The 57389-nt window shown below is 67.8% G+C and carries 48 protein-coding genes and 1 tRNA gene (1 of these 49 only partly in view); 35 read left to right on the top strand and 14 right to left on the bottom strand.

Annotated elements, in window-relative coordinates; translation table 11 throughout:
• The 4 genes from ACT54L_RS02925 to ACT54L_RS02940 form a co-directional block, all read right to left on the bottom strand.
• Nucleotides 1–1279: class I SAM-dependent methyltransferase (locus ACT54L_RS02925; RefSeq protein ID WP_476084033.1), on the bottom strand; the 1279-nt coding region annotated here is incomplete at its 3' end.
• A 195-nt stretch (nt 1280–1474) separates the two neighbouring features.
• Nucleotides 1475–2458 carry an NAD-dependent epimerase/dehydratase family protein gene (locus tag ACT54L_RS02930; protein WP_476084034.1) on the bottom strand — a complete coding sequence of 328 codons (984 nt, stop codon included), beginning with the start codon at nt 2456–2458 and terminating at the stop codon, nt 1475–1477.
• A 156-nt stretch (nt 2459–2614) separates the two neighbouring features.
• Nucleotides 2615–3217, bottom strand: a complete 603-nt coding sequence (locus ACT54L_RS02935; RefSeq protein WP_476084035.1) for a hypothetical protein — start codon at nt 3215–3217, stop codon at nt 2615–2617.
• 503 nt (nt 3218–3720) lie between these two features.
• Nucleotides 3721–3797, bottom strand: a tRNA-Arg gene (locus tag ACT54L_RS02940).
• Nucleotides 3798–4160: 363 nt separating this feature from the next.
• Between ACT54L_RS02940 and ACT54L_RS02945 the strand changes: the two genes are divergently transcribed.
• Complete coding sequence (locus ACT54L_RS02945) at nt 4161–5834, top strand: M48 family metalloprotease (protein WP_476084036.1); 1674 nt, start codon at nt 4161–4163, stop codon at nt 5832–5834.
• A 343-nt stretch (nt 5835–6177) separates the two neighbouring features.
• Here the strand turns inward: ACT54L_RS02945 and ACT54L_RS02950 are convergent, their stop codons facing one another.
• Nucleotides 6178–6372, bottom strand: a complete 195-nt coding sequence (locus tag ACT54L_RS02950) for a DUF2735 domain-containing protein (protein ID WP_476084037.1) — start codon at nt 6370–6372, stop codon at nt 6178–6180.
• 581 nt (nt 6373–6953) lie between these two features.
• Here ACT54L_RS02950 and ACT54L_RS02955 point away from each other — a divergent pair.
• The 4 genes from ACT54L_RS02955 (at nt 6954) to ilvD (ending at nt 12568) form a co-directional block, all read left to right on the top strand.
• The gene (locus ACT54L_RS02955; protein ID WP_476084038.1) at nt 6954–7988 is read left to right on the top strand and encodes a glutamine synthetase beta-grasp domain-containing protein; all 1035 of its coding nucleotides are present in this window, start codon (nt 6954–6956) and stop codon (nt 7986–7988) included.
• Between the two features lie 306 nt (nt 7989–8294).
• The gene (gene accD, locus ACT54L_RS02960; RefSeq protein WP_476084039.1) at nt 8295–9188 is read left to right on the top strand and encodes an acetyl-CoA carboxylase, carboxyltransferase subunit beta; all 894 of its coding nucleotides are present in this window, start codon (nt 8295–8297) and stop codon (nt 9186–9188) included.
• A gap of 36 nt (nt 9189–9224) precedes the next feature.
• A complete protein-coding gene (locus ACT54L_RS02965) occupies nt 9225–10550 on the top strand; it encodes a bifunctional folylpolyglutamate synthase/dihydrofolate synthase (RefSeq protein WP_476084040.1) in 1326 nt (441 codons plus the stop codon).
• A 164-nt stretch (nt 10551–10714) separates the two neighbouring features.
• A complete protein-coding gene (ilvD, locus tag ACT54L_RS02970) occupies nt 10715–12568 on the top strand; it encodes a dihydroxy-acid dehydratase (protein ID WP_476084041.1) in 1854 nt (617 codons plus the stop codon).
• An 82-nt stretch (nt 12569–12650) separates the two neighbouring features.
• On the opposite strand, the gene ACT54L_RS02975 is transcribed toward ilvD, so the two are convergent.
• Entirely contained in the window at nt 12651–13163 is a 513-nt protein-coding gene (locus tag ACT54L_RS02975) for a hypothetical protein (RefSeq protein ID WP_476084042.1), read from the bottom strand.
• Between the two features lie 243 nt (nt 13164–13406).
• Between ACT54L_RS02975 and ACT54L_RS02980 the strand changes: the two genes are divergently transcribed.
• The 15 genes from ACT54L_RS02980 (at nt 13407) to ACT54L_RS03050 (ending at nt 30201) form a co-directional block, all read left to right on the top strand.
• Nucleotides 13407–14027, top strand: coding sequence for a ribonuclease D (locus ACT54L_RS02980; protein WP_476084043.1), 621 nt, complete (start codon nt 13407–13409; stop codon nt 14025–14027).
• 129 nt (nt 14028–14156) lie between these two features.
• Nucleotides 14157–14942, top strand: a complete 786-nt coding sequence (locus ACT54L_RS02985; protein WP_476084044.1) for a hypothetical protein — start codon at nt 14157–14159, stop codon at nt 14940–14942.
• Nucleotides 14939–15547, top strand: coding sequence for an LptA/OstA family protein (locus ACT54L_RS02990; RefSeq protein WP_476084045.1), 609 nt, complete (start codon nt 14939–14941; stop codon nt 15545–15547). The genes ACT54L_RS02985 and ACT54L_RS02990 overlap by 4 nt, the downstream gene beginning before the upstream one ends.
• A gap of 219 nt (nt 15548–15766) precedes the next feature.
• Entirely contained in the window at nt 15767–16648 is an 882-nt protein-coding gene (gene lptB / locus ACT54L_RS02995) for an LPS export ABC transporter ATP-binding protein (protein WP_476084046.1), read from the top strand.
• A 67-nt stretch (nt 16649–16715) separates the two neighbouring features.
• A complete protein-coding gene (rpoN, locus tag ACT54L_RS03000; RefSeq protein WP_476084047.1) occupies nt 16716–18239 on the top strand; it encodes an RNA polymerase factor sigma-54 in 1524 nt (507 codons plus the stop codon).
• Between the two features lie 119 nt (nt 18240–18358).
• Entirely contained in the window at nt 18359–21859 is a 3501-nt protein-coding gene (locus ACT54L_RS03005; protein ID WP_476084048.1) for a PAS domain-containing hybrid sensor histidine kinase/response regulator, read from the top strand.
• Nucleotides 21860–22081: 222 nt separating this feature from the next.
• Nucleotides 22082–22294 (top strand): hypothetical protein, encoded by a 213-nt coding sequence (locus ACT54L_RS03010; RefSeq protein ID WP_476084049.1) that lies wholly within the window; start codon nt 22082–22084, stop codon nt 22292–22294.
• A 228-nt stretch (nt 22295–22522) separates the two neighbouring features.
• Nucleotides 22523–23293: a bifunctional demethylmenaquinone methyltransferase/2-methoxy-6-polyprenyl-1,4-benzoquinol methylase UbiE gene (gene ubiE / locus ACT54L_RS03015; protein ID WP_476084050.1), complete on the top strand. Its 771-nt coding sequence runs from the start codon at nt 22523–22525 to the stop codon at nt 23291–23293.
• A gap of 127 nt (nt 23294–23420) precedes the next feature.
• Nucleotides 23421–24989 (top strand): 2-polyprenylphenol 6-hydroxylase, encoded by a 1569-nt coding sequence (gene ubiB / locus ACT54L_RS03020; protein WP_476084051.1) that lies wholly within the window; start codon nt 23421–23423, stop codon nt 24987–24989.
• 19 nt (nt 24990–25008) lie between these two features.
• Nucleotides 25009–25455: an N-acetyltransferase family protein gene (locus ACT54L_RS03025; protein ID WP_476084052.1), complete on the top strand. Its 447-nt coding sequence runs from the start codon at nt 25009–25011 to the stop codon at nt 25453–25455.
• A gap of 93 nt (nt 25456–25548) precedes the next feature.
• Nucleotides 25549–26760: a bifunctional phosphopantothenoylcysteine decarboxylase/phosphopantothenate--cysteine ligase CoaBC gene (gene coaBC, locus ACT54L_RS03030; RefSeq protein ID WP_476084053.1), complete on the top strand. Its 1212-nt coding sequence runs from the start codon at nt 25549–25551 to the stop codon at nt 26758–26760.
• Complete coding sequence (dut, locus tag ACT54L_RS03035; protein WP_476084054.1) at nt 26761–27234, top strand: dUTP diphosphatase; 474 nt, start codon at nt 26761–26763, stop codon at nt 27232–27234.
• Between the two features lie 12 nt (nt 27235–27246).
• Complete coding sequence (locus ACT54L_RS03040) at nt 27247–27687, top strand: RrF2 family transcriptional regulator (protein ID WP_476084055.1); 441 nt, start codon at nt 27247–27249, stop codon at nt 27685–27687.
• 77 nt (nt 27688–27764) lie between these two features.
• Nucleotides 27765–28751 (top strand): cysteine synthase A, encoded by a 987-nt coding sequence (cysK, locus tag ACT54L_RS03045; protein ID WP_476084056.1) that lies wholly within the window; start codon nt 27765–27767, stop codon nt 28749–28751.
• Between the two features lie 193 nt (nt 28752–28944).
• Nucleotides 28945–30201, top strand: a complete 1257-nt coding sequence (locus ACT54L_RS03050) for an aminopeptidase (protein ID WP_476084057.1) — start codon at nt 28945–28947, stop codon at nt 30199–30201.
• An 88-nt stretch (nt 30202–30289) separates the two neighbouring features.
• On the opposite strand, the gene trpA is transcribed toward ACT54L_RS03050, so the two are convergent.
• From trpA to ACT54L_RS03075, 5 genes are all read right to left on the bottom strand, one after another.
• Entirely contained in the window at nt 30290–31129 is an 840-nt protein-coding gene (gene trpA, locus ACT54L_RS03055; RefSeq protein WP_476084058.1) for a tryptophan synthase subunit alpha, read from the bottom strand.
• Between the two features lie 140 nt (nt 31130–31269).
• Nucleotides 31270–31602, bottom strand: coding sequence for a hypothetical protein (locus ACT54L_RS03060; protein ID WP_476084059.1), 333 nt, complete (start codon nt 31600–31602; stop codon nt 31270–31272).
• Nucleotides 31599–32810, bottom strand: a complete 1212-nt coding sequence (gene trpB, locus ACT54L_RS03065) for a tryptophan synthase subunit beta (protein WP_476084060.1) — start codon at nt 32808–32810, stop codon at nt 31599–31601. Before trpB ends, ACT54L_RS03060 begins: the two co-directional genes overlap by 4 nt.
• Nucleotides 32807–33484 (bottom strand): phosphoribosylanthranilate isomerase, encoded by a 678-nt coding sequence (locus ACT54L_RS03070; protein WP_476084061.1) that lies wholly within the window; start codon nt 33482–33484, stop codon nt 32807–32809. The genes trpB and ACT54L_RS03070 overlap by 4 nt, the downstream gene beginning before the upstream one ends.
• Before the next feature lie 152 nt (nt 33485–33636).
• Entirely contained in the window at nt 33637–34623 is a 987-nt protein-coding gene (locus tag ACT54L_RS03075; RefSeq protein ID WP_476084062.1) for a complex I NDUFA9 subunit family protein, read from the bottom strand.
• Between the two features lie 315 nt (nt 34624–34938).
• Here ACT54L_RS03075 and rpsT point away from each other — a divergent pair, with 315 nt between their 5' ends.
• The 8 genes from rpsT (at nt 34939) to gyrB (ending at nt 44963) form a co-directional block, all read left to right on the top strand.
• Nucleotides 34939–35205 (top strand): 30S ribosomal protein S20, encoded by a 267-nt coding sequence (rpsT, locus tag ACT54L_RS03080; RefSeq protein ID WP_476084063.1) that lies wholly within the window; start codon nt 34939–34941, stop codon nt 35203–35205.
• A gap of 1111 nt (nt 35206–36316) precedes the next feature.
• Nucleotides 36317–37747 (top strand): chromosomal replication initiator protein DnaA, encoded by a 1431-nt coding sequence (dnaA, locus tag ACT54L_RS03085; protein ID WP_476084064.1) that lies wholly within the window; start codon nt 36317–36319, stop codon nt 37745–37747.
• A gap of 255 nt (nt 37748–38002) precedes the next feature.
• Entirely contained in the window at nt 38003–39121 is a 1119-nt protein-coding gene (gene dnaN, locus ACT54L_RS03090; RefSeq protein ID WP_476084065.1) for a DNA polymerase III subunit beta, read from the top strand.
• 92 nt (nt 39122–39213) lie between these two features.
• Nucleotides 39214–40323 (top strand): DNA replication/repair protein RecF, encoded by a 1110-nt coding sequence (gene recF / locus ACT54L_RS03095; RefSeq protein ID WP_476084404.1) that lies wholly within the window; start codon nt 39214–39216, stop codon nt 40321–40323.
• Between the two features lie 156 nt (nt 40324–40479).
• Nucleotides 40480–41127 (top strand): L,D-transpeptidase, encoded by a 648-nt coding sequence (locus ACT54L_RS03100; RefSeq protein WP_476084066.1) that lies wholly within the window; start codon nt 40480–40482, stop codon nt 41125–41127.
• A gap of 109 nt (nt 41128–41236) precedes the next feature.
• Entirely contained in the window at nt 41237–41770 is a 534-nt protein-coding gene (locus ACT54L_RS03105) for an arsenate reductase ArsC (RefSeq protein WP_476084067.1), read from the top strand.
• Nucleotides 41771–41867: 97 nt separating this feature from the next.
• Nucleotides 41868–42482, top strand: coding sequence for a LysE family translocator (locus tag ACT54L_RS03110; RefSeq protein WP_476084068.1), 615 nt, complete (start codon nt 41868–41870; stop codon nt 42480–42482).
• A 54-nt stretch (nt 42483–42536) separates the two neighbouring features.
• Nucleotides 42537–44963 carry a DNA topoisomerase (ATP-hydrolyzing) subunit B gene (gyrB, locus tag ACT54L_RS03115; protein WP_476084069.1) on the top strand — a complete coding sequence of 809 codons (2427 nt, stop codon included), beginning with the start codon at nt 42537–42539 and terminating at the stop codon, nt 44961–44963.
• 47 nt (nt 44964–45010) lie between these two features.
• Here gyrB and ACT54L_RS03120 read toward each other — a convergent pair whose 3' ends face one another.
• Nucleotides 45011–46099 carry a hypothetical protein gene (locus tag ACT54L_RS03120; protein ID WP_476084070.1) on the bottom strand — a complete coding sequence of 363 codons (1089 nt, stop codon included), beginning with the start codon at nt 46097–46099 and terminating at the stop codon, nt 45011–45013.
• A 186-nt stretch (nt 46100–46285) separates the two neighbouring features.
• Between ACT54L_RS03120 and lhgO the strand changes: the two genes are divergently transcribed.
• From lhgO to ACT54L_RS03140, 4 genes are all read left to right on the top strand, one after another.
• A complete protein-coding gene (gene lhgO / locus ACT54L_RS03125) occupies nt 46286–47470 on the top strand; it encodes an L-2-hydroxyglutarate oxidase (protein WP_476084071.1) in 1185 nt (394 codons plus the stop codon).
• A gap of 28 nt (nt 47471–47498) precedes the next feature.
• Nucleotides 47499–49283 carry a glucan ABC transporter ATP-binding protein/ permease gene (locus tag ACT54L_RS03130; protein ID WP_476084072.1) on the top strand — a complete coding sequence of 595 codons (1785 nt, stop codon included), beginning with the start codon at nt 47499–47501 and terminating at the stop codon, nt 49281–49283.
• Nucleotides 49284–49423: 140 nt separating this feature from the next.
• Entirely contained in the window at nt 49424–50905 is a 1482-nt protein-coding gene (locus ACT54L_RS03135; RefSeq protein WP_476084073.1) for a D-alanyl-D-alanine carboxypeptidase family protein, read from the top strand.
• A 74-nt stretch (nt 50906–50979) separates the two neighbouring features.
• Complete coding sequence (locus ACT54L_RS03140) at nt 50980–52131, top strand: CobW family GTP-binding protein (protein ID WP_476084074.1); 1152 nt, start codon at nt 50980–50982, stop codon at nt 52129–52131.
• Nucleotides 52132–52147: 16 nt separating this feature from the next.
• Here ACT54L_RS03140 and ACT54L_RS03145 read toward each other — a convergent pair whose 3' ends face one another.
• The gene (locus ACT54L_RS03145; RefSeq protein WP_476084075.1) at nt 52148–53362 is read right to left on the bottom strand and encodes a TIGR03862 family flavoprotein; all 1215 of its coding nucleotides are present in this window, start codon (nt 53360–53362) and stop codon (nt 52148–52150) included.
• A gap of 120 nt (nt 53363–53482) precedes the next feature.
• Here ACT54L_RS03145 and ACT54L_RS03150 point away from each other — a divergent pair, with 120 nt between their 5' ends.
• Complete coding sequence (locus ACT54L_RS03150) at nt 53483–54568, top strand: GGDEF domain-containing protein (protein WP_476084076.1); 1086 nt, start codon at nt 53483–53485, stop codon at nt 54566–54568.
• Here the strand turns inward: ACT54L_RS03150 and ccrA are convergent, their stop codons facing one another.
• The gene (gene ccrA, locus ACT54L_RS03155; protein WP_476084077.1) at nt 54569–55855 is read right to left on the bottom strand and encodes a crotonyl-CoA carboxylase/reductase; all 1287 of its coding nucleotides are present in this window, start codon (nt 55853–55855) and stop codon (nt 54569–54571) included. It lies immediately after the preceding gene.
• 201 nt (nt 55856–56056) lie between these two features.
• Here ccrA and ACT54L_RS03160 point away from each other — a divergent pair, with 201 nt between their 5' ends.
• Both ACT54L_RS03160 and ACT54L_RS03165 read left to right on the top strand, forming a co-directional pair.
• Nucleotides 56057–56296, top strand: a complete 240-nt coding sequence (locus ACT54L_RS03160; protein ID WP_476084078.1) for a GlsB/YeaQ/YmgE family stress response membrane protein — start codon at nt 56057–56059, stop codon at nt 56294–56296.
• A 96-nt stretch (nt 56297–56392) separates the two neighbouring features.
• A protein-coding gene (locus tag ACT54L_RS03165) for a methylmalonyl-CoA mutase family protein (protein ID WP_476084079.1) crosses the window boundary here: on the top strand, nt 56393–57389 show its 5' portion. The gene runs 977 nt beyond the window's last position; 997 of the gene's 1974 nt are visible here — the first part of the coding sequence; the start codon lies at nt 56393–56395; its stop codon lies off the right edge, out of view.

Consider the following 57389-nt stretch of genomic DNA (forward strand, 5'->3'; position numbering starts at 1 on the left):
CGCGGCTGTGCTGGACCTTCAAGGCCTCACGGGCCAAGGTCAGATCCCCGCGCAGCGCGGACATGGCCTGCTCCGCCTCGCGCTGCCCAACGGCGAGCTTCTGTTCGAGATCGGAGGCGCGGCTGTGCTGGGCCTTCAAGGCCTCGCGGGCCTGAACGAGATCCTCGCGCAGGGCGGACAGGAGCTGATCCGATTGGTCGCGGGCGGCACGCTCCTGGCTCTGAGTGGTGGCCAGCGCCTGCTCGGCCGCCGCCGCGCGGGCCACATGCTGTTCCGCCGCCAGGGTCACGGCCCGCAATTCCTCCCGCAGACCGGCGACCACGGCCTCCACTTCCAGGCTGCGCGTGGCGGACAGGTGCGCGAGAGTCTCCTCCGCCCGCTCCGCGCGGGACAGGGCCGAGCGGGTGCCGTCTTCGGCGGCGCGCAATTCCGCGCGCGTGGCGCGCACCTGCGCCTCATATTCCTCGCGCACCTGCGCGAAGGCGACCTGCTCCTTGGCCCGTTCCGCCACCTGGGAGAGGATGTCTCCGATGGCGCTGGTCTCGAAGAAGACCGAGGCCTGCGCCTCGTCCAGGTCGCCGTCCGAAGCGACCACCAGATTATACGGGGCCCGCGGAATGCCGGAGCTGGCCTCGTAATGGTTCTCGCCGCGCCGCTCGAAGGAGAGAACCCCGCGGGACTGGCCCTCCGGGAACAGCACGGAGCCGAGCACGGGGCGCTGCAGGAACATGAAGGACTGGCGGAAGTGGCTGGACAGCAGCCGCTCGAACTCGTGCCGGGTGAGTTCGTTCACATGAAAGGGGTTGGCGCTGCTCCCAAGCGGCGAATACACGTCCCGGTCGGGCGAGGAGATGATGAACCGGCCGCCCGGCCGCAGCACCCGCTTGACCTCGGCCAGAAACTGCTCGTGCTCGAAAAAGTGTTCCAGGGTCTCGAAGGAGACCACCACATCAACGCTGGCATCGGGAAGGGGAAGGGCGCGCGCATCCCCGTTCACATAGGACAGGTTGGGCCGGCCATAGGCGCGCGCCGCATGGGCCGCCGCCGCCGGGTCCACCTCCACCCCCACCACCGAACGGGCCACCTGGGCCAGGAGGTTCGACCCATAGCCTTCGCCCGACGCCACATCGAGAACATCCGCATCCCGGCAGAAGGTCCGCGCGAAGAAATAGCGGTGCAGATGCTCGATCTCGATCTGGCCCGACACGGCGCTCGTCAGCCGCTCTCCGGTCCATTCGAGCTCCTGGGACGGTGCGGGCCGATCAAAAATCTCACCCATGAATGTGACACTCCGAGTTCGGCCTTCTCTCGGCGGGCCGAGAGCGCTCCGGCCGAGAGCGGGCGCGAAGATGCCGGGATTCGCCCCCTCCATTCAACGGGATGCGCGGCAGCTTCTGGGTTGCCCTGCGTTCCCTTAGACCATTTTCGGAGCTCCGATGAGACAGGTCGGCGGAAAAACCGGCCCTATCGACACTTATGTCAGCGTGGACGCGCCATCGGCCACCTTCACGTCCAGCGAGGCGGCAAAGCGCTTCAGGCCCTCAAGGAAATTCAACCGCGGGCTCCAGCCCAGCTCCCGCTGGGCGCGGCCGATGTCCAGCATGTTCACCGGCACATCGAAGGCGCGCGCCTCCAGATAGACGCGACGGGTCTTCTGCCCGAGCACATGTTCGATGCCATCCAGCACACCGTTGAGGGCGAGGCCTTCGCCGGAGCCGATGTTGAAGATACGGGACTGCACATCCGCCGTCGCCGCACGGGTGATGGCTTCCACCACGTCGCTGATGTGCACGTAATCGCGCACCACCGTACCGTCACCCCAGATTTCGATGGTTTCGCCCCGCAGCGCCTTGCCGAGGAACACCGCCACCGCCCCCTGGCTGGCCTGCAGGCGCTGGCCCTCGCCGAACGGGTTGGACAGGCGCAGGACCACATAGTCGAGGCCGTGAAGCTCGCGAAACAGCTCCAGATACTTCTCGATGGCGAGCTTGACGATGCCATAGGAGCATTGCGGCTCGGTGGCATGGGTCTCGGGGATGGGCAGCAGCCGCGGCGTCCCATAGACCGTGCCGCCCGACGACAGGAACACCACCCGACGCACCCCGGCCGCCTTCGCAAGCTGCAGCAGCCGGATGGAGGAGACGAGGTTGCTCTCCACGTCGAAGGCCGGATTGTCGTTGGAGGTCTTGGGAAGTGTGGTCGACACCAGGTGGAAGCACACATCGCAGCCTTCCACCGCACGGGCCACCTGGTCCTGGCAGGTGAAGTCGCCGTCCAGCACCTCCACGCGCGGATCAAGGCCGAGGGCGGCAAACGGCGCGGGGGCCGAGGTTCCGGGCCGGTCGAAGCTGCGAACACGCCATCCGGCCGCCGCCAAAGCGGTCACGAGATGACTGCCGATGAAGCCCCGACCGCCCAGCACCAGGCAGGTTTTCCCACTGTTTGCAGAGGTTACCATTCCCAACCCGCAATCTCCCCACGCCATGAACAGCCCCACCATCCCCGCCTGCACCTAGGCGCCCAAGCTTGCGCCTAACCGGCTTGTCCGAGCGGCAGGCGGGGAAAGGAGGTGTCTGCGCCCCTTGAAAGAGCGGGCACAGACGCAGCCGCACCCTTATTTGATGGTCAACAGAAGCCAATTGGTATCCGGCGCGCCATTGGCATCGACGGAGAAATTCAAGGTGTCCCCGGCCGCCGCAGGCACCTGCAAGGTGAAAGGCTGGCCCGGCCGCACAACGGCCTGCCCCAATTCCTTGCCCCCCGCCGACACCACGATGTGCGCGGTGCCCCCGCCGCGCTTGATGACGTCGGCAGGCACCCGCGGGTCGATCTCCGCACGAATGCCAACCTCGCTCCGGCCGCCATCCGCAATGAACCTCTTCAGGTCCAGGGAGAAGGTGGTGGGCGTTGTCAGGCCGGGGTGAACGAACAGGGTGTTCTGATTTTCGTACTCTTCGAGCTTTCCGTAGTCATTCCCAAGCGTGACATTCTTCAAATAAGGCACGACTCCCGTCTTGGCACTGGCATCGCTTACCTTCTGAAGCACAGGGGCAGGAGTGCGCGACGGAAACAGCGCCACGGTCCCGGCGCTGTTCGAGCCCTGCAGCGGAATTGAACGCACCCCCTGCGACCAAGCGGCAGGGTTGATCGGTGCCATACCGGCGGGGGCATCTTGGACACTGACAGGGCTCGCGCGACCGCTGTCTTCGCGGGCCATGCTCGCTCCGCAGAAGGCGCCGAGGACGACGGCTGGAAGCACGCCTCCCAGCCACATCGCCGGGCGCGCAGCGCGCACACGCCGCAGGATGGCAAGACCGATCCCGCCTGGTGCCCGCAGGAACATGCCTCGGCGGACACAAGAAGCCAGGAATGCCCGTGTGAAGAACACCAGAGCGCCGCGACGCGAACCCCCAATCCCTGTGACCGCACGCATTCCTGTTACCTTTTCCCACACCGCAGAACCGGCGATTCCCTCGCGGATCAGCTTACACCTCTGCGCGCGAAGACTGCGCCGAGGGTGAGCCCCGCCGCCTCTATCGGGTCCGCATGATGCCTTTATGCCACGCCCTGACGCAGGGTGACAGCGCCTTGCACAACATTAAGATGACAACGAAAGCTTTGCACTACCCTTGCGTGAGCGCGCGGAATCGCATCGGGGGCGGACAAGCGCGCGATCGGCCGTCTGGGCCGGCGGATCTACCGCCACGGCTTCGGGAAAGGTGGCCTCCCGGAAGGGATTCGAACCCCTGACCCCAGGTTTAGGAAACCTGTGCTCTATCCTGCTGAGCTACCGGGAGACGCCGCCTTTGACCATCCTGCAAGGGCAGGACGGTGACGCTATATGGTCCGGTTCGCAGGTTTCATTCAAGGGGCTCCGGTGGAAAGTGGGCATTGCGCGGACCGCGGGCGGCCGTTTGGGAAAGGTGAGGTAAGAAAGGGTGACGGGCCGCGCCGGCCCCGATGCTTGGATGAGGACGGGCGCGCCCTTAAAATGACCCGATGATCTCGAACGTGGAAAAGCCCCGTCTGCCCCGCCACCTGCCCGGCGCCCCCTCCCTTGGCGGGCGCACGCGCCGGTTTCATCAGGCGTTCAGCTTCGGGCCACACAATGGCACGGACGCTGGGGAAGAGCGGGAACGGGCTGCGGTCAAGACATGGCCATGCCCGCGCCTCTCTCCCGCCACGTTGAGCGGCACTCTCGTGCGGACGCGCGGGGCTGCGCCATCGGCGGGGTGCGCGGACAGGAGACGGGTCCGTTCGGTGCGGACATGCGGGGCCGCGGAGGAGATGGGACGGTGAGCGGGCTGGGCAGGGCCGCAGACGCGAGGGGAAGGACGTCGCCCACCGGGCGCGGCGGCTTCTTCGCGCGCGCCATTGCCAGCGGCCTGGTCCTGTCGCTGATCCTGTCGGGCTGCGCGGGGGTCGATGCCGATCGCCTGGGCACGCCGGTCAACCCGGTCGCCGCCCGCAGCACCGATGCCGATATGACCCCGGCCCAGCGCCGCGAGCACGACCGGCTGGTGGCCAGCTACGGTGGGGCCTATGAGGACCCCGAGCTGAAGGGGCTCATCCAGCAGGTGGTGGAGCGCCTGGTGGCCGCCTCCGAGCGGCCCGACCTGAAATACCGCGTGACGGTGCTGAACTCGCCCGCCATCAACGCCTTCGCCATGCCCGACGGCTCGCTCTATGTGACGCGCGGCCTGCTGGCCTTGGCCAATGACACCTCGGAACTGTCCTCCGTGCTGTCCCATGAGATGGCCCATGTGATCGCCCGCCATGCCTCCATCCGCGAGGACCAGGTGAAGCAGGCGGTGCTGGTCAGCCGCGTCATTTCCGATGTGGTGAACGACCCCGACATGGGGGCGCTGGCCATGCAGAAGTCGCGCATGTCGCTGGCGAGCTTCTCGCGCGGCCAGGAACTGGAGGCGGATGCCATCGGCGTCGGCATCTCCGCCCGCGCCGGCTTCGACCCCTATGGCGCCTCCCGCTTCCTCACCGACATGGGCCGGCAGGCGGAGATCAAGAGCGTGGGCATTGGCGGCGGCGCGGCCCAGACCACGCCGGACATGGACTTCCTGTCCAGCCACCCGGCCACCCCCGAGCGCATTTCCATCGCCATCGCCAATGCGCGCGAATATGCCTCCTCGCCGGCCGCCGCCACCAGCGCAGGCGAGCGGGACCGCAACGCCTATCTCTCCGCCATCAACGGCATGGTCTATGGCGACGACCCCAAGGAAGGCTTCGTTCGCGGCCGCAAGTTCTTCCATCCCAAGCTCGGCTTCACCTTCGTGGCGCCGGAGGGCTTCACGCTGGAGAACACCTCCCAGGCGGTGCTGGGCGCCACCGCCTCGGGCACGGAGGCGCTGCGGCTCGACGCGGTGCGGGTGACCGGAGACCAGTCGCTCGGCCAATATCTGTCGTCGGGCTGGATCGACGGGGTGGAAATCAATTCGGTGGAGACGCTGTCCGTGAACGGCTTCTCCGCCGCCACCGCGGTGGCGCGGGGCGAGCAATGGTCGTTCCGCATGTTCGCCATCCGCTTCGGCTCGGATGTCTACCGCCTGATCTTCGCGGCCCGGAACCTGACGCCGGATCTCGACCGCCAGTTTCGCGCGGCGGCTGAGACCTTCCGGCGGGTGTCCAGCGACGAGGCCGAGACGGTCAAGCCGCTGCGGCTGCGCATCGTCACGGTGGGCCTGGGCGACACGCCCGAGAAGCTGGCGGCCCGCATGCAGGTGCCGGACCGCCCCATGGAGCGCTTCCTCATCCTCAACGGCTTCGACAAGGACACCAAGCTGCGCTACGGCGAGAAGGTGAAGATCATCGCCGATTGAGGACGGCCCCCCCCGATGTGCGGGGCGGCGACCGGCGCGAGGCGCGCCCACATGCCCTTCGCCGTGGCGTTCGCGCACCGCGCATCGAAGCCTGCTTTCAGGCGCGCGGTTTTCTCAAAGCAAGGTCTCTTTCACCAAGGTCTCTTTCACAAAGCAAGATCTGGCAGGCTTGGCCTCCCCGAACTCGGGGATGACGCCGGGGTGACCTGCGGACCGGGACCAAACTGAAGAACACCAAGCCCCATCCCGACGGCGAAAGGGCAGAAGCCGACCTCAGAAATGATTTGGGCCGCGCCCCTCACCGGAGCGCGGCCCGCTTACCGCCTGCATCAACATGTGTGTCTCACTGCTTGTGCGGCTGGTCTTCCTTGATGGCAGCCTCGTGATACCAGCTGCTGCCAAGGACGGACTTGGTGAGACCCAGGGCGGCCAGCTCCGCCATCAGCTTGTCTTCCGGCTGGCGACTACGCAGACCGGCCCGGCCTCCCGTAGGGAAGGTATAGATTTTGGCAGTGCCACTTCCATGGTTCATAGTCATTCCACTTCCTATGTTGGCAGGACGGCCTTTCGGACATCCCGTTGGCTCCCTTATAGCACGGACTCACACAGACGTGCACAGCAATTATCCATCCTTTTGCATAAGATGCATGTTTTTTAGGCATGTCTATTTTTGCTGTGCGGCAACGGGGTCATTCAACAACACCAAGCTATTGCGAGGCTGTTTAATGCAGCGCACAGAGGGATGCCGCCTAAATGTCCAGTGCACTTTTTTTGTTCCTGGCGCCTCTTGCATTGCGATCAGGTTCGATGCAGCCGCCCAAACCGCCTGTTTAGGAGGCACTCAGGCGACAAAGCAGGCACATGACCAAAGCATGAAGGGAAACAGGGGTTTGCCACCGGCGACCCCGCCCCTTTCCCGCGCCGCCCCTCCCGCCCGGCCCCGCCGCCTCGCACTTGGCACGGTCTGTGCTTAACAAGGGTGGTCGCTCGCGACCGAGCACGCCATCGGCTGTCGGCATGCTCCGGGAGGGTTCGGCGCTAACTTTCGGTTCCATGGGGAACTGAATAAAGGCTTCAACTTTCCTGGTGCTTCGCGTCATCAGGTTATGAGAGAGCGCAATGACGAAGTACAAACTCGAGTACATCTGGCTCGACGGCTACAAGCCGACCCCGAACCTGCGCGGCAAGACGCAGATCAAGGAATTCGACCACTTCCCCTCGCTCGAAGAGCTCCCCCTGTGGGGCTTCGATGGCTCGTCCACCGAGCAGGCGGAAGGCCGCAGCTCGGACTGCGTGCTGAAGCCGGTCGCCGTGTATCCCGATCCGGCCCGCAAGAATGGCGCGCTGGTGATGTGCGAAGTGATGATGCCCGACGGCGTCACCCCGCACCCCACCAATGCCCGCGCCACCATCCTGGATGACGAAGGCGCCTGGTTCGGCTTCGAGCAGGAATACTTCTTCTATAAGGACGGCCGCCCCCTCGGCTTCCCCGAGCACGGCTATCCCGCGCCCCAGGGCCCCTATTACACGGGCGTCGGCTACAAGAACGTGGGCGACATCGCCCGCGAGATCGTGGAAGAGCATCTCGAGCTCTGCCTCGAGGCCGGCATCAACCACGAAGGCATCAATGCCGAAGTGGCCAAGGGCCAGTGGGAGTTCCAGATTTTCGGCAAGGGCTCCAAGAAGGCCGCTGACGAAGTGTGGATGGCGCGCTACCTGCTGCTCCGTCTGACCGAGAAGTATGGCGTGGACATCGAGTTCCACTGCAAGCCGCTCGGCGACACCGACTGGAACGGCTCGGGCATGCACTGCAACTTCTCCACGAAGTTCATGCGCGAAGTGGGCGGCAAGGAATATTTCGAGGCTCTCATGGCGGCCTTCGAGAAGAACCTGCACGACCACATCAATGTCTACGGCCCCGACAACCACATGCGCCTCACCGGCAAGCATGAGACGGCGCCGTGGAACAAGTTCAGCTACGGCGTGGCGGATCGTGGCGCGTCCATCCGGGTGCCCCACTCCTTCGTCCGCAACGACTACAAGGGCTATCTTGAGGATCGCCGCCCCAATTCCCAGGGCTGCCCCTACCAGATCGCCTCCCAGGTCCTGAAGACCATTTCCGAGGTCCCCACCGTCAAGTCCGAAGCCGCCTGAGCGCGGCTGCGGCCTCCGGCCGGGTCGCAGGGCCCGGTCGCTGACGAGACCAGGTGAACACGGACGGCGCGGCAATCCCGCGCCGTCTTTTCTTTTGGCCCGACGCCTTTTTGTTTTGGGCGGACGCTTGGGCTGCGGACGCGCCCGCGCTGACGCAGGTTTGAGACCAAAAGGAGGTCTCCGCCTCGCTTTCGCCACCAAGCGGGACCACCCATCCGCAGCGCTTTCACGCACCGCACCACCTATGGCCTTCCGTCAGGCGGCTCCGGGTATTACATGGAGAGCGCCGCAAGCGGGAGCAGCCTGTTGAACTGGATTTCCAACGTCGTTCGCCCGAAGATCCGTGACTTCCTCGCCCGCCGCGAGGTGCCCGAGAATTTGTGGGTGAAGTGCCCGGAGACCGGGCAGATGGTCTTCCACAAGGACCTGGAGGCGAACCTCTTCGTCATTCCCGGCTCCGGCTATCACATGCGCATGGACGCAGTGACGCGCCTGAAGACGACCTTCGACGATGCGGCCTATGAGGAAGTGGCACTGCCCGACGTGCCCACCGACCCGCTGAAATTCCGCGACGAACGCCGCTATGCCGACCGCCTGAAGGATGCCCGCACCAAGACCGGCATGACGGACGCCGTGAAGGTGGCCACAGGCCTGCTGGAGGGTCTGCCCGTCACCATCGCGGTGCAGGACTTCAATTTCATGGGCGGCTCGCTGGGCATGGCGGCGGGCGAGGCGGTGGTGACCGGCCTTGAGACCGCCGCCCGCAAGGGCACGCCCTTCATCATCTTCGCGGCCTCCGGCGGCGCGCGCATGCAGGAGGGCATCCTCTCCCTCATGCAGATGCCCCGCACCACGGTGGCCATCCAGGAACTGCGCGAGGCCAAGAAGCCCTATATCGTGGTGCTCACCAACCCCACCACGGGCGGCGTCACCGCCTCCTATGCCATGCTGGGCGACGTGCAGATCGCCGAGCCCGGCGCCCTCGTGGGCTTTGCCGGCCCCCGCGTGATCGAGCAGACCATCCGCGAGAAGCTGCCCGACGGATTCCAGCGGGCCGAATATCTGCGCGAGCATGGCATGATCGACATGGTGGTGCATCGCCACCAGATGCGCGAGACGCTGGGTCGCCTCTGCCGCATCCTGGTCAAAGCCCCTGCCGTCCCGCCGAAGGCGCGCCTGCCGCGCCCGGCGGGCGCATGATCTCCCCGAACGTTCTGCCTTTGCGAGGCTAGGTCCATGGCCCTGCCCCGGCGCATCGACGCGCCCGACGCCATTTTGGAGCGCCTGTCCGCGCTCCACCCCAAGCGCATCGATCTGTCGCTGGACCGGGTGCATCGCCTGCTGGAGGCGCTGGGCAATCCGCAGCATCGCCTGCCGCCGGTGGTCCATGTGGCCGGCACCAATGGCAAGGGCTCCACCATCGCCTTCATGCGCGCGGCGCTGGAGGCGGCGGGGCGGCGCGTGCATGTCTATACCTCCCCCCATCTGGTGCGCTTCAACGAGCGCATCCGCCTTGGCGGACGCCTGGTGGAGGACGCCCAGCTCTCCGAGGCCCTCGACCGGGTGGCGGCGGCCAATGACGGGTCGCCCATCACTTTGTTCGAGATCACCACGGTGGCGGCGCTGCTGCTGTTCTCGGAAGTCCCGGCCGACGTGCTGCTGCTGGAAGTCGGCCTCGGCGGCCGGTTGGACGCCACCAATGTGGTGGACGCGCCGGCGGTGAGCGTCATCACGCCTGTCTCCATCGACCATGTGGACTTCCTCGGCCCCACGGTGGAGCAGATCGCCGGCGAGAAGGCCGGCATCATCAAGCCCCGCGTGCCGGTGGTGCTGGGCGCCCAGACGCCCGGCGCGCTCAAGGTCATCGAGCGGGTGGCGGCGCGCAACCGCGCGCCCCTGTTCATTCGCGGCGAGCAATGGACCGTGCATGAGGAAGGCGGACGGATCGTCTATGCGGACGAGGACGGCCTTCTCGACCTGCCCCGTCCCCGCCTGATGGGCGCCCACCAGATCGACAATGCCGGCCTTGCGGTCGCCGCCCTGCGCGCCGTGCCGGCGCTGCGCCTGCCCGCCGCCACCATCGAGCAGGGCCTGCGCCAGGCCGAATGGCCCGCCCGCATGCAGCGCCTGCCCGCCGGCGCGCTCACCGCCCGCGCCCCCGCTGGCGTCGAGCTCTGGCTCGATGGCGGCCACAATGCCGCCGGCGGCGCCGCCATCGCCGGTGCGCTGGTGGAACTGGAGGAGCGCTATCAGCGCCCGCTGGTGCTCATCGTCGGCATGCTCGGCAGCAAGGATGTGTCCGGCTTCCTGTCCTCCTTCACCGGGCTCGCTCGCGAAGTGATCGCCGTACCCGTGCCCGGGGACCATAAGGGTCTCGCCGCCGAGGATGTGGCCGAGGCCGCGCGGGCGCTGGGCCTTGCCGCCTCGGTGGCGCGCGACGTGGGCACGGCCCTCGACCACTTGGGCGAGGTCCCCACCCTCCCCCCGCCCCGCGTCCTCATCTGCGGCTCGCTTTACCTGGCCGGCGCGGTGCTGGAGGCCAACGGCACGCGGCTCGACTGAGAAGTGGGGCGGGCGTCATCCCGCCAGGGCTGCGCGCAACGCATGGTCGGCGGCGGCAGCTGCGCCGCCCGAATTGATTTAACTTCGTTCAAAATCGCTCTAAAAGAGCCTCGCTCAAATTGTTGCGCAGGCCGTCCTGCGCCGGACATAAAAGGCAAGAGGACATGCCCCAGTATCGCTCGCGCACCTCGACCCACGGCCGCAACATGGCGGGAGCCCGCGGACTCTGGCGGGCCACGGGCATGAAGGACGGGGATTTCGGCAAGCCGATCATCGCGGTGGTGAACTCCTTCACCCAGTTCGTGCCCGGCCACGTGCACCTGAAAGATCTCGGCCAGCTGGTGGCCCGCGAGATCGAGAAGGCGGGCGGCGTCGCCAAGGAATTCAACACCATCGCGGTGGATGACGGCATCGCCATGGGCCATGACGGCATGCTCTATTCCCTGCCGTCCCGCGAGATCATCGCCGACAGTGTGGAATATATGGTCAACGCGCACTGCGCGGATGCCATGGTCTGCATCTCCAATTGCGACAAGATCACGCCCGGCATGCTGATGGCCGCCATGCGGCTCAACATCCCCGCCGTGTTCGTCTCCGGTGGCCCCATGGAGGCCGGCAAGGTGCTGCTGTCCACCGGCGAGAAGAAGGTGGACCTCATCGACGCCATGGTCGCCGCGGCCGACGACCGGGTGAGCGATGAGGACGTGAAGGTGATGGAGCGCTCGGCCTGCCCGACCTGCGGCTCCTGCTCCGGCATGTTCACCGCCAATTCCATGAACTGCCTCACCGAGGCCCTCGGCCTCGCGCTGCCCGGCAACGGCTCGGTGCTCGCCACCCATGCCGACCGCGAGCGCCTGTTCGTGGAAGCCGGCCACCTGATCGTGGATCTCGCCCGCCGCTATTACGAGCAGGACGATGCCAGCGTGCTGCCCCGCGCGGTGGCCTCCTTCAAGGCGTTCGAGAACGCCATGACGCTGGACATCTCCATGGGCGGCTCCACCAACACGGTGCTGCACCTGCTGGCGGCCGCCAATGAGGGCGAGGTGCCCTTCACCATGGCGGACATCGACCGGCTCTCCCGCAAGGTGCCCGTGCTCTGCAAGGTGGCCCCGGCGGTCGCCAACATCCACATGGAAGACGTGCACCGGGCCGGCGGCATCATGGCGATCCTCGGCGAGCTGGACCGCGCAGGCCTGATCCACACCGACCTGCCCACCGTCCACGCCCCCACCGTCGCCGATGCGCTGGACCGCTGGGACGTGGTGCGCACCAAGTCCGACCAGGTGCAGACCTTCTATCGCGCCGCGCCCGGCGGCGTGCCCACCCAGGTGGCCTTCAGCCAGTCCCGCCGCTGGGACGACCTGGACCTCGACCGCGAAAAGGGCGTCATCCGCAACGCGGAGCATGCCTATTCCAAGGACGGCGGCCTTGCGGTGCTCTACGGCAACATCGCCGAGGACGGCTGCATCGTGAAGACGGCGGGCGTGGACGCCTCCATCCTCACCTTCACCGGCAAGGCGCGGGTGTTCGAGAGCCAGGACGCGTCGGTGGAAGCCATCCTGTCCACGGGCAAGATCGTGCCCGGCGACATCGTGCTGATCCGCTACGAGGGTCCGCGCGGCGGCCCCGGCATGCAGGAAATGCTCTATCCGACCTCCTACCTGAAGTCGAAGGGCCTCGGGAAGGCCTGCGCCCTCGTCACCGACGGGCGCTTCTCGGGCGGCTCGTCGGGCCTGTCCATCGGCCACGTCTCCCCCGAGGCGGCCGAGGGCGGGGCCATCGGCCTGGTGGAGGAAGGGGACGTGATCGAGATCGACATCCCCAACCGCTCCATCAACCTGAAGGTCTCGGCCGAGGAATTGGCCAATCGCCGCGCCGCCATGGAAGCCAAGGGCGATGCCGCCTGGATGCCCGCCAATCGCAAGCGCGTGGTCTCCCAGGCGCTCCAGGCCTATGCGGCCCTCACCACCTCCGCCGCCCGCGGCGCGGTGCGCGACGTGAAAAGCCTGCGGCGCTGATCGGCGCCTTCAGCCACAGATGATGAGCCGCCGGCCCTTGGGCCGGCGGTTTTCTTTTTGGCGGGGCTCAGCGACTGGTGGATCAGCGACAGGTGAGGCGGCCGTCCATATTGGCGATGTCACGGCCGGGGCTGCACCAGCTGACCGCCGTGGTGGCATCCACCCAGCGGCCCTTGCTGTCCTGGCAGGTGGCCTTCAGCCAGCCCGCCGACACACGCACGTCCCGGCAGGTGGCCATGTAGGAGCCGGGCGGCGGGCGCTCGCTGCCATAGGCCGGCGGCGGGGTCGCCGGACGGGATGGCGTGCCACCCCAGCCCGAGGGTGCCCCACCCCAGCCGGCCGACTTGCACACCAGTTGCCCATTCTCATTGGCGATGTCGTTGCCCGGCGCGCACCAGCCGGGGGCGGTGGTCGCCTCCACCCAGCGGCCGGAGCGGTCCTGGCAGCTGGCGCGCAGCCAGCCCGCCACCACCCGAACCTCGCGGCAGCTTTCCAGATAGCTGCCTGCCGGCACCGCCTGGGCGAAGGACGGCGTGGCGAGACAGGCAAGGCCAGCCACCGCGAGGCCGGCGGTCAGGCGGGTCCGGACAGACATGTGTGGGCCTCCCGAGAAGGGGCGCATTCTACACGGCATCGGCGCTTCATGAAAACAGCCGATGCACCTATGTCTTTGTTTCATAATCTTTCTTTGACGCCCGCCGATTTGCGCCTCCCTCAAATCGGCTCTCCGGGTCGCCTCCCGAGGCAGCCCTGGCGGGCGGGGGCCCGGCCGGGGCCATCGACACGCCCTCCCGCCTCCGGTAAAAGCCGTTTCGACCCTTTCCAAGAAGATGCAGTGATGACCATCCGTCTGCACCGCGGCGACCTGCCCGCGGATTTCGTCGCCGCGCCCGTCGTGGCCATCGACACCGAGACCCTCGGCCTCAACCCGCTGCGCGACCGGCTCTGCCTGGTGCAGATCTCCAATGGCGACGGCACGGCCGATCTGGTCCAGGTGCCACGTGGCGCCAACGCCCAGAGCGCGCCGAACTTGGTGCGCATGCTGGCCGACCCGAAGGTGGTGAAGCTGTTCCACTTCGCCCGCTTCGACGTGGCGGTGCTCAAGCACACCTTCGGCGTGGTGACCGCACCGCTCTTCTGCACCAAGATCGCTTCCCGCCTCACCCGCACCTATACCGACCGGCACGGCCTGAAGGATCTGGTGCGCGAGTTGCTGGGCGTGGACCTGTCCAAGCAGCAGCAAAGCTCCGACTGGGCCGCCACCGACTTGACCGACGCCCAGCTTGCCTATGCCGCTTCCGACGTGCTGCACCTGCACGCCTGCAAGGACAAGCTGGAAGCCATGCTGGCGCGCGAGGGGCGCACCGAAATGGCGCAGGCCTGCTTCCAATTTCTCCCGACCCGCGCGGCGCTGGACCTTGCCGGCTGGGACGAGGAGGACATCTTCTCCCATTCTTGATGCAGTGCAGCGACTTGCGCGCGGACGGCGTTTTGGACCATTGTGCCGTTGGGGCGAGGGGCGTGCGCTCCGGTGCGGGCCTGTGATGACCGACGGGCAGGAGCCGGATGCGATGGCGGATCGATGTTCATGAGCCAGGACCAGGCTGCAAATGCCCTCGACCGGCGCGACGCGGCGAATTTCGGCGTCCGGCGCGCGACGGACTTCCGTCGCGCCCGCCGCCACAGCGCCCGCGTGCGGTTCGCGAAGCGGGCCCTGCCGGTGCTGGTGGCCGGCGCCTTGGCGGCCATGATCGCCGTTCCCGTCATCCAGCAATTCTCCATGCAGTTCGAGCTGCCGTTCCAGATGGGCGCGCTGCGCCTCAATGGCACCCGGCTGACCATGGAATCGCCCAAGCTGTCCGGCTTCACCGACGACAACCGCGCCTATGTGGTCACCGCGGCCACCGCCTCGCAGGATCTGACCAATCCCGAGGAGGTGGACCTGCAGGACATCCACGCGCAGATGGAACTGGCCAACAAGGGGTGGGCGAAGCTTGCCTCCGCCACGGGAACCATGTTTCCGAAACGGCAATACATTACACTGCATGGTGGGGTGGAGTTCCAGACCAACGCCGGCTATGTGGGGCATCTGAAGGATGCCGAGATCGACGCCAAGGCCGGCAGCGTGGTCACCCAGAACCCGGTGGTGCTCACCTATCGCGACGCCAAGCTGGTGGCGGACAAGATGACGGTGACCGATCGGGGAAACCGGGCCCTGTTTGAAGGCCATGTGCAACTGGACTTCCGCCCGTCGGACATGTCCAACGCGCAGGCCCCGAACGGAGCCGCTCAACAGGGCGCAAAGCCGGCTGCGGGAGCCCCCGCCCCCGGCAACCCGGCGCAGGCCGCGCCGCCTGCGGGAGGAAAGCGATGAAGTGGGCCCTTTCCCTACTCGTGCTCGGCGCCGCCCTGGCCGCGCCGGCCACAGGCGCGATGGCCCAGGCCAAGGGCGCGGGAAGCGTCCCCAATGCGCTCCAGGGCTTTGCCACCAATCGCGACCAGCCGGTGCGCATCACCTCCAACACCCTTGAGGTGAAGGACAAGGAAAAGACCGCGCTGTTCTCGGGCAATGTGATCGTGACCCAGGGCGACACCACCATGCGCTCGCCCGAGCTGATGGTCTTCTACGAAGGCTCCGCCGCCCCCGCCGACGGCCAGCCGACCCAGAACGGCCAGATCAAGCGCATCGAGGCCAAGGGCGGTGTCCTCGTCCAGACCAAGGACCAGACCGCCACCGGCGAGACCGGCACCTTCGAGATGAAGTCCAACACGGTGGTGTTGACCGGCAAGCCCGTGGTGCTCACCCAGGGTCCCAACGTGGTGCGCGGCCAGAAGCTCACCGTAGATCTCATCACCGGCGTCTCCAAGATCGAGGGCGGCCGCGTGGAAAGCCTGATCGTGCCCGGCTCGGTCAAGCCGCCGCCGGCCGGCACCCCCGGCAGCGCCCCGGCCGGCCAGAACGCCGCGCCGAAGCGCTGAGCCCGTCCCGGCGCGCGCAGGCACGGGCGCGCCGCCCACCGGCCCTTGAGTCTTTCGGCCGTCCAGCGGGATGCGCCCGCCGCGCAGCGGGTCCCTGCCCCATGGGCACTTTGTCGCGATCTGCGATTTTTCCAGACGGCCTGAATTTTGCATGTTGCAAACTTCGCCCGCGAAGGAAACACTGAGCGCCACCAGGGGGACTTCGGCCCGGAGGCGTGCGTGAGTTTTCTTCCTATCTTCGGCGGCAAGCGACAGGATAAGGGCGAGGCCAGTCCCCCGCCCGCGGATGCCGAGGCGTTCGATCCGCAGCACGATGCCGTTGCCGAGCATGAGGCCGAGGACAATCTCGGCTATGGCGTGCCGCACGAGGACGTGGCCGCCGTGTCTCTGGCCGCCTTCGGGCTGGCGAAAAGCTATGGCGGCCGCAAGGTGGTGCGCGATGTCTCGGTCAATGTGCGCCGGGGCGAGGCCGTCGGCCTGCTCGGCCCCAACGGCGCCGGCAAGACCACCGTCTTCTACATGATTACCGGCTTGGTGAAGGCCGATGCGGGCCGCATCGAGCTGGAAGGCCACGATGTCACGCCCATGCCCATGTACCAGCGCGCGCGGCTGGGCATCGGCTACCTGCCGCAGGAGGCCTCCATCTTCCGGGGCCTGACGGTGGAGGGCAACATCATGGCGGTGCTTGAGGTGAGCGAGCCCAACCGCAAGCGCCGCAAGGAGGAAATGGAAGCCCTCCTGGAGGAGTTCAAGATCACCCATGTGCGCAAGTCGCCCTCCATCGCCCTGTCGGGCGGCGAGCGGCGGCGCGTGGAAATCGCCCGGGCGCTGGCCAGCCGGCCCGCCTTCATGCTGCTGGACGAGCCTTTCGCCGGCATCGACCCCATCGCGGTGGGCGACATCCAGTCCCTGGTGCGCCACCTCACCTCGCGCGGCATCGGCGTGCTCATCACCGACCACAATGTGCGCGAGACGCTGGGCCTGATCGACCGCGCCTATATCATCCATTCCGGCACCGTCCTCATGGAGGGCGACCCGGATTCCATCGTCAACAGCCCGGACGTGCGGCGGCTCTATCTCGGGGAAGAGTTCCGCCTATGAGCCTGTCCCGCCGCCCTGTTTCCACGTGTCTGGGCCGCTGCGGCGCGGCGCGGGAGGGCGCGCGCTGATGGCCCTCTCACCCAAGATGGAGTTCCGCCAGACCCAGTCGCTGGTGATGACGCCGCAGCTGATGCAGGCCATCAAGCTGCTGCAGCTCTCGAACATCGAGCTGGTGGCCTATGTGGAAGCGGAGCTGGAGCGCAATCCGCTGCTGGAACGCATCACCGAGGGCGAAGGGGCGGATGCGGGCGCCGAAGCGCCCCCCGCTCCCGTAGCGGACGAAACCCCGCGCACGGGCGACTGGATGGAAGCCGGCGAGGAACCGAGCCGCGCCTCCATGGAGACCCGCCTCGACACCGACCTCGGCAACATCTTTCCCGACGATGCCCCCGCCGAGCGCCCCGGCGCCGGGTCGGCCCCCTCTTCCTCCGTGGACTGGGGCGGGGGCGAGCGGGGCGACGACTACAATCCGGAAGCCTTCCTGGCCTCCCAGTCCACCCTCGCCGACCATTTGGAAGCCCAGCTGGCGGTGGCCGAGACCGATCCGGTCCGCCGCCTCATCGGCATCAACCTCATCGGCCAGATCGACGAGACCGGCTATTTCACCGGCGACATCGAAGCCGTGGCCGCCCTGCTGGAGGCCTCGGTCGCGGAAGTCGAGGATGTGCTGCGCCTCATCCAGACCTTCGAGCCCTCCGGGGTGGGCGCCCGCACGCTGTCCGAATGCCTCGCCATCCAATTGCGCGAGAAGGACCGCTGCGACCCGGCCATGCAGGCCCTGCTCGACCATCTGGAGCTGCTCGCGCGCCATGACCGCAACGCCTTGAAGCGCATCTGCGGCGTGGACAATGAGGACCTCGCCGACATGATCGCCGAGATCCGGCGCCTCGACCCCAAGCCCGGCCTGGTGTTCGGCAGCGGCGTGGTGCACCCCCTGGTGCCCGACGTGTTCGTGCGCCCGGCATCCGACGGCTCCTGGCTGGTGGAATTGAATTCGGAGACCTTGCCCCGCGTCCTGGTGAACCAGACCTATCACGCCACCGTGGCGCGGGCGGCCCGTTCGCCCAAGGAAAAGAGCTTCCTGGCCGACTGCCTCCAGAGCGCCAGCTGGCTGACGCGCTCCCTCGACCAGCGCGCCCGCACCATCCTGAAGGTGGCAAGCGAGATCGTGCGCCAGCAGGAGGCCTTCCTCGACCACGGCGTGCGCCACCTGCGGCCGTTGAACCTGCGCACCGTGGCCGATGCCATCGGCATGCACGAATCCACCGTCTCCCGGGTGACCTCCAACAAATACATCTCCACGCCCCGCGGCGTGATGGAGCTGAAATTCTTCTTCTCCTCCGCCATCGCCGCCTCCGGCGGCGGCGAGGCCCATTCGGCCGAGGCGGTGCGCCACCGCATCAAGAGCCTGATCGACCAGGAAAGCCCCGACGACATCCTCTCCGACGACACGCTGGTGCAGAAGCTGAAGGACGACGGCATCGACATTGCCCGCCGGACGGTGGCCAAGTATCGCGAGAGCATGAACATCGCCTCCTCGGTGCAGCGGCGACGGGAAAAGCAGTCCCAGCGCAGCCTCGCGCCGGGCTGAACCCCGCCCTCCTCCCGGGCGAAGATGCCGCCCTTTCCCCCGCTGGACATCGGGCGCGCGCGGGTGTGAGGTGACACAAAGTCCCGGCAAGGCAAGAGACCGGGGCACGGATGGGAGACATGCTTCAAGCCTGGGTCGTCGTCTTCGCTGCGCTGGCCTATATCGGCCTGCTCTTCGCCGTAGCGAGCTTCGGCGACCGGCAGCGCTCTGGCGAGGCCAAGTCGGCCCCCCGGCCGTTCATCTATTCCCTGTCGCTGGCGGTCTATTGCACCTCCTGGACCTTCTTCGGTTCGGTGGGACTTGCCACCGTGCAGGGCTTCGACTTCCTGACCATCTATGTGGGACCGATCCTGGTGATCGCGGCGGCCAGCCCGGTGCTGATGCGCATCGTGACGCTGGCCAAGGCCCAGAACATCACCTCCATCGCCGACTTCCTGGCCGCCCGCTACGGCAAGCACCAGGGCATTGCGGCGCTGGTGACGGTGGTGGCCATCGTCGGCTCCATTCCCTACATCTCGCTGCAATTGAAGGCGGTGTCCTCCTCGCTGGCGGCGGTGATGGGCAATGTGGGCGGCCCGGCCCATGCCGGCTCCATCGGCGGCGACCTGGCCTTGTTCGTGGCGCTGGCCATGGCGGCCTTCGCGGTGCTGTTCGGCACCCGCCACACCGACGCCACCGAGCACCAGGAAGGCCTGATGCTGGCGGTGGCCACCGAATCCATCGTCAAGCTCGTGGTCTTCCTGGTGGTGGGGGTGTTCGTCACCTTCTTCCTGTTCGACGGCCCCTGGACGCTTTTCTATGCGGCGCGCGAGATGAACATGCTCGCGCCCTTCGAGCATGGCTCGTCGCTGGAAAACTGGCTGACCATGACTGTGCTGTCGGCCGGCGCCTTCATCCTGCTGCCGCGCCAATTCCACGTGGCAGTGGTGGAAAACAAGGGGGTGTCGGAGATCAAGCGGGCGCGCTGGCTGTTCCCGCTCTACCTCGTCCTCATCAACCTGTTCGTGGTTCCCCTGGCGGTGGCGGGCATGGTGCTGTTCCCGCTCCAGACCGTGGACCCCGACGTGTTCGTTCTGGCGGTGCCCCTGGCCGCCGGCTCGGAACTGCTGGCGCTGCTGGCCTTCGTGGGCGGGCTGTCGGCGGCCACCGCCATGGTGATCGTGGAATCGGTGGCGCTGGCCATCATGGTGTCCAACGACCTGGTGATGCCGCTGATGCTGCGCCGCCGGGCCAACCGGGGCGAAAGCGGGCAGACCCGGCACGACATGGTGGCGACGCTGCTGCTGGTGCGCCGCGCCGCCATCTTCGTCATTTTGCTGCTGGTCTATCTTTATTACCGCACCACCGGCGAGGTGCAGTTGGCCCAGATCGGCCTGCTCTCCTTCGCCGCCATCGCGCAGGTTGGCCCGGCCTTCGCCGCCGGCCTCACCTGGCGGCGGGCCACCGCCAAGGGCGCCATCTGGGCGATCCTGGCCGGCATATCGGTGTGGGCCTACACCCTGCTGCTGCCGAGCCTCGCGGAGGCCGGCCTTGTGAGCCGCACCTTCGTCGAGCATGGCCCCTTCGGCCTCGCCTTCCTGCGACCCACCAGCCTGTTCGGCCTTTCCGCCACGCCGCTCGCCCATGGCGTGGTGTGGAGCCTGGGGCTCAACACCCTGCTGCTGGTGGTCATCTCGCTGGTGACGCGGCCGTCCGCCATCGAGCAGGTGCAGGCGGGCCTGTTCCTGAACTCGGAGGTGGCGGTGCGCCCCTCGTTCCGGCGCTGGCGCTCGGCGGTGACGGTGGAAGAACTGATGGCCACGGTGGCGCGCTATCTCGGCGCCGACCGGGCCCGGTCCGCCTTCGAGAGCTTCGCCCAGTCCAACGGCCTGCGCCTCGACCCCCGCCATGAGGCGGACGCCCAGCTGGTGCGCTATGCGGAGCACCTGCTGGCCTCGGCCATTGGCGCGGCCTCCTCACGCCTCGTCTTGTCGTTGCTGCTGCGCAAGCGGGCGGTTTCCACCAAGGCGGCGCTGAAGCTGCTGGACGATGCCTCCGCCGCCATCCAGTACAATCGCGAGCTGCTCCAGAACGCCATTGATCACGTGGGCCAGGGCATCGCCGTGTTCGACCGGGACCTGCGCTTGGTCTGCTGGAACCGCCAGTTCGGCGCCATGCTGGATCTGCCGCCCGAATGCTATGCGGTGGGCGCGCCGCTGCGCGACATCCTCAGCCATGCCCGCGCGGACGCGGAGAGCACCGACTCCCTGGATGCCCGGCTCGCCCGCTATTCCCTGCCCTGCGGCTCCTCCCATGAGCGCCTGCAGCGGGGCAGCGCCACCCTTGAGGCGCGCTCGGACCCCATGCCGGACGGCGGCGTCGTCGTCACCTTCACCGACATCACCGCCTCCGTGCAGGCGGAAGAGGCGCTGGAGCGGGCCAATGAGACGCTGGAGCGGCGCGTGCGCGAGCGCACCGAGCAGCTGGAGCAGTTGAACCAGGCCCTGGAGAAGGCCCGCGCCACCGCCGACGATGCCAATGTCTCCAAGACGCGCTTTCTCGCCGCCGCCAGCCACGACATCCTCCAGCCCCTCAATGCGGCCCGGCTTTACGTGACGAGCCTGGTGGAGCGGGCGGAGGGCAAGGACGAGGCGCGCCTTGCGGTCAACATCGATTCCTCCCTGGAGGCGGTGGAGGAGATCCTGGGCGCCCTCCTGGACATTTCCCGTCTCGACAGCGGCGCCATGCGCCCGGAGATCGCGCCCTTCCGCCTGGGCGAGGTGCTCACCCAGCTGGAGACGGAATTTGCGCCCCTGGCGGCGGAGAAAAAGCTCGACCTGACCTTCGTGCCCACCTCCCTGACGGTGCGCTCGGACCGGCGCCTGCTGCGCCGCCTGCTCCAGAATCTCATTTCCAACGCCATCAAATACACCCCCAAGGGCCGGGTGCTGGTGGGCTGCCGCCGGCGGCGGGGCAAGGTGCGGGTGGAGGTGATCGACACCGGCATGGGCATTCCCCGCTCCAAGCACAAATTGGTGTTCCAGGAATTCCAGCGCCTCGATCAAGGCGCGCGGGAGGCGCGCGGGCTCGGCCTCGGCCTGTCCATCGTGGAGCGTATCGCCCGCGTGCTCGAACATCCCGTGGCCATGCGCTCCGCCGCCGGCAAGGGGTCGAGCTTTTCGGTGGAGCTGCCGGTCACCGCGCCCCTGCCGGAGGCGGTCGCCGAGCCGGCACGCCCGGCGCGGGCATCCGCGCCCCTGGAAGGCCTCGTCATCCTCGCCATCGACAATGAGGCGGCCATTCTCGACGGCATGGAGACGCTGCTCACCGGCTGGGGCTGCCACGTCATCAAGGCCGCCAATGCCGCCTCGGCCCTGCGCGAGGTGAAGGCGGCGAAAGCCAAGCCCGACCTTATTCTCATCGACTATCACCTGGACGGCGGACACGGCATCGAGGCGGTCACGGGCCTGCGCTGGAAGCTCGGCAAATTGCCCGCCGTCCTCATCACCGCCGATCGCACCCGCAAGGTGCGCGAGGCGGCGGAAGCGGCCGACATGACGGTGCTGCACAAGCCGCTGAAACCGGCAGCGCTGCGGGCTCTGCTGGCCCAGTGGCGGCTCGCCCGCACCGCTGCAGAATAGCTTTTATAGTTAATCAAGTATGACTATCCCCAGGGCCAGACGACGCCTTGGGAAGATCTCCGTTCGTCCTCATCCGTGCCCCATATTCGCCCCGATCCGATGGCGTTCTTTTGCGCGTCGCAGCAAGACATCTGAGGTGCTTTCGCCTTCGGTGAATAAACCTCGATCCATTGCGGATGAGTAGAGCGCGTTAAGCCGGTGTTAACGATTTCGGAGATCGCCATGACCCTGACTATTCATGTCCCGATCTTCCCCATGCGGGAGGAAATCGAAGCCCGCCGCCAGCGCAGGACTTTCTCCCAGGACAATGGAGGCAGCCGGCGCCGGTCGCGCGATGTTGAAGGGTTCCTGGAATTGGAACTGCTTCCGCTCGACGAGCTGGACAATGTGGAGAGCGCGCGGGCCAAGGCCCGCCGTTGGGCCCGCAAGCTCTGATCTCCCCCCTTTGACACCATCGCTACGCGGGAGCATCCGCCGCGTGGCGTCCGCCGATCCGATCCGGTAAGGTCCGGCCCGGACCGGCCGGCGGGACTGCCCCGCCCCTGGTCCCTGGAGGCACCTCCGGCCCCGATGCCGGCCGGGTCAGCCTTCGGAAACTGAGTGAGACGAGGAGCCCGGCGCCCGCGCCGGCTCATCCTCTCGGGACATGTGCCAGGACGTCCGATGCAGCCTTCCTCCACCGACACCGCCGAGACCCATTTCGGCTTTCGCACCGTGCCGCTCGAAGACAAGCAGGCCATGGTGGATGACGTGTTCCACAAGGTGGCGCGGCGCTACGACATCATGAACGACCTCATGTCCGGTGGCCTGCACCGGGCCTGGAAGGACGCCCTCATCTCCAAGCTGCGCCCGCCGAAGTCCGACCGGCCCTTCCGCCTCCTGGACCTGGCCGGCGGCACCGGCGACATCGCCTTCCGCACCGTGCGCGCCGGCGGGCCGGGCACCCGCGTGGTGGTGGCCGACATCAATAAAGAGATGCTGGCGGTGGGCCGCGAGCGCGCCGAAAAGGCCGGCCTTGCCGCCCAGGTGGAATTTGCCGAGGCCAATGCGGAGGACCTGCCCTTCCCCGACCGCAGCTTCGATGCCGCCACCATCGCTTTCGGCATCCGCAACGTGCCCCGCATTTCCCGCGCGCTGGAAGAGATGCGCCGCGTGGTGAAGCCCGGCGGGCGCGTCATGGTGCTGGAATTCTCCCGCGTCGACGTGCCGGTCTTCGACAAGATCTATGACACCTTCTCCTTCAAGCTGATCCCGGAGATCGGCCGCCGGGTGGCAGGGGATGCCGAGCCCTATCGCTATCTGGTGGAATCCATCCGCCGCTTCCCCCCGCCCGAGGCCTTCGCCCAGATGATGCGCGATGCTGGGCTGAAGCGCGTGGACTACACCCTCATGACCGGCGGCGTGGTGGCGCTGCATTCGGGCTATCGCATCTGAGCGCACCCGGGCGGAACAAGACCCGCCGGGACGGATTGGGGCAAGGTCCGCGAACGGGCCTGTCCATGGACCATGATCGAGCGCGGCGGGCGGCCTCCTTTGCCCGCGCCGGCCGAGGGATGTGCGAGTGATCTTTCTTCTTGCCGATGCCGCCCGCCTGGCGCGGGCCGGATATGTGCTCGCCCGGGAAGGCGTGCTGAGCCTCGTCCCGCCGGCGGCGGTGCCGCCGGCCGCGCGGCCGGGCCTGCGCCTTGCGCGCCTCATCGCCCGGCCCGACGCGGGAACGCGCTCCGCCCGCTTCTCGGCGGCGCTGAGCCGTCTGGGGCCGTCTTATGTGAAGCTCGGCCAGTTCCTGGCCACCCGCCCCGACGTGGTGGGCGTGTCGGTGGCCCGCGACCTGGAAGTGCTGCAGGACCGCATGCCCGCCTTCGGCCAGGACGTGGCAGAGGCGACCGTGGCCGACGCGCTGGACCGGCCTGTCGCCAGCGCCTTTTCCTATTTCGGCCCGGCGGTGGCCGCCGCCTCCATCGCCGAGGTCCACAAGGCGCGGGTGAGCGACCCCGACGGCACGGTGCGGGACGTGGCCGTGAAGGTGCTGCGCCCCGACATCACCCATCGCTTCCGCGCCGACATGGCCTCCTTCGGCCGGCTGGCGGAGTTTGCCGAGCGCATGTCGCCAGAGGCGCGCCGCCTGCGCCTCACCGCGGTGGTGGAAACGCTGGCACGCTCCGTCTCCATGGAAATGGACCTGCGCCTGGAAGCCTCCGCCTATGCGGAGCTGGCGGAAAACACCGCCGATGACCTCGACATCCACGTGCCGCGCGTGGACTGGGACCGCTCCAGCCGTGAGGTGCTCACCACCCAGTGGATCGACGGCATCAGGCTCTCCGACCGCGCCGCCTTGGAGCGGGCAGGCCATGACCTGCCCAATCTCGCCCGCGTGGTGATGCAGTCCTTCCTGCGCCAGGCCATGCGCGACGGCTTCTTCCATGCGGACATGCATCCGGGAAACCTGTTCGTGGATGCGCAGGGCCGGCTGGTGGTGCTGGATTGCGGCATCATGGGGCGCCTCGGCCTTGCCGAGCGGCGCTTCCTGGCGGAAATCCTCTATGGCTTCATCACCCGCAACTGGCGCCGCACGGCGCAGGTGCATTTCGAGGCCGGCTATGTGCCCCGCCACCATTCGGTGGAGGACTTCGCCCAGGCCATCCGCGCCATCGGCGAACCCATCCATTCCCGCAGCGCCGAGCAGATCTCCATGGCGCGGCTGCTCTCCCTGCTCTTGGAGGTGACCGCCCTCTTCGACATGAAGACGCGGCCGGAACTGCTGCTGCTGCAAAAGACCATGGTGGTGGTGGAGGGCGTCGCCCGCTCCCTCGACCCGCAATTGAACATGTGGACCACCGCCGCCCCGGTGGTGGAGGAGTGGATCGCCAACAATCTCGGGCCGGCGGGCCGCCTTCAGCAGGCCGGCGCCGGCCTTGGCGAGATGGGGCATTTCGCCCTCGACGTGCCCGGCCTTCTCACCCGCACCGGCCGCGTCATCACCCAGATGGACGAGGCCACGCGCGATGGCCTGCGCCTGTCGCCCGACACGCTGGAGGGCATCGGCCGGGCCGAGGCGCGCCGCGCCTTCTGGGGCAATGCGGCGCTGTGGGTGATCGCGGCCGCGCTGCTCATGCTCGCCTTGAAGTGATGAGCCGGGACACGACGCCATGCGCCAGCCGTTTCTTCTGCGCGACGTGACCGCCGGCGACGAGCCCGCGTGGCGCCGGCTCTGGGCGGGGTATCTCGCCTTCTACGAGACCGAGCTTTCCTCCGCCGTCACCGCCCACACCTTCGCCCGCCTGCTCGACCCGGCCTCCCCGGTGAAAGGCCGGGTGGCGGAGCGGGAGGGGGAGCTGATCGGCTTTTCCACCATCGTCCTGCACGAGGACAGCTGGGCGCTCACCCCCGCCTGCTATCTCGGCGACCTGTTCGTGGCGCAGGAGGCCCGCGGCCTCGGCGTGGGGCGCGCGCTCATCGAGGATCTGGTGGCGCGCGGCAAGCAGGAGGGCTGGTCCCAGATCCACTGGCTGACCCGCCACACCAATCCCGCCCGCCGGCTCTATGACACCTTCGTCACGGCGGATGACTTCGTGCACTACGCCCTTCAGCTCTGACGGCGGGCCGGGCCGGGTGAAACCGGCGGCAAATTCCGTTAAGGACAGCCGAACCGCCGGTCGCCTCGGCCGATGCGGACAGGGAGGCCGCCCATGCTTCACGACCGGCGCATTCTGCTGATCATCGGCGGGGGAATCGCAGCCTATAAGTGCCTCGACCTCATCCGCCGCCTGAAGAAACGGGGGGCGAGCGTGCGCCCCATCCTCACCAAGGCGGCCCAGCAATTCGTCACCCCCCTCTCGGTGGGGGCGCTCAGCGGCGAGCGGGTGTTCACCGACCTGTTCGACCTCACCGCCGAGCATGACATCGGCCATATCCGCCTGTCCCGCGAGGCGGACCTGGTGGTGGTGGCCCCCGCCACCGCCGACCTCATGGCCAAGGCCGCCAATGGCCTGGCCGATGACCTCGCTTCCACGGCGCTGATCGCCACCGACAAGCCGGTGCTCATGGCCCCCGCCATGAACCCGCGCATGTATGCCCATCCCGCCACCCGGCGGAACCTGGCGCGCCTCAAGGAAGACGGCGTCACATTTGTGGGTCCCAATTCGGGGGCCATGGCGGAGCGCGGCGAGTTCGGCGAGGGGCGGATGGCCGAGCCGCTGGAGATCATCGCCGCCATCGAGGCGCGCTTCGGCGAGGGCACGGCGCTGCTCAAGGGCCGGCGCCTGCTGGTGACCTCCGGGCCCACCCATGAGCCCATCGATCCCGTGCGCTATATCGCCAACCGGTCCTCCGGCAAGCAGGGCCATGCCATCGCCGCCGCGGCCGCCGCGGCGGGGGCCGAGGTGGTGCTGGTGTCCGGGCCGGTCGAGATCGCCGACCCCAAGGGCGTGAAGGTGGTGCGGGTGGAAACCGCCGCGCAGATGCTGGCGGCGGTGGAGGAAAACCTGCCCACCGATGCCGCGGTCTTCGCAGCGGCGGTGGCGGACTGGCGGGTGGCCAGCGCCGCCGACCAGAAGATCAAGAAGGAAGGCGGCGGCGCCCCCGGCCTCAGCCTGGTTGAGAATCCCGACATTCTCGCCACGGTGTCCCACCACCACACCTTGCGTCCGCGCCTGGTGGTGGGCTTTGCCGCCGAGACCCAGAATGTGGTGGCCCATGCCCGTGCCAAGCGCGAGCGCAAGGGCTGCGACTGGATTGTGGCCAATGACGTGTCGCCCGCCACCGGCATCATGGGCGGCGACCTCAACACCGTGCACCTGGTCAGCGGCGAGGGGGTGGAGGACTGGCCCTCCGCCACCAAGACCGAGGTGGCACGCAAGCTCGTCGCGCGCATCGCGGCGGCCCTGACGGAGACTTTGTGAATGACCCCGCTCGCCGTACCCGTCCAGCGCCTGCCCCATGGCGCGGACCTGCCCTTGCCCGCCTATGCCACCGCCGCCGCGGCCGGGCTGGACCTGATGGCCGCCGTGCCGGAGGACGCGCCCTTCACGCTCGCGCCCGGCGCCTGGGCGGCGATCCCCACCGCTTTATGCCTAGGCCTGCCCCCGGGCTACGAGGCGCAGGTGCGCCCGCGCTCGGGCCTCGCCCTGAAGCACGGCATCACGGTGTTGAATGCGCCGGGCACGATTGATGCGGACTATCGCGGCGAAATCCGCGTCCTGCTCATCAATCACGGGGCCGAAGCCTTTGAGATCACGCGGGGAATGCGTATTGCCCAGCTCGTGGTCGCCGCTGTCATGCATATAAAGCTGGAAGAAGACGGAGAATTAGGAGAAACTGCACGCGGCGTCGGTGGTTTTGGTTCAACCGGGACCCACGCGCAGTCGAACCCTTGAAGCTACAGACACATGCCGCGTTTATCCGACAAGAGCCTGCTCGCCATCGCCGCCGTCGTGGATGTGGCCATCCATGCCCGCGGCGCCCCGGTGGCCGCCAAGGCGCTGGCCGCTCGCCACGACCTGCCGCCGCGCCGGCTGGAGCCCGTGCTCCAGGCCCTCGTGCATGCCGGCGTGCTGAAGGGGGTGCGCGGCCCGCGCGGCGGCTATGAGCTGGCCCGCGAACGCCGGCGCATCTCGGTGGCCGAGATCGTGCGCGTGGTGGAGGGCGCCGAGGAGGAGCAGGAGATCATCCTTCCCCCCCTCGTCCTGGAGGTCGTACAGCCCGCCGTTGCCGCCGCCGAGGAGACCTTCGACGCGGCGCTGGACACGGTGACGCTGGAGGACCTGTGCCGGGCCGCCGACAATAAGGGCCACGGCTCGGAGCACGACCGCATCGACTTCACCATCTAACGCGGCCCATCTGGCGCCGGTCCGGCCTGCGCCCCGCGTCGACCCACACATACCCGTATCACTTGGGAGCAAAGTCCATGGCAGAAAGCCCAGCCAAGTTGACGCCCGTGGAAGGCGTGCGCCCCGGTCGGGGCCGGGTCTATGATTCCATCATCGAGACCATCGGCAACACGCCGCTGGTGCGCCTGCACCGGCTGCCCGAGCTGCGCGGCGTGAAGGCCGAGATCCTGGCCAAGCTGGAATTTTTCAACCCCATCGCCTCCGTGAAGGACCGCATCGGCGTCGCCATGGTCACGGCCATGGAAGAGGCTGGCGTGCTCCATCCCGATACGGTGCTGGTGGAGCCCACCTCCGGCAATACCGGCATTGCGCTCGCCTTCGTGGCCGCCGCCCGGGGCCTGCGCCTCATCCTGGTGATGCCCGAGTCCATGTCGGTGGAGCGCCGCAAGATGCTGGCGCTGCTGGGGGCCGAACTGGTGCTCACCCCCGCCAATCTCGGCATGAAGGGCGCCGTCGCCCGGGCCGAGGAACTGGTGCGCGAGCTGCCCAAGGCGGTGATGCCCCAGCAGTTCAAGAACAAGGCCAACCCTGCCATCCACCGCCGCACCACGGCCGAGGAGATCTGGAACGACACCGACGGCAAGGTGGACGTGGTGGTGTCGGGCGTCGGCACCGGCGGCACCATCACCGGCATCGGCCAGGTGCTCAAGCCCCGCAAGGCTTCGCTGCGCATGGTGGCGGTGGAGCCCGAGGACAGCCCGGTGCTCTCCGGCGGCGCCCCCGGCCCCCACAAGATCCAGGGCATCGGCGCCGGCTTCGTGCCTGAAGTGCTCGACCGCTCGGTGATCGACGAAGTGGTGACGGTGGGCAACCAGACCGCGTTCGACACGGCGCGTGCGCTCGCCCGCTACGAGGGCGTTCCCGGCGGCATCTCCTCCGGCGCGGCCATTGCCGCGGCCCTGGAGATCGGCGCCCGCCCGGAAATGGTAGGCAAGGTCATCGTCGCCATCGTGCCCTCCTTTGCCGAGCGGTATCTCTCCACGGCCCTGTTCGAGGGGCTGTGAGGCATTCCGGCGCGGCGGCCCGCCGCCGCGCCGGACCTTTCCTTCCGCGAAATTTTGCCGGCTTCTTAGTTGGCTAATTTCCTGTAGAGGACCCGTGGGGGGAAGTCGGCGCCCGAGACGGCGGCACCGTGCCGCTGGCGCGCCGCGCCGGACCTCCTATGTTGAAGGCGAAACAAGAGCGGACGCCGATCCCATGACCACGCATCAACGCAACATTGCCGCCGCCATCGATCCGGTGAAGCTTGACCGGCTGGCCGAGGTGGCGGTCCGGGTGGGTCTGGCCCTGCAGCCGGGCCAGGACCTGTTCCTGACCGCTCCGGTGGGCGCCCTGCCCCTGGTGCGGCGCATCGCCGAGCACGCCTACAAGGCCGGCGCCGGCCTCGTGACCCCCATCCTCTCCGACGAGGAAGTGGCCCTCGCGCGCTATCGCAACGCGCCCGAAGCCAGCTTCGATCGCGCGCCCACCTGGCTTTATGACGGCGTCGCCAAGGCCTTTTCCGCCAATACGGCGCGCCTCGCCATCGTCGGCGACAACCCCATGTTGCTGGCCGGCGAGGACCCTGCCAAGGTCGCCCGCGCCAACAAGGCCAATTCCATCGCCTACCAGCCGGCGCTGGAAAAGATCGCCGCCTTCGACATCAATTGGAGCATCGTCGCCTTCCCCGGAACGGCCTGGGCCAAGCTCGTGTTCCCCAATGAGCCGGAAGACGTGGCCGTGGCCAAGCTGGCGGACGCCATCTTCGCCGCCTCGCGCGTGGACCTAGATGATCCCGTGGCGGCGTGGGACCGCCACAATGCCGCGCTCCAGGCCCGCACCGCCTGGCTCAACCGGCACCGCTTCCAGGCCCTCCACTTCAAGGGCCCCGGCACCGATCTGGTGGTGGGCCTCGCCGACGGCCACGAATGGCAAGGCGGCGCCTCCCAGGCCAAGAACGGCGTCATCTGCAACGCCAATATCCCCACCGAAGAGGTCTTCACCACCCCCCACGCCTTTCGCGTGGACGGCCATGTGTCCTCCACCAAGCCCTTGTCCTATCAGGGCACGCTGATCGACGACATTGCCGTGCGCTTCGAGGGCGGGCGGATCGTGGAGGCCAGGGCCAGCAAGGGCGAGACGGTGCTCAACAAGGTGCTAGACACAGACGCGGGCGCACGGCGGCTGGGCGAGGTGGCCCTCGTGCCCCATTCCTCGCCCATCTCCAAGAGCGGGCTGCTGTTCTACAACACGCTGTTCGACGAAAACGCCGCCTGCCACATCGCGCTCGGCCAGTGCTACGCCAAGTGCTTCGTGGACGGCGCGACGCTGACGCAGGAAGAGATCGCGGCTAAGGGCGGCAACAAGAGCCTGATCCATATCGACTGGATGATCGGCTCCGGCCAGATCGACATCGACGGCGTTGAGGCCGACGGCAGCCGCGTGCCGGTGTTCCGCCAGGGCGAATGGGCCTGACCGGCCCGCGCGCGAGCCCCCCAAACGAAAAAGCCCGGCCGCACGCCGGGCTTTTTTATGGGTGCTTGAGAGCGCGGCGGGCGCCCACTTATTCCGCCGCGGCCCGCCGCACGCCGCGCACGGCGGCCGCAAGATCGCTCACCAGGCGCTCCACGGCGGGCTGGGTGGCGGAGGTGGCCTTGCCCTCGCTGTCGAGCGAGGTGCGCACGGCCTCAACCAGCGCCGAGCCCACCACCACCGCATCGGCGCCCGCCGCAATGGCCGCGGCCTGCTCGGGCGTCTTCACGCCGAAGCCCACCGCCACCGGCAGGTCGGTATGGCGCTTGATGCGGCTGACCGCCTGGGACACCAGATGGGCGTCCGGCGTGGCGGAGCCGGTGATGCCGGTGATGGAGACGTAATAGACAAAGCCCGCCGTATGGGCGAGCACCGCCGGCAGGCGCTTGTCGTCGGTTGTGGGGGTGGCCAAGCGGATGAAGTCGAGGCCCGCGGCCAGAGCCGGCAGGCACAGTTCGTCATCCTCTTCCGGCGGCAAGTCCACGACGATGAGGCCGTCCACCCCGGCCGCCTTGGCGTCTTCCAGGAAGCGCGGCACGCCGTAGACATAGATGGGATTGAAATAGCCCATCAGCACGATGGGGGTCGCCGGTTCATCGACGCGGAACGCGCGCACCAGTTCCAGGGTGCGAGCCAGGGTCTGGCCGGCCTTGAGCGCCCGCAGGCCCGCCGCCTGGATGGCCGGGCCGTCCGCCATGGGATCGGTGAAGGGCACGCCCACCTCGATCACATCCGCCCCCGCCGCCGGCAGCGCCTTCAGGATGGACAGCGAGGTGTCGTAGTCCGGGTCGCCGGCGGTGATAAAGGTCACAAGGCCCGGCCGGCCAAGACGGGCCAGTTCGGCGAAGCGGGTGGAGATGCGCGTGGTCATGGAAGGTCGCAGTCTTTGGCCGTGTCCCATGCGGGACGGGGGTCACTGGGGCGGGCCTGATGGCATCGGCCCCGGTGTGTCTCCGGGGCCGAGGGGTCCGCGCCCATGGGGATCGCCTCAGCGGTGCGGGTCTTTCGCCCTTAGCTGGCCGGGCTGGTGATGGCGCACTTGGCGGAGGTGGCGGAGGTGGCGCCCATCAGGCGCACCTGGTCCGCGCCGGTGACGCCGGGCACGGTGCTGAACAGCGTGGTGTAGGACGAGCCCAGCGACTTGTTCTTGGCGTTGAAGAATTCGCAGGTCACCACGATCTGGGCCAGCACGATGGTGCCGGTGTTCTTCACCTGGACATTGACGAAGGCGCCCGCCGGATCGGTGAGCGCCTTGCCCGCGGTGAGTTCCAGCCCCTGGGGCGCGGCCAGCGCCAGGCCGGAGGTTGCGGCAAGCAGAATGAACGTGGACGCGACCTTCTTCATAAGTGCCCCCCGAGATGCTCGGCTACCGTGAAGATGTCCTTGTCGCCCCGGCCGGACAGATTGACCACCATGATGTGGTCCTTCGGCTTCTTCGGCGCGATCTCCATGACCTTGCCGATGGCGTGGGCGCATTCGAGCGCGGGAATGATGCCCTCCAGCCGAGAGAGCAGCTGGAAGCCCTCCAGGGCCTCGCTGTCGGTGCAGGGAAGATAGGTCACCCGGCCCACGTCGTGCAGCCAGGAATGCTCCGGCCCGATGCCGGGATAATCAAGGCCGGCGGAGATGGAATGGGCCTCGGCGATCTGGCCGTCGCCATCCATCAGCAGATAGGTGCGGTTGCCGTGCAGCACGCCGGGGCGGCCGCCGGAAATGGAAGCCGCATGCTGGCCGCTGGAAATGCCGTGGCCGGCCGCCTCGACGCCGAAAATCTCCACGTCCTTGTCGTCCAGGAATTCGTGGAACAGGCCAATGGCGTTGGAGCCGCCCCCCACCGCCGCGATCAGGCTGTCCGGGCCGCGGCCTTCCGCCTCCAGGAGCTGGGCGCGGGTCTCGCGGCCGATGATGGACTGGAAGTCGCGCACCATGGAGGGATAGGGATGGGGACCGGCCACCGTGCCGATGCAATAGAAGGTGTCGTGGACATTGGTCACCCAGTCGCGGAGCGCCTCGTTCATGGCGTCCTTCAGGGTGCGCGAGCCGGAGGTGACGGGCACCACGGTGGCGCCCAGCATGTTCATGCGGAACACGTTGGGCTTCTGCCGCTCCACGTCCACCGCGCCCATATAGACCACGCATTTGAGGCCGAAGCGGGCGCACAGGGTGGCGGTGGCGACGCCATGCTGGCCGGCGCCGGTCTCGGCGATGATCCGCTCCTTGCCCATGCGGCGGGCGAGCAGGATCTGGCCGAGCACATTGTTCACCTTGTGGGAGCCGGTGTGGTTCAGCTCCTCGCGCTTCAGATAGATCTTGGCACCGCCCAGGTGCTCGGACAGCCGCTGCGCATAATAGAGCGGCGAGGGCCGGCCCACATAATGGCTGAGATAGCCATCCATCTCCGCCTTGAAGGCAGGATCGACCTTGGCCGCCTCATAGGCCTGTTCCAGCTGGAGGATGAGGGGCATCAGCGTCTCGGCGACGAACCGGCCGCCATGAATGCCGAAATGGCCGCGGTCATCGGGGCCGGTGCGATAGGAATTCAGCGCATTCACGAGACTTGGCTTCCCACCTGAGACGAAGGAGTGGCACCCGCGCGCACGGCGCGGACGAAGGCATGGATCTTTTCCGGCGATTTCACGCCGGGCGCGGTCTCCACACCGGAAGATACGTCCACGCCATCCATTCGGACGCGTGCAAGAGCCTGCGACACATTGGACGGATCAAGGCCCCCGGAAAGCATGACGGGGCGCCCGGGGTCAAGAGCGCTGAGCAGGTTCCAGTCGAACACGCGCCCGTTTCCGCCCGGAAGCGCCGCATCGGGCGGGGGCTTGGCGTCGAACAGGAGGCGATCGGCCACCGCAGCATAATCGGGGACGCGCAGGAGGTCGGAAGCGACAGCCACCGGCAGCGCCTTCATCACGGGGCGGCCGAAGCGCGCCCGGATCTGCGCCACCCGCTCGGGGCTTTCATGGCCGTGCAATTGCAGAATGTCGGGCGCGAAGGCGGTGATGATGTCGGCCAGCAGCTGGTCGTCCGCATCCACCACCAGCGCCACGGTGGCGGCGCGGCCGCGCACCAGGGGCCTTAGCGCCGCCGCCGCGTCCAGGGACAGGTGCCGGGGGCTCTTGGGAAAGTGCACGAAGCCCACCAGGTCGGCACCGGCCTCCAGGGCTGCATCCAGGGCCTCGGGGGTCTTCAGCCCGCAGATCTTGACGTCCACACCCATAACGCATGCGGGGGCACCGCAGCGCCCCCCTCCTCCTTGGTTCCGGCGCCGGCGCCGCACGGCCTATCCGGCCCGCCGCGCCCGCTCCCGTCACCGTCTCATTTTCTGGTCGTCCGGCGCCCCGCCCTCGGGGCCGCCGGCCGAACCGCGCCTCAGGTCTCCACCCGGGTGAACTGCCCGGCCTTGCGGAAGCGCCAGAGATAGCTCGGCAGGACCGAGGTCATGGACGCGGGCGCGATGCCGAGCCCCTGAAGGGTCCGCCCTTCCGCCGCCGCGGCCTCGCTGACCACATTGTCGTGGCGCAGCAATTCCACCTGGTCGCGGGTGAGCAGGGGATGGGGCAGCGCCTCCAGGAAGCGGGCGGTGAAGGAGGCCGCGCCAAAGGGCAGGTCCACCAGCGCGCGGCGGCTGCCGATCTCCCGCAGCATCAGCTCCATCAATTCCTTGAAGGTCCGCACCTCCGGCCCGCCCAGCTCATAGATGGCGCCGGCCTTGGCCTTGCCATCCACCACGCGCTGAGCCGCGGCGGCCACATCGCCCACGAACACCGGCTGGAAGCGGGTGGTGCCGCCGCCGATCAGCGGCAGGGCCGGCATCAGGCGCGACAGCGAGGCGAATCGGTTGAAGAATTCGTCTTCCGGCCCGAACACCAGGGAGGGGCGCAGGATGACCGCCTCGGGCAGCGTGGCCTTGACCACGGCCTCGCCCTCGCCCTTGGAGGCGGCATATTCGGAGTCCGCCTTGGGGTCGGCGCCGATGGCGGACACATGGACGAACCGGGCGCCCACGCCCGCCGCCGCCGTGGCAATGGCCTTGGCGCCGAACACATGCACCGCCTCGAACGTCTGGCGGCCGCTGGGCGCCAGGATGCCCGTCAGGTTGAGAACCGCGTCCGAACCTTCCACCGCGCGGGCGACCGAGTCGGGATAGCGCACATTGGCCTGCACCACCTGGATCTGGCCCACATAGCCCAGCAACTGGAGAAAGCCGGCCAGTTCCGGGCGGCGCACGGGCACCCGGACGCGATAGCCACGCTTGGCCAACGCCCGCACCACATAGCGCCCCAGGAAGCCGGAACCGCCGAACACTGTCACCAGACTGTCGGTCACGGGCCGTTCGGCCACCGCCACTTCGCTCATGCCTCTGTCCTCGGTCTATTCGCAGGGCAACCTATGCTCAAGGTGCGTGACAGATAAGCGAGGGGTCGACGATCGTCCAGCGCCCACGGCGTCGCGGGCGCGACTATATATAGAGGGAGAGGGGGATTTGGGGTGGCGGAAGCATCGCCGCGAGCCGGTCCACCGCAGGACCCCGTTGACGCAAGCCCCGCCAGACCTTATAAGCCCGGCACTTCGCTGGCGGCGTGAGCGGCCGGCACTGGAATTCATTCATCGCAGCGCGCCCGCCGGTCCCGGCTGGAATTTGCCTGCGACATAACAGGTAAAGGACGGCCGATGGCCAATACGCCTTCCGCCAAGAAGGCGGCGCGCAAGATCGAGCGCCGCACCGAAGTCAATCGTGCCCGCCGCTCCCGCGTGCGGACCTACCTGCGCAAGCTCGAGGATGCCATCTCCGCGGGAGATGTCGCCAATGCGACCGCCGCGTTCAAGGCAGCCGAGCCCGAGATCATGCGGGCGGTCACCAAGGGTGTGCTGCACAAGAACACTGCTGCCCGCAAGGTGTCGCGCCTCGCCCATCGCGTGGCCAAGCTCAGCGCCTGAGCAATACCTGCCGTCTTCTTGATGGTTGCATGTTGATACGGGGTCCGGCTCGCCGGGCCCCGTTTTCGTTCGGCCTTCCCATGCCCGCCTCTCAACGCCCTTGCACCGGGCGAGCGAGGGCGGGGCGTGCGCGAGCCGGGCACCTCGCCGGGTCCCTCGCCGGGCTATCGCGTGGGGTCGGCAAAGCGAATCGTGATCGGGGCGACGGGATTCCCCTTCCAGGCCCCCGCGTCAAGGCCCACCCCCGAGCCCACCCCTGGCACATTGTGGAAGGCGCCACTTCAACCGCACAAGAAAAGCTCATGTGAGGGAAGAGGTTAGGAGCCAAGCCAAAATGCCCTTCGTGGCGGGCTGAATCGGGAGGTATGATGAGACCTGAAGATTGGAATCCTAGGCCCGGACAGATCGGCCTGCGAAGGCTTGAATCTCATTGTGCCATCAGAGGTTTGCCGGCTGACCTAAAGACCTCGCACGAGATGTCGCTGCGGCGCTTTTCCCCCGCAATTCAGCCCTGAGGGGAAAGCCGTTGCACCCTCCCCGAGGCCTGTGTATGTTCAATCTCACTCCGGGCACGGACCCGATCATTCAACAAAAGACTCCTGCTTTTTCAGCTCTTTACAGGAAGGGAGGGTGTTTCATGTGTCTACATATCCACCCGCCCGAGAAAAGAGCGCAAAGGAGCCCAGCTCTCAACCTTAGCTTGCTGGACATGTTCTCAACATGATCCTGTCCCCTATGGTGAGCTGACGTTTTATTCCTGAACTTGATAATCCACTTGGAGGCGCGCCAGAAGTTCTTCTGGCAGCGTATGGGGCGGCTATGACTTCTGACACTGGTGCTGACATCGGCAAACATCGTGAGTGTCACGGCGTGTCCAAGCTGTACCCCGACACCAAGTGCCCTTCGGCGGCAGCACCGGCGGAGTTCGTGATGGGCGTGTTCTGAACGCCCCACACCCGCCGCCTTCCCCCAACTCATGATGTGCCCGCGCGCCTCTGGCGCGATCGGCAGCGCGTCGCAACCAGGGAGCCGCGCGAAGCGGCCAAGCCCCTCTATGTTGAAACCGGAACCCGTAGACGTCGCCCAATTCCGCCCGGCCCCCCGGGCCGTCGTGGCCACTGCCAGCTTCAGCCAGCAGTGGGAGCGGGTCTGCACCCGGTTGCGCGAAGAGATCGGCGAGGAATCCTACACCAGCTGGTTTGCGCGCCTGGAGCTGGACAAGGTGAGCGCGGACTGCGTGCACCTGTCGGTGCCCACCCGATTCTTGAAGGCCTGGATTCAGGATCACTATCTGGAGCGCATCGCCGATCTGTGGCGCGATGAGACCGGCTCAGCGCGCCGCGTGGACGTTGCCGTCCGCTCCGCCGTGGCCCGTCCGCTGCCGCTGAAGGCGGCCAATGAGCCCCGTGCCGTCATCGTCGAGCGGGCGGTCGAGCCGCGCCCGGCGGCAGCGCCCAGCGCACCGGTGGCAAGCCCGGCAGCGGTGGCCTCCGACATGACCGTGGGCTCGCCCCTTGATGCCCGCTTCACCTTCGAGACCTTCGTGGTGGGCAAGTCCAACACGCTCGCCCATGCCGCCGCCCGCCAGGTGGCCGAGGCCGCGCCGGGCGCCGGCCCCATCTTCAACCCGCTTTATCTCCATGCGGCCGTCGGCCTCGGCAAGACCCACCTGCTCCAGGCCGCCGCCTGGGCCGGCGCCGCGCGCGGCCGCCGGGTGGTCTATTTGACCGCCGAGCGCTTCATGTATGGCTTCGTGGCGGCGCTGAAGACCCATGCGGCCATCGCCTTCAAGGACGCCCTGCGCAGCATCGACACGCTGCTCATTGACGACCTGCAATTCCTGACCGGCAAGAACATGCAGCAGGAATTCTGCCACACCCTCAATGCCCTGATGGATGCCGGGCGGCAGGTGATGGTGGCCGCCGACCGTCCCCCGTCGGAGCTGGACGCCTTGGATGACCGGGTGCGCTCGCGCCTCGCCGGCGGCCTCGTGGTGGAGCTGGCCCCGCTGGAGGAGGACCTGCGCCACCAGATCCTGAAGTCCCGCTGCCAGGCGCTGGCCGAGCAGCACAAGGGCTTCACGGTGCCCACCCCGGTGCTGGAACTCCTGTCCCGCAATGGCGGGCAGAGCGGCCGCGACCTCGACGGCGCGCTCAACAAGCTGCTTGCCGCCAACAAGCTCACCGGCGAGCCGGTGACCATGGAAATGGCCGAGAATGCGGTGCGCGACCTGGTGCGCCCCAACGACCCCAAGCGCGTGCGGGTGGACGACATCCTGCGTGTGGTGTCCAAGCATTACAACGTGTCGCGCGCCGACCTCCTGTCCCAGCGCCGCACCGCCACCGTGGTGAAGCCCCGCCAGATCGCCATGTATCTGGCCAAGGTGCTCACCTTGCGCTCCCTGCCGGAGATCGGCCGCCGCTTCGGCGGGCGCGACCACACCACGGTGCTCCATGCGGTGCGCAAGATCGACGGCCTGATTGCCACCGACCGCGCCCTGGCGGAGGAAATCGAGAGCCTGAAGCGCCTCGTCAACGAGTGAGGCATAGGCCGCAAGGCGGCCCTGCCGGTCTCCGATCCGCGCGCCCGCAAGGGCGCGCTTTCGTTTGGGAACCCTGCGGGCACAGGGAAAATCGTCCACACCCTCGGGAAATCTGGGCCGCGCACTTGCTTTGCCGCACTGCGGACGGCAATGTCGGCGGCCCCGCCGCTTCGTCAGCGACGCGCGCGCGGGGCCGAGGGAGCGCCGCTGCCTCGCGCATCCGTTTCCCCGAGCAGAGAGTCACGGATCAGGGCCATGAAGGTCACCGTCGAACGCGCCGAGCTGCTCAAGTCGCTCAGCCACGTCCACCGGGTCGTGGAGCGCCGCAACACCATCCCGATCCTCGCCAACGTGCTCATCCGCACCGGCAGTTCCGGCCTTTCGCTGAAGGCGACGGACCTCGACCTGGAAGTGGTGGAGACCATCGCCGCCGAGATCGGCCAGGATGGCGCCACCACGGTGCCCGCGCATGTGATCTACGACATCGTGCGCAAGCTGCCCGAGGGCTCGCAGGTGGTGATCGAGGCGAGCGGCGAGCGCGGCTCGCTGCTGGTGCGCGCCGGGCGCGCCCGCTTCACCCTCCAGACCTTGCCCGAGACCGACTTTCCCGACCTCGCCGCCGGCGAGTTCACCCACGCCTTCAAGCTGAAGGCGTTCGAGCTGCGGCGCCTGGTGGACAAGACACAGTTCGCCATCTCCACCGAGGAGACGCGCTATTATCTGAACGGCATCTATCTGCACGTGGCCGAGACCGCCGGCGCGCCGCGCCTGCGCGCCGTGGCCACCGATGGCCATCGCCTTGCCCAGGCGGAGCTGCCCGCCCCCGAGGGCGCGGCCGGTCTGCCCGGCGTCATCATCCCCCGCAAGACGGTGGCCGAGGTGCAGAAGCTCCTGGAAGACAAGGATGCGGAAGTCACCGTCTCCCTGTCCGCCACCAAGATCCGCGTGGCGGTGGGCGCCATCGTGCTCACCTCCAAGCTCATTGACGGCACCTTCCCCGATTACGGCCGCGTCATCCCCGCCGGCAACGACAAGACGCTGCTGGTGGACAAGACGGACTTCGCCGCCGCGGTGGACCGCGTGTCCACCGTCTCCAGCGAGCGCGGCCGGGCCGTGAAGCTGTCCATCGCGGACGGGCGGCTGACCTTGTCTGTGACCAATCCCGATTCCGGCAGCGCCACCGAGGAGCTGGAAGTGGAATATGGGGCGGAGCCGCTCGATATCGGCTTCAATAGCCGCTACTTGCTGGACATCACCGCCCAGCTGGAAGGCGACACGGCGGAGCTGAAGCTGGCCGATCCCGGCTCGCCCACCCTGGTGCGCGACAGCACCAAGACCGACGCGCTCTACGTGCTCATGCCCATGCGGGTGTGAGCACTTCGGATCTGCCGCTCGTGGCGCCTGAGGCGCCCCCTCCCCCGCCCGGGCCTCGTCCCACCGGCTATCGGCGCACCGGCGTCCACCGCATCACCCTGACGCGGTTCCGCTCCTATCCGTCCGCCCATCTGGAGGCGGGCGAGGGGCCGGTGGTGCTGACCGGGCCGAACGGCGCCGGCAAGACCAATCTCCTGGAAGCCATTTCCTTCCTCTCCCCCGGCCGGGGCCTGCGGCGGGCGCGCCTTGATGAGGTGGCCAACAGCGCGGGCGACGGCGCCTGGGCGGTGGCGGCCCGGGTGGAAGGGGCGCTGGGCGAGGTTCTGCTCGGGACCGGTATGGACGCGCCGGGCACAGGGGGCACGGGCCGGCGCTATCGCATCGACCAGCAGCCGGTACCATCAGCCACCGCCTTTCTCGACCATGTGAAAGTGGTCTGGCTGACGCCGGAAATGGATGGCCTGTTCACCGGGCCGCCGTCCGACCGCCGGCGCTTCCTGGATCGCCTCGTCCTGGCGGTGGACCCGCACCATGGCAGCCGGGTCAACGGCCTGGAGCGGGCACTCGCCTCCCGCAATCGCCTGCTTCAGGAGGGCGCGAACGACCGTTTCCTCGGCGCCGTCGAGCACGAAGTGGCGGAACTGGCCATCGCGGTGTCGGCGGCGCGGCTGGAGACGGTGGACCGGCTGGCCGAGGAGATCGCCGGCGGGCTCGATGCCGCCTCCCCCTTCCCCTTCGCCCGCATCGCCCTTGCCGGCCAGATCGAGGATGCCTTGCGCACCGCTCCGGCGGTGGAGGTGGAGGACCGCTACCGCGCGCGGCTGCACGAGATGCGTCCCCGCGACCGGGCCGCGGGCCGCACGCTGGAAGGCCCCCATCTGTGCGACCTTGAGGTGACGCACGGGCCGAAGGACCTGCCCGCCGCCCGCTGCTCCACCGGCGAGCAGAAATCCCTGCTCATCGGGCTTGCCTTGTCCCACGCCCGCCTGGTGGCCGCCATGCAGGGCTATGCGCCGGTGGTGCTGCTGGACGACGTGGTCGCCTATCTCGATGCCCCCCGCCGCGCCGGCCTGTTCGAGGCGCTCGCCAGGCTGAAGGCCCAGGTCTGGATGACCGGCGCCGACCCTTCGGCCTTTGCCGCCCTCGAGCGGGCGGAGCGCTTCGTCGTGCATCCGGGCGGGGTGGTCCGGGAAGGGACGTGAAGGCTTCCCGCACCTTCCTACCGAACGCGCCTTGACGCCGCGCAATTTTGCCGGCGTCCGCCTGCATTTCCAAAGGGTGTGGCCGCGCTGCAACCAGCTTGGAACCGGCGCATGCTACGCATGGTTAAGCGATTCGCAGTGACGAACCGGGGTTCCATGTCGAGCGACAGCCTTCCCGCCGCGAAGATCAGCCGCCGCCTGCTGGTTCTCGGAACACCTCTTATTCTCGCGGCCTGTCAGACCGATAATCGGCAGACCCTCAGCCCCCAGGTCTCCATGTACGGCCCGGTGCCGGGAGAGCCCTTCGAGGTGGACGGGGTTAATGTGGCCGAGATCGATCCCAAATACCTGCGCCAGGAAGTGGCGTTCAGCGGCAATTATCCGCCCGGCACCATCGTGGTGAATGTGGAAGAGCGCTTCCTCTATCTGGTGCAGCCCGGCGGCAAGGCGATCCGCTACGGCGTGGGCGTGGGCAAGCAGGGCTATTCCTATCGCGGCTGGGCCACCATCAAGCGCAAGGAAAAGTGGCCGAGCTGGACCCCCACGGCCAACATGATCCGCCTCCAGCCCGAGCGCTACGGTCCCTATGCGGCCGGCATGCCCGGCGGCGAAACCAACCCGCTCGGCCCGCGCGCCCTGTATCTTTACGATGGCGACCGGGACACCATGTTCCGCCTGCACGGCACCATCGAGCCGTGGAGCATTGGCGAACAGGTCTCGTCAGGATGCATTCGGCTCCTGAACCAGGACATCATCGACCTTTACGAGCGCGTTCCGCTGGGTACACGCGTCTATGTGATGTGAATTTTTTGCCACGTCCTTTCCCGACGGACGTTGTCACACGTCCGTAAGGTTCCATATGGGAAGTCTGCCTCCAGCGCGGCGGTCCGCCGCTTTCAGTCAGGAGGGGGACATGACCGGAACCGAGGTTGTCGCACCTTACAATGTACTTTTCATTTGCAATACCAATGCGGGTCGCTCGCTGATCGCAGAGGCCATCCTCAGGCGTGAAGGCGAAACCCTGTTCAATGCCTTTTCTGCTGGCGTGAACCCCGCGGCCCGTCCTGATCCTTACGCCCTTGAGACGCTCGTGGCCGAAGGCTTTCACATTGCCGGCCTGGAGCCCAAGCCCCTGAGCACCTTCACCGGCCCCGACGCCCCGGAGCTCGATTTCGTCTTCACCCTGTGTGACGACTCCGCTGGCGAGCCCATGCCGGAATGGCCGGGCACTCCGGTCACCGCCCATTGGAGCATCGAGGACGCCGAGCATGTGGAAGGCTCGCCCATCGACCATGAGCGGGCCTTCGAGGTGGCCTTCCAGCACATCCGCCGCCGGGTGCTCGCCTTCGCCGCCCTGCCGCTGCGCAGCCTGGACCGGCTGTCCCTGCACAGCCACATGGAAGCCATCGGGCAGCGCGCCCCGGCTGCGGCCGCCGTAGCGGGCTAGCGCTCTGCGGCCATGACATACCGGGAAAGCCCTGCCGAAGCCCCTTGCGGGGCCGGCGGGGCTTGACCTTACGCGCGCATACGCGCACACGAGGGGCATGGATTTTGGCACCCTCGCTTTCTTCGCAGGGATATTGACGCTCGCAGCCCTGTCACCGGGGCCCGCCGTGGTGGCCATCGTGGCGCGCACGCTGGCGCGCGGCCGCTCCGGCTCCGCCGCCTTCATCGCTGGCCTCGCCGTGGGCGACGTGATGTGGCTGGCAGCGGCAGCGCTGGGCATGGCGGCGCTTGCGGCCACCCTCGGCAGCCTGTTCGTCCTGGTGCGCCTCGCGGGGTCCGCCTATCTCCTCTACATGGCCTACAAGCTGTGGACGGCCCCTGCCGCCGTGCCGGACTTTGCCGCCCCGGCGGAAACCTCCGGCGGTGTGCGGCTGTTCGGGGCGGGCCTTGCCGTCTCCTTCGGCAATCCCAAGACCATGGCCTTCTACCTTGCCCTGCTGCCCACCCTGGTGGACCTCAATCGCTTGTCCTTCCTGGGTTTCATGGAAATGAGCGGGGTGATCCTGGTGGTGCTGGCGGGCGTTTTCGCGGCCTATGTGGTCCTGGCGGACCGGGCGCGGCGCTTCGTGGCCTCGGCCCGCGCCATGCGGTGGCTCAACCGGATCTGCGGCGGCGCCATGGCGGGCGCGGCGGTTGCGGTTGCCACCAAATAACCGCGTCTTTGCGGTAAAAGAGATTCAAGCGTTCCAACGATTCGAGACAGCATCATGGCCGAACCCGCAAGCGCGGCGTCCCCCGAGGAATACGGGGCACAATCCATCCAGGTCCTCAAGGGGCTGGACGCCGTGCGCAAGCGCCCGGGTATGTATATCGGCGACACGGATGACGGCTCCGGCCTGCACCACATGGTCTATGAGGTGGTGGACAACGCCATCGACGAGGCGCTCGCCGGCTATGCCAAGGAAGTCACCGTCACATTGAACGCGGATGGCTCGGTCACCGTCACCGATGACGGGCGTGGCATTCCCACCGACCTCCACCCGGAGGAAGGGGTTTCCGCCGCCGAGGTCATCATGACCCAGCTCCATGCGGGCGGGAAGTTCAACCAGAATTCCTACAAGGTCTCCGGCGGCCTCCACGGCGTCGGCGTCTCGGTGGTGAATGCGCTCTCCACCACGCTGGACCTGACCATCTGGCGCGATGGCAAGGAGCATTACATGCGCTTCCGCCACGGCGACGCGGAAGCCCCGCTCAAGGTCGTCGGCCCTGCGCCTGAAGGCAAGCGCGGCACCAAGGTCACCTTCCTGCCGAGCCCGGAAACCTTCACCCATATCGAGTTCAACTATGCGACGCTGGAGCACCGGCTGCGCGAACTGGCCTTCCTGAATTCCGGCGTGCGCATCGTGCTGACCGATGCGCGCACGCCGGAGGTCAAGGTCGAGGAACTCATGTATGAGGGCGGCGTCGAGGCCTTCGTGCGCTATCTCGACCGCAACAAGCAGGCGGTGCTGGCCAAGCCGATCGTCATCCGCTCCGAGCGGGACGGCATCACCGTGGAAGCCGCGCTGTCGTGGAATGACAGCTACCACGAGAACGTGCTCTGCTTCACCAACAACATCCCCCAGCGGGATCGCGGCACCCATTTCACCGGCTTTGCCGCCGCCCTCACCCGGCAGGTCATGTCCTATTCGGACGCCTCGGGCATCTCCAAGAAGGAGAAGGTCTCACTGTCCGGCGAAGACTGCCGGGAGGGCCTGACCGCCGTGCTCTCGGTGAAGGTGCCGGACCCGAAATTCTCGTCCCAGACCAAGGACAAGCTGGTTTCGTCCGAAGTGCGGCCGGTGGTTGAATCGCTGGTGTCCGAGGCGCTGAGCACCTGGCTTGAGGAAAACCCCTCCGAGGCCAAGGCCGTGGTGGGCAAGGTGGTGGAAGCCGCCGCCGCCCGCGAGGCCGCCCGCCGCGCCCGGGAACTCACCCGCCGCAAGAACCCGCTGGACATCGCCTCCCTGCCCGGCAAGCTCGCCGACTGCCAGGAGCGCGACCCCGCCAAGTCCGAACTCTTCATCGTCGAGGGTGACTCGGCCGGTGGCTCCGCCAAGCAGGGCCGCGACCGCGCCTTCCAGGCCATCCTGCCCTTGCGCGGCAAGATCTTGAACGTGGAGCGGGCGCGCTTCGACAAGATGCTCGGCTCGGACCAGATCGGCACGCTGATCACCGCGCTCGGCACCGGCATCGGCCGCGACGATTTCGACATCAACAAGCTGCGCTACCACAAGATCATCATCATGACCGACGCGGACGTGGACGGCTCCCACATCCGCACCTTGCTGCTCACCTTCTTCTTCCGGCAGATGCCGGAACTGGTGGCGCGCGGCCATCTCTTCATCGCCCAGCCGCCGCTCTACAAGGTCACGCGCGGCAAGTCCGAAAGCTACATCAAGGACGAGCGGGCGCTGGAGGACTATCTCATCGCCGTCGGCCTCGACGATGCCGCATTGCGCCTGGCCTCCGGCGAAGTGCGCACCGGCGCGGACCTTGGCGCGGTGGTGGAGACCAGCCGGCAGCTGCGCGGCGCGCTCAGCGCCCTGCATCCGCGCTATAATCGCGCGGTGGCCGAGCAGGCGGCGCTGGCCGGGGCGCTGGCCCCGAACCTCCTGGACGATCTGAACGCCGCCGCTGCGGCCGCCGCCCGCACCGCCGCCCGGCTCGATGCCCTGTCCGAGGACACCGAACGCGGCTGGACCGGCACGCTGGACGAGGCGGGCATGCGCTTCTCGCGCACCGTGCGCGGCGTGCTGGAAACCAACGTCCTCGACAACACCTTCCTCACCTCCCCGGACGCCCGGCGCCTCGACAACCTGGCCGGCGAGTTGGCCGGTGTGTTCGAGGGCGAGACGCTGCTGCGCCGCCGCGCCGACGACACCCGCCTGTTCGGCGCGGTGGACCTGTTCGACGCGGTGACCGATGCCGGCCGGAAGGGCCTCTCGCTCCAGCGCTACAAAGGCCTGGGCGAGATGAATCCCGGCCAGCTCTGGGAGACCACATTGGACGTCAACGCCCGCTCCCTGCTCCAGGTGCGGGTGAAGGAAGTGGACGAGGCGGACGACCTCTTCAACCGCCTCATGGGCGACCTGGTGGAGCCTCGCCGCGACTTCATCCAGGAGAACGCGCTCAAGGCGAGCGTGGACGTGTGACGCCCGTTTCCCACGGATGAGAAGGCCCGGTTCGCGCAGGGCCTTTTTCATTCGGCGCGGGAAACGAGCCCGCGCAGGCGCCGGTGGATGGCCGCCTCATGCCGCTGCCAGAACAGGCCGGCGCCCACCATGCCGAGGCCAATGGCCGACAAGGCCAGCGGGAACAGCAGGCTGTCCCGGAACAGCTCGAAGGCCAGATGGCCGAGATAGAGCGCAACGCCGATGGCGCCGAGAATGGTGAAGACCCGCCGGCCGATCACAGCGCCGAACAGCACCAGGCCACCATTGAAGAGGGCATAGGCAAGGCGCGCCGCCTCGGAATGGCTCTCGGTGGCGGTCAGCGCGGTCCAGGCCGCGACGGCGCCGAACAGATAGAGCCAGGTGGCAAAGTCCGCGCCGCCGCGTCGGTGGCGCAGGCCGTCCAGGAGTGCGCCGGCCGCGCACATGGCCACGCCGAACCCCATGGAGACATGCCGGGCATGGTCGAGGTCCCACGGATCGGTGCCCGCCGGCCAGCGGGACAGATCCATGCTCATGTACCAGAGCGTGAGCGCCACCGGCAGCACCAGGAACGGCAGCCGCAGGCGCCAGAGCGCCACGGCGCCGGCGGCCAGCGTCGCCAGTTCCAGCGTCAGCCAGCGGCCGTCGATCCATTGGTGATACTGGTTGAATCGGGTGCCGGAAATGGCCCCGCTAACCTCCGGCCAAAGCCCCAGCGCGTGCTGCGCCGACCAGGTGGCCAGCGGCACCAGGAAGACCGCCAGCGCCGCCAATATGCCGGCCGGAATGGCAAAGCCCCGCCGCTCCAGCATTTCCGCCGCGATCCACGCGGCCATGGCATAGAGCACGGCGAGCACCGCGATGCCCCATGGTCCCAGCACATCCCAGCTCAAGGTCATGAACAGGCTCATGGCCGAAATGGCGAGCAGGCCACCGAAATAATAGAGCGTGTGGCCGAAGCTGAAGCGCGCCTCCTCCGGCTGCGCCCGCCCCTGCGCCAGGAAGGCCCAGAGCGCCTCCACCCGCTCCGCCTCCAGGAGACCCGCCGCCACCGCCCGCTCGAGATCGGCGTGCGTGACCGGGAGGCGCGCCGCGGCCGGCGGGGCGGGAGACGAGGGGGCGGTGAGGTCTGTCATCGAACCATCCGTAACGTGAGCACCCAGTTTGCCCGCCGCTTGCGGAGGAAAGACGGCACGCGGCCCCGCGCACAGGCCGCCGCCATTGCCTGCCGCTCCGGCGCCGGTCTAAACCCATAAGCGTCGGCCGGAAACCTCACCCCGCATGAGGGCGCCGGCGCGGCGCCCGCAGGGCTCGGAGACAGGATGACCTACGACTTCATCATCATCGGCGGCGGCATCGTGGGCCTGGCCACCGCGCTCCAGATCGCCACCCGCCGCCCCGACGCCGGCATCCTGCTGATCGAGAAGGAAGACCGCCTCGCCCGCCACCAGACCGGGCACAACAGCGGCGTCATCCATGCGGGCATCTATTACGCCCCCGGCAGCTTCAAGGCGGAGCTGTGCCGGAAAGGCGCGCAGGCCACCAAGGATTTCTGCACCGAGAACGGCATCCCGTTCGAGGTGTGCGGCAAGATGATCGTGGCCACCACTGCGGAAGAGATCGCCCGCATGAACGCGCTCTATGAGCGGGCGGTCGCGAATAACGTGCCGCTGGAGCGTCTCGACGCGGCCGAACTGAAGCGCCGTGAGCCGCGCATCCAGGGCGTCGGCGCCCTCTTCGCGCCCACCACCGGCATCGTGGACTACAAGCGCGTCTGCAACGCCATGGGCGACAAGATCACCAAGGCCGGCGGCACGGTGCGCCTGTCCGCGGCAGTCACCGCCATCACGGAGGGCCCGGAAAGCGTGGAGGTGGTGGCCGGCGACACTGCCTATCGCGGCCGCAAGCTCGTGGCCTGCGCCGGGCTCCAGTCGGACCGGCTGGCGCGCCTCGCCGGGCTGTCCATCACCCATCGCATCGTGCCCTTCCGGGGCGAATATTTCCGCCTGCCGCCGCGCCTCAATGACGTGGTCAAAAGCCTCATCTATCCCGTGCCCGACCCCACCTTGCCCTTCCTCGGCATCCATCTCACCCGCATGATCGACGGCTCGGTGACGGTGGGGCCCAATGCGGTGGTGGGCCTGGCCCGTGAGGGCTATCGCAAGACCGCCGTCTCCCTGCCCGACGTGCTCGACTATGCCGCCTTCCCCGGCTTCTGGCGCACGGTGGCCAAGCATCCCGGCGCCACCGCGCGGGAATTGCGCAATTCCCTGTTCAAGGGCGGTTATCTCGACGAGTGCCGCAAATATTGCCCGGAGCTGGACGCCTCAGACCTCGGCCCCTGCGAAGCCGGCATCCGCGCCCAGGCGGTGATGCCCGATGGCAGCCTCGTGCACGACTTCCTGTTCGTGGAGACGGCCCGCATGCTGCACGTGTGCAACGCCCCCTCCCCGGCCGCCACCTCCGCCTTGCCCATCGGCGAGATGATCGCGGACAAGGTGATGTAGGCGGAGGATGCGGGAATCGGAGGCAGCGATGGGCGGGTTGTTACGCATCTATGGACGCGCCCTGGCCCTGCTGGGGACGCAGGCGAAAGTGGGCGTCGCGCTCGCCATCGGCAACCTGCTGCTGGCCATGGCGCAATTCGCCGAACCCATCCTGTTCGGCCGCATCATCAATGCGCTGGCGGGGGCGCAAGGCAGGGGCGCGCCCCCCGGCTTTACGGACCTTTTGCCGCTGCTGGCGGCCTGGGCGGGGTTCGGCCTCTTCTCCATCGGCGCGGGCGTGCTGATCTCCTTCCATGCAGACCGGCTGGCGCATAGCCGGCGCCTCGGCGTACTCACCGAATATTTCGAGCATGTCCTCCAATTGCCCGCCGCCTTCCATGGCGAGACCCATTCCGGGCGGCTGCTGAAGATCATGCTCCAGGGCACGGACACGCTCTGGAGCCTGTGGCTGTCCTTCTTCCGCGACGATTGCGCGGCGCTGGTGGCGCTGGTGGTGCTGCTGCCCGTGGGCATCTGGGTCAATTGGCGGCTCGGCCTCGTGCTCATCGTGCTGGTGGCGGTGTTCGGGCTCGTCACCGGCTATGTGATGCGCCGCACCGAGGCCATGCAGCGCAATGTGGAGCGCCATCATTCCTCGCTGGCCGAACATGCCACCGACGCGCTGGGCAATGTGGCGCTGATCCAGAGCTATACCCGCATCGAGGCGGAGGTGAGCGGGCTGCGGGACACCGCCCATAGCCTGCTCGCGGCGCAGATCCCGGTCCTGTCCTGGTGGGCGCTGGTCTCCATGGCGACGCGGGCCGCCACCACGCTGACCATCCTGGCCATCCTGCTCATCGGCACCTGGCTGCATGTGAACGGCCTCGCCAGCATCGGCGAGATCGTCACTTATGTGGGCTTTGCCACCATGCTGATCGGGCGCCTCGACCACACGGTCTCGTTCGTGAACCGGCTGGTGCTGAGCGCCCCCGGCCTCGCCGAATTTTTCGGCGTGCTCGACACGGTAGGCCAGGTGCGCGACCGGCCGGGCGCGCCGGACCTGACGGCGGTGAAGGGGGATGTAAGGTTCGAGGACGTGTCCTTCTCCTATGACGGCAAGCGCCCTGCCTTGCAGGATGTGAGCCTCCATGCGGCGCCAGGCGAGACGGTGGCGCTGGTGGGAACCACCGGGGCCGGCAAGTCCACGGCGCTGGCGCTTCTGCACCGCATGTTCGACCCGCAATCGGGGCGGGTGCTCATTGATGGCGCCGACATTCGCGACGTGACGCTCTCCTCGCTCCGCCGCCAGATCGGCGTGGTGTTCCAGGAGCCGCTGCTGTTCAACCGCTCCATCGAGGAGAATCTGAAGGTCGGCAAGCCGGATGCGAGCGAGGAGGACCTGCGCCTCGCTCTGTCCCGCGCCCAGGCGCTGGAACTGGTGGAGCGGCATCCCGACGGGCTGAAGGCGAAGGTGGGCGAGCGTGGCCGGGCCTTGTCGGGCGGCGAGCGCCAGCGCCTGTCCATCGCCCGCGCGCTGCTGAAGAACCCGCCCATCCTCATCCTGGATGAAGCCACGAGCGCGCTGGACGCCGCCACCGAGCAGAAGGTGCAGGCGGCCCTCGACGAGGTCATGAAGGACCGCACCACCTTCGTCATCGCCCACCGCCTCGCCACCATCCGCAATGCCGACCGCATCCTGGTGTTCGAGGGCGGGCGAGTGGTGGAGGCGGGCAGCTTCGAGGAGCTGATGCGCCTGGGAGGGCGGTTTGCCGGCCTGGCGAAGGCGCAGTTCCTGGCGGGGCCGAACCCGGACCGGCCCATCGCGGAAACCTGATGCGGCAGGACTGAAGCCTGCGCCAGACTGTGCGTCCACCGGCTGCGACCGGGTTTCAGCTTCCCCGACGGCGCGAAAAGCGATAAGGAGAAGGCTGGCCAAGGGGGCCCACCACCGTCACGGAGCCAGCTTTGCCGGGCTTGTCCAGTCTGCGCGCGGGCGTCGTCCTGCGCCGAATTGCCCTTGCGGCGGCCATGATCGGCCTCGTCGGCACCGCCGCGCGCGCCACCCCCATGCTGCTGGTGGAAGCGGACACCGGAAAGGTGCTGGAGCAGCAGGAGGCCGGGCGTCCCTGGTTCCCCGCCTCCGTCACCAAGCTGATGACCGTCTATGTGGCCCTGAACGCCGTGCGCGAAGGCCGCCTGACCATGGAGACGATGCTCACCGTCTCCCCGCTGGCCGCCTCCCAGCAGCCCACCAAGATGGGGTTCGGCCCCGGCAGCCAGGTGCCGCTCGACAGCGCGCTGAAGATGCTCATGGTGAAATCGGCCAACGACATGGCGGTGGTCATCGCCGAAGGCGTCGGGGGCTCGGTTCCTGATTTCGTGGCCGAGATGAACAGCACGGCCCAGCAACTGGGCATGTCGGGCACCCATTTCGAGAACCCCAACGGCCTGCCCAATACCGAGCAATACACCACCGCCCGCGACCTCGCGGTCCTCGCCCGGGCGCTGATCTATCATTTCCCCGAGAATGAGATGCTGTTCCGCATCCCCGCCATCCGGCTGGGGAAGATCGTGCTGCGGAACTATAACCGCCTGATCGACCGCTATCCCGGCGCCGATGGCATGAAGACCGGCTTCATCTGCGCCTCCGGCTTCAACCTGGTGGCCACCGCCACCCGCGGCAACAAGCGCCTCATCGCCGTGATCCTCGGCGCCCCCTCGGCCGTGGCACGCACGGAGCAGGCGGCGCTGTTGTTCGAGAAGGGCTTCCAGCCCTCCTGGTCCATTTTCGGCTCGGCCTCCCCGACCCTTGATTCCATCGCCAACGTGGGCGGCACACCGCCCGACATGAATGTCTGCAACCGCAAGCGGGCGGTGGCGGCGGCGGAGAATGAGGACGAGGGCCTTTATAACCAGGGCGAAAGCTCTTCCTATGCCATGTCCGCCGCCGTCGCGGCGGGCCTGAGCAAGGGCGAGGGCGCGGCGCTGCTGCAGAACCTGCCTCCGTCCATGCCTCCGGTGCCGGTGACCGCCATCGTGCGCATGCCGCCGGAAGAGAAGACCGACAAGAAGACCGGCGTCGCCATCAAGGATGGCGGCAAGGACCCCGCCACCGGCGCCAAGCAGAAGACCGCCGTCATCACCACCGGCTCCGACAAGAAGCCGGACGCCGCGAGCACCGCCAAGCCGGCGGCCAATGGCGCCAAGGATGGGGCGAAGTCCACCGCCTCGGCCAAGGATGGTTCGGGCAAGGACGCTTCGACCAAGGATGGCGCGAAGGGCACGGCGTCCAAGGACGCCAAGTCCGGCACCGGCAGTTCCAGCTCCGGCAGCTCATCCACCGCCGCGGCCACGCCGGCGCCGAAGCCCGCCACGAAGCCCAAGGCCTCCAGCGGCACCAGCGACAGCACCGAGCCGCTGACCTTCGGCCCGCCGCCCGCCCGTCCGGGCACCTGAGCGACCCGCCTCGGCCCGTCCAGCCCGAAGATCCGGGTTCGGCCGGACGCGGGGGTCCCGAGCAGACGACAGACATGACCGAGCCTGCCTCCCTCGCGCCGGACCGGCCGCCCCCCGGCCCGCCGCCGCCCCTTCCCGTCACCGTGCTGACCGGCTTTCTCGGCGCGGGCAAGACCACCCTGCTGAATGCGCTGCTGGCGGACCCCGCCTTGTCGGACACCGCCGTGCTCATCAACGAGTTCGGCGAGATCGGGCTCGACCATCTGTTCGTGCGCGAGGTGAAGGACGGCATCGTCCTGCTGGCCAGCGGCTGCGTGTGCTGCACCGTGCGCGGCGATCTGGTGGCGGCGCTGGAAGACCTGCTGCGCGGGCGCGACAACAATCGCCTGCCGCCCTTCTCGCGCGTGCTGGTGGAGACCACGGGCCTCGCCGACCCCGCGCCCATTCTCTTCACGCTGATGACCCACCCCTATCTCCTGCTGCGCTATCGCCTGGACGGGGTGGTGACGGTGGTGGATGGGGTGAATGGCGCGGCGACGCTGGACGCCCATCCCGAAGCGGTGAAGCAGGCGGCGGTGGCCGATCGCATCGTGCTCACCAAGACCGACCTGGTGGAAACACCGGCCCAGCAGGCCGCCCTGGCGGACCTGCGGTCCCGCCTGACCCGCCTCGCGCCCGCCGCCCCGGTGCTGGATGCGGCCAAGGGCGAGGCCACGGCGCAGGTCCTGCTGAAGGCCGGGCTTTATGATCCCGACCGGAAGATCCCGGACGTGTCCCGATGGCTGGCGGACGAGCGCATCGCCGCGGCCCAGGAGGCGGTGGCCGGCCACGATCCCAATCGCCATGACGACCGCATCCGTGCCTTCACCCTGGCGACCGACGCGGCCATTTCCGCCTCCACCCTCGACATGTTCCTGGAATTGCTGCGCGCCACCTATGGTGCCAATCTCCTGCGCATGAAGGGCATCGTGCGGCTGGCGGACGATCCGTCCGCGCCCGTGGTGCTGCACGGGGTGCAGCATGTGATGCATCCGCCCACCCGGCTGCCGGACTGGCCGGACGACGACCATCGCACCCGCCTGGTGATGATCGTCAAGGATCTGGAGCCGGCGGTGGTGCGCCGGCTGTTCGCGGCCTTTCTCGGCGTGCCGCAGGTGGACATGCCGGACCGGGCGGCGCTGACCGACAATCCGCTGGCCCCCGCAGGCCTGCCGCCCCGGCGCTGAGCCCGCGCAGGTCGCCTCAGCGCGGACCTGCGAGATGGGCGAGGAGCCCCTCGGCGGCTGCAAGGCCGGTGGCGAAGGAGGCCTGGAGCAGATAGCCCCCCGTGGGCGCCTCCCAATCCAGCATCTCGCCGCAGGCAAAGACGCCGGGCATGGCGCGCAGCATGAAGCGGTCGTCCAGGCCGTCCCAGCCGAGGCCCCCGGCGCTGGAAATGGCGCGCTCCAGGCCGCACGTGCCGGTCACCGCCAGGGGGACGGCCTTGATGCGGGCGGCCAGAGCCGGCGCCCCCGCGGGCAGCGGCCCCGCCTCCCGCAACAGGCTCGCCGCCACCGGCGACAGCCCTGCCCCCTTGCGCAAACGGTTGGACAGCGAATAGCGCTCCGGCACCGCCTCCAGGCGGCGCGCCAGATCTCCCGCCTCCAGGTCCGGCCGCAAGTCCAAGGTGAGAGCGGCGGGGCCACCTTTTTCCAGGGCGGTCCGCACGGCGGCGGAGAGCGCATAGACCGCCCCGCCTTCGAGGCCGGCGGCGGTGACCACGGCCTCGCCCCGCACCCGCGCCGGCCCGCAGGTGAGCGCGATGCGCTTCAGGGGGGTGCCGGCAAACCGCGCCATGGGCGCGGACCAGGGGATGAGAAGGCCCATATTGGCCGGCCGGAAGGGGCTGACCGGCACGCCCCGCGCCTGCAGCAGGGGCACCCAGCCGCCATCGGAGCCCAGGCGCGGCCAGGAGGCGCCGCCCAGCGCCAGCACGGTGGCGGCGGGGCGCACCGCCTCTTGTCCATCGGGGGTTTCAAAGCGCAAGGCCCCGTCCGCCGTCCAGCCCTGCCAGCTGTGCCGCGTCTTCAGCTCAACGCCGCGCGCGGCCAGGCGGGCAAGCCAGGCCCGCAGCAAGGGGGAGGCCTTGAAGCTGGTGGGAAAGACCCGCCCGCTGGTGCCGACGAAAGTGGGCTCGCCCAGGTCCTCGGCGAAGGCGCGCAGAGCCGCGGGGGGAAAGGCCCGCACCGCCGCCAGCAAGCCCGGGGCCTGCGGGGCATAGCGGGATAGGAACAGCTCCAGCGGCTCGGAATGGGTGAGGTTGAGGCCGCCGCGTCCGGCCATGAGCAGCTTGCGGGCGGGAGAGGGCAGGCGCTCATAAATCGTCACGGCGCAGCCCGCGTCCGAAAGACGGGTGGCCGCCATCAGGCCGGCAGGTCCTGCACCGATGATGGCCAGAGGCAAGGGAGAGACGGTCATGGAACGGGGTTTTGCCGTTCGCGCCACAAACTGTCCATCCGGCGAAAAAGAAATTACCAAACCTTATATGGACGCGTCGCGGTTTTTTTGCCATGTCAAGTCTCAACCGAAGGTCGAAGAATGCAGCGGGACCTCGCCCAGCAGCGGAACCTGATCGTACGTATTCTCATTGCAACCGGCGTGTTGTGCGTCGTGGGCTTGTGGACGTTCGAATCCGCCACCCGGCTGCTTTCGGACTATGATCGCTTTGGCTATCCGCTGTTGCTGGTCGCCTTTTCCGTCAGCCTGATGATCCTGCTGGCAGCCCCGCGCCTCCATCATCTCGCCGAGCGACTGTCTTATTTTGGCTTTGCGCTCTATTGCGTCTGCTCCATTCAATTCTTCAATACACTCGCCGAGGAATCCAGGGTCTACACAATCGCCAATACCCTGCAATGGATGGCGTTGCTTTATGTGTCGGCCTTTGTGCTGTTTCGCAAATGGGAGGCGATCGGCGCGGCCGCCTTGGTCTTCGTCCTGTCCGCGGCCTCGCTGTGGCTATTGTTCCTGCGCGGGCATCTGGACCATTGGGACATCGCGTACAACTCTTTGATTGTGAACGCCTATGTGGTGCATCTCCTGATCCTGGTGTCGCTCTCCCTGCTGGTCTTCACCCAGCATGCCTTCGACCAGATGCGCAGCGAGACCAAGGTCCTGGAAGATGCGGCCCTGACCGATCCCCTCACGGGCGTGGTGAACCGGCGCGGCTTGGAGCGCCTCCTGCAGGAGCACGCGGCGTCGCCCGGGCGGCCCATGGCGCTGATCCTGCTGGACATGGACAATTTCAAGGGGGTCAACGACACCCAGGGCCACCTGTTCGGCGACCAGGTGCTGCGCACCATCGTCGACCGGCTGCGCAACTCCCTGCGGGGGGCGGATGTGATCGGCCGGTGGGGTGGGGACGAGTTTCTGGTGCTGGCCACCAATGCTGCGGCGGACGAGGCCTGCATGCTGGCCGACCGGCTGCGGCGCGCGGCGTCCGACCTGCCGGAAACCGCGGCGGGCGGCGTGACCCTGAGCGCGGGCGTCATGGTGTGGGACGGCACCGGAGGACCCGAGGAGGCGCTCCGGTGCGTGGATGATGCCCTTTATGCCGCCAAGCAGGGCGGGCGGGACCGGACCGCCCTCGGGCGTCCCAGGGGACGCCCGGTGCGCTCCGTCACCTGATCAGGCTTCCGCGCTCGCCTCGAGCACGTCGTCGAAGGTGCGCAGGCCCGTGCGGGGCGCATTCACCAGCACCGCCATGTTGCCGGGCGCATGCTGGTTCTTCCACATCTTGGTGTGCGCCTGGGGGATGCGATCCCAGGGGAACACTTCCGACATGCACGGGTCCACGCGCCGGTCGATGATGAACTGGTTGGCGCCCGAGGCCTGCTTGAGGTGCGCGAAATGCGACCCCTGGATGCGCTTCTGGCGCATCCACACATAGCGGGCGTCGAAGGTGATGTTGAAGCCGGTGGTGCCGGCGCAGAACACGATCATGCCGCCGCGCTTGCCCACAAGGGTGGACACCGGGAAGGTGCTCTCGCCGGGATGCTCGAACACGATGTCCACGTCGCGCTTGCCGGTGATTTCCCAGATGGCCTTGCCGAACTTGCGGGCTTCCTTCAGCCACTCGTTATATTCGGGCGAGTTGACCTTGGGCAGCTGGCCCCAGCAGTTGAAGTCTTTGCGGTTGATGACGCCCTTGGCGCCGAGGCCGAGCACATAGTCCCGCTTGGTCTCGTCCGAGATGACGCCGATCACGTGCGCGCCGGAGGCGGCGGCCAGCTGCACGCCGAACACACCGAGGCCGCCCGAGGCGCCCCACACCAGCACATAGTCGCCCGGCTTCACCGTGTGCGGGGGATGGCCGAACAGCATGCGATAGGCGGTGGCGAGGGTGAGCGTGTAGCAGGCGCTCTCTTCCCACGTCAGGTGCTTGGGCCGCGGCATAAGCTGGCGGGCCTGCACGCGACAGAACTGGGCGAAGGAGCCATCGGGGGTCTCATAGCCCCAGATGCGCTGCGACGGCGAGAACATGGGGTCGCCGCCATTGCACTCTTCGTCGTCGCCGTCATCCTGGTTGCAGTGCACGACCACTTCGTCGCCCACCTTCCAGCGGGTGACCTTGGGACCCACCGCCCAGACAATGCCGGAGGCATCGGACCCGGCCACATGAAAGGGCGCCTTGTGCACGTCGAACGGCGAGATGGGCTGGCCGAGGCCGGCCCAGATGCCGTTATAGTTCACGCCGGCCGCCATCACGAGCACCAGCACGTCGGTCTCGCCCAAAGTCCATGTGGGCACAACCTCAACCTGGAAGGACTCCTCCGGCGGCCCATGGCGCTCGCGGCGGATCGTCCAGGCATACATGTTGGCCGGCACATGGCCCAGCGGCGGGATCTCACCCACTTCGTAAAGATCCTTGAGAGCAGTCGCTTGAGGCGCGCTCGCCGTCGCTGTCTGGCCCATAGCGTCTCGTCCTTCCTCTTCTCGATTGTCCGGGCCGTTTCGGCCGCATGCATTTCGCACCGCAGCGTAGCAGAGAAAAACCTGCTGGCGAGCCCCCCTCTTTAGGATGGTTGCACCTTCCGCATCCGCCACTCAAGGGTCAAAGACAAGCGCTACGGTCTCGGCCAGAATGACGGTCGGGCAGGCGATGAGGACAATGTCATGGGTGCGCTGATTGGAATGGTCCTGGTGGGCGCCATCGCCGGATGGCTGGCGGGACAGATCTTTCGCGGCGGCGGGTTCGGCATCTGGGGAAACATCGCCGTCGGCGTTATCGGCGCGCTCATCGGCGGCTTCTTGTTCGGCAATGTGTTCATCGTGGGCGGCATTGTCGGGCGCATCATCTGCGCCACCATCGGCTCGGTGATCCTGCTCTTCGCCTTAAGTCTTGTGAAACGGTGAGCCGAAGCCGCCAGCAATCCTAAAATTCCCGTCGACGACCGCCGCGTTGCAGCGCACATTATGCAATGCGACGTTGTGCAAACGAGGATGGGGATCATGGCCACCCGCGACAAACCCTGGCTGTTCCGTACCTATGCGGGGCACTCCACCGCCGCGGAGTCCAACAAGCTCTACCGCTCCAATCTCGCCAAGGGCCAGACGGGCCTTTCGGTCGCCTTCGACCTGCCGACCCAGACCGGCTATGACAGCGACCATCCCCTCGCCCGGGGCGAGGTGGGCAAGGTGGGCGTGCCCATTTCCCATCTCGGCGACATGCGGACCCTGTTCGACGGCATTCCGCTCGCCGACATGAACACGTCCATGACCATCAATGCCTGCGCCGCCTGGCTGCTGTCGCTCTATATCGCGACCGCCGACGAGCAGGGCGCCGATCGCACCAAGCTGAACGGCACCACGCAGAACGACATCATCAAGGAATATCTCTCGCGCGGGACCTATGTGTTCCCGCCGGCGCCCTCCATGCGGCTGACCAAGGACGTGATCCTGTTCACAACCAACCAGCTGCCGCGCTGGAACCCCATGAATGTGTGCTCCTACCATTTGCAGGAGGCGGGGGCGACGCCGGTGCAGGAGCTGGCCTTCGCGCTCGCCAATGCCATCGCCATCCTGGACACGGTCAAGCGCTCGGGCGAGGCGGAAGGGCCGGTGTTCGGCGAGGTGGTGGGCCGCATCTCCTTCTTCGTGAATGCGGGCATGAAATTCATCACCGAGATGTGCAAGATGCGCGCCTTCGTGGATCTGTGGGACGAGATCTGCGTGGAGCGCTACGGCATCACGGACACCAAGCAGAAGCTGTTCCGCTATGGCGTGCAGGTCAATTCTCTCGGCCTCACCGAGCAGCAGCCGGAGAACAACGTCTACCGCATCCTCTTGGAGATGCTGGCGGTCACTCTTTCCAAGAAGGCCCGCGCGCGCGCCGTGCAGCTGCCGGCCTGGAACGAGGCGCTCGGCCTGCCGCGCTCCTTCGACCAGCAATGGTCGCTGCGCATGCAGCAGGTGGTGGCCTATGAGACCGACCTCCTGGACTATGGCG

The organism is Aquabacter sp. DMC10 (genome assembly GCF_056314145.1).

Excerpts from the sequence above, each read along its gene's own strand:
- ACT54L_RS02930 (WP_476084034.1), bottom strand. The coding sequence starts at position 2,458 with ATGGTAACCTCTGCAAACAGTGGGAAAACCTGCCTGGTGCTGGGCGGT.
- ACT54L_RS02935 (WP_476084035.1), bottom strand. The coding sequence starts at position 3,217 with ATGGCCCGCGAAGACAGCGGTCGCGCGAGCCCTGTCAGTGTCCAAGAT.
- ACT54L_RS02945 (WP_476084036.1), top strand. The coding sequence starts at position 4,161 with ATGCCCGCGCCTCTCTCCCGCCACGTTGAGCGGCACTCTCGTGCGGAC.
- ACT54L_RS02950 (WP_476084037.1), bottom strand. The coding sequence starts at position 6,372 with ATGACTATGAACCATGGAAGTGGCACTGCCAAAATCTATACCTTCCCT.
- ACT54L_RS02955 (WP_476084038.1), top strand. The coding sequence starts at position 6,954 with ATGACGAAGTACAAACTCGAGTACATCTGGCTCGACGGCTACAAGCCG.
- ACT54L_RS02965 (WP_476084040.1), top strand. The coding sequence starts at position 9,225 with ATGGCCCTGCCCCGGCGCATCGACGCGCCCGACGCCATTTTGGAGCGC.
- ilvD (WP_476084041.1), top strand. The coding sequence starts at position 10,715 with ATGCCCCAGTATCGCTCGCGCACCTCGACCCACGGCCGCAACATGGCG.
- ACT54L_RS02975 (WP_476084042.1), bottom strand. The coding sequence starts at position 13,163 with ATGTCTGTCCGGACCCGCCTGACCGCCGGCCTCGCGGTGGCTGGCCTT.
- ACT54L_RS02980 (WP_476084043.1), top strand. The coding sequence starts at position 13,407 with ATGACCATCCGTCTGCACCGCGGCGACCTGCCCGCGGATTTCGTCGCC.
- ACT54L_RS02985 (WP_476084044.1), top strand. The coding sequence starts at position 14,157 with ATGAGCCAGGACCAGGCTGCAAATGCCCTCGACCGGCGCGACGCGGCG.
- ACT54L_RS02990 (WP_476084045.1), top strand. The coding sequence starts at position 14,939 with ATGAAGTGGGCCCTTTCCCTACTCGTGCTCGGCGCCGCCCTGGCCGCG.
- rpoN (WP_476084047.1), top strand. The coding sequence starts at position 16,716 with ATGGCCCTCTCACCCAAGATGGAGTTCCGCCAGACCCAGTCGCTGGTG.
- ACT54L_RS03005 (WP_476084048.1), top strand. The coding sequence starts at position 18,359 with ATGCTTCAAGCCTGGGTCGTCGTCTTCGCTGCGCTGGCCTATATCGGC.
- ACT54L_RS03010 (WP_476084049.1), top strand. The coding sequence starts at position 22,082 with ATGACCCTGACTATTCATGTCCCGATCTTCCCCATGCGGGAGGAAATC.
- ubiE (WP_476084050.1), top strand. The coding sequence starts at position 22,523 with ATGCAGCCTTCCTCCACCGACACCGCCGAGACCCATTTCGGCTTTCGC.
- ACT54L_RS03025 (WP_476084052.1), top strand. The coding sequence starts at position 25,009 with ATGCGCCAGCCGTTTCTTCTGCGCGACGTGACCGCCGGCGACGAGCCC.
- coaBC (WP_476084053.1), top strand. The coding sequence starts at position 25,549 with ATGCTTCACGACCGGCGCATTCTGCTGATCATCGGCGGGGGAATCGCA.
- dut (WP_476084054.1), top strand. The coding sequence starts at position 26,761 with ATGACCCCGCTCGCCGTACCCGTCCAGCGCCTGCCCCATGGCGCGGAC.
- ACT54L_RS03040 (WP_476084055.1), top strand. The coding sequence starts at position 27,247 with ATGCCGCGTTTATCCGACAAGAGCCTGCTCGCCATCGCCGCCGTCGTG.
- cysK (WP_476084056.1), top strand. The coding sequence starts at position 27,765 with ATGGCAGAAAGCCCAGCCAAGTTGACGCCCGTGGAAGGCGTGCGCCCC.
- ACT54L_RS03050 (WP_476084057.1), top strand. The coding sequence starts at position 28,945 with ATGACCACGCATCAACGCAACATTGCCGCCGCCATCGATCCGGTGAAG.
- trpA (WP_476084058.1), bottom strand. The coding sequence starts at position 31,129 with ATGACCACGCGCATCTCCACCCGCTTCGCCGAACTGGCCCGTCTTGGC.
- ACT54L_RS03060 (WP_476084059.1), bottom strand. The coding sequence starts at position 31,602 with ATGAAGAAGGTCGCGTCCACGTTCATTCTGCTTGCCGCAACCTCCGGC.
- ACT54L_RS03070 (WP_476084061.1), bottom strand. The coding sequence starts at position 33,484 with ATGGGTGTGGACGTCAAGATCTGCGGGCTGAAGACCCCCGAGGCCCTG.
- ACT54L_RS03075 (WP_476084062.1), bottom strand. The coding sequence starts at position 34,623 with ATGAGCGAAGTGGCGGTGGCCGAACGGCCCGTGACCGACAGTCTGGTG.
- rpsT (WP_476084063.1), top strand. The coding sequence starts at position 34,939 with ATGGCCAATACGCCTTCCGCCAAGAAGGCGGCGCGCAAGATCGAGCGC.
- dnaN (WP_476084065.1), top strand. The coding sequence starts at position 38,003 with ATGAAGGTCACCGTCGAACGCGCCGAGCTGCTCAAGTCGCTCAGCCAC.
- ACT54L_RS03100 (WP_476084066.1), top strand. The coding sequence starts at position 40,480 with ATGTCGAGCGACAGCCTTCCCGCCGCGAAGATCAGCCGCCGCCTGCTG.
- ACT54L_RS03105 (WP_476084067.1), top strand. The coding sequence starts at position 41,237 with ATGACCGGAACCGAGGTTGTCGCACCTTACAATGTACTTTTCATTTGC.
- ACT54L_RS03110 (WP_476084068.1), top strand. The coding sequence starts at position 41,868 with ATGGATTTTGGCACCCTCGCTTTCTTCGCAGGGATATTGACGCTCGCA.
- gyrB (WP_476084069.1), top strand. The coding sequence starts at position 42,537 with ATGGCCGAACCCGCAAGCGCGGCGTCCCCCGAGGAATACGGGGCACAA.
- ACT54L_RS03120 (WP_476084070.1), bottom strand. The coding sequence starts at position 46,099 with ATGACAGACCTCACCGCCCCCTCGTCTCCCGCCCCGCCGGCCGCGGCG.
- lhgO (WP_476084071.1), top strand. The coding sequence starts at position 46,286 with ATGACCTACGACTTCATCATCATCGGCGGCGGCATCGTGGGCCTGGCC.
- ACT54L_RS03130 (WP_476084072.1), top strand. The coding sequence starts at position 47,499 with ATGGGCGGGTTGTTACGCATCTATGGACGCGCCCTGGCCCTGCTGGGG.
- ACT54L_RS03140 (WP_476084074.1), top strand. The coding sequence starts at position 50,980 with ATGACCGAGCCTGCCTCCCTCGCGCCGGACCGGCCGCCCCCCGGCCCG.
- ACT54L_RS03145 (WP_476084075.1), bottom strand. The coding sequence starts at position 53,362 with ATGACCGTCTCTCCCTTGCCTCTGGCCATCATCGGTGCAGGACCTGCC.
- ACT54L_RS03150 (WP_476084076.1), top strand. The coding sequence starts at position 53,483 with ATGCAGCGGGACCTCGCCCAGCAGCGGAACCTGATCGTACGTATTCTC.
- ccrA (WP_476084077.1), bottom strand. The coding sequence starts at position 55,855 with ATGGGCCAGACAGCGACGGCGAGCGCGCCTCAAGCGACTGCTCTCAAG.
- ACT54L_RS03160 (WP_476084078.1), top strand. The coding sequence starts at position 56,057 with ATGGGTGCGCTGATTGGAATGGTCCTGGTGGGCGCCATCGCCGGATGG.